Genomic DNA, 54298 nt, shown 5'->3' on the forward strand with positions numbered 1-54298 from the left:
GCTCTTCGAGCTCGCGGTATATCGCACCGCGTGGACTGTCGGTTGCTCGTGGTGCGTCGACTTCGGCGCGATGCTGCAGCGGCTCGAAGGCCTCGACGTCGACCGGCTCAAGGCGATCGCGGAGTTCGAGACATCACCGCAGTTCAGTGACGCCGAGCGCGAGGTCATCCGGTATGCCGATGCCATGACCCAGACCCCGATGACCGTGACCGATGAGCAGGTCGCGGCCCTCGTCCAGACCTATGGGCACGAGGGTGTGCTCGAGCTGACGTATCAGATCTCGCACGAGAACCAGCGCGCCCGGATGAATCACGCCCTGGGCATCACCGACCAGGGCTTCAGCTCCGGCGATCAGTGCCGGGTGCCGTGGTCGGTCGATCCGGTCAGCGAGTCGGCCACCACGGCACCCTGACTCCGGCGAGCTTGTCGGGGTTGGCCACGTCGTACGTCGCCCAGACCAGCCCGTCGCGGACCGTGAAGGCGGCGACACGGGCCGGCGAGCTGAGTCTGGGCGAGTCGCCGTTCCAGCCCGGAGTTGCGACTCCGAGCTGCCCGTTGACCAGGACGGGTCGCATCGACGTGAGGGTGTCGTCGCCATAGCGGCGGAGCAACCCGAGGAAGAATCGGGCGAACTTGTCCGCGCCGTGGATCACGTTGACAGCGGTGCTCGTCGTGCCGTTGGCGTCGCCCATCACCAGCGCGTCGGGGTGGAGCGTGGCAAGCACGGCGTCGAGATCGCCGGTCGCCATCGCCATGAGGAAGCGGCCGACCGCGTCGTTGTGCTCGTCGTCGAGGACCGGAGCCGGTGGGTCGGCGACGGTCTTGCGCGCACGTGAGGCGAGCTGGCGGGCGTTGGCAGGCTCGATCGCCAAGACATCGGCGATCTCGTCGAATGGCACGCCGAAGGCGTCGTGCAGCACGAACGAGACCCGCTGGTCGGGCGGGAGTGCGTCGAGCACGACGAGTGCGGCGAATCGGTTGTCCTCGTCGCGCACCACTGCCTCGAGCGGATCGACCCACGAGCTCGAGGGTTCCAAAGGCGTCACGATGGGCTCGGGCAGCCACTGTCCGACATACGTCTCGCGGCGCGCGGCGGCCGAGGTCAAGCGGTCGAGGCAGAGGCGGCTGACGACCGTCGTGAGCCAGGCCTGCAGGTTGGCGATCTCCCCATCGGTGCGGTCGAGCCTCAGCCACGCTTCCTGGACGGCGTCCTCAGCGTCCGCGACGCTGCCGGTGAGCCGATAACCGACGTTGAGCAGGCGAGGGCGCTCGGCCTCGAAAGCATCGGTCAGGCTCACCGCTCAGTCGCGATCCACCGGGCACGACATGCAGCGCGGGCCCCCACGGCCGGAACCGAGCTCGGATCCGCTGATCGCGACGACCTCGATGCCGTGCTCCTCCAGACGCTCGTTGGTCTGCTCGTTCCGTTCATAAGCCACCGCGAGTCGCGGCCCGATCGCAAGCGTGTTGTTGCCGTCGTCCCACTGCTCGCGCTCGGCGGTCACCGGGTCGAGGCCCGTGTCGATCTGGTGCAGGGTCTCGATGCCCATCGCCTCGGCCGCTGCTGCGAAGAACGACTGCTCGGCCTCGACCAGCAGCTCGCCGGTCTGTCCTGGACCGGCAGGAGGGGCAAGGGTCACGGCGTGGGCCCGCAGCAGGTGGGCCATGTTGGGGTAGATCACGACGGTGTCGACATCGACCATCGTCACGATCGTGTCGAGGTGCATCGTGGCGCGCTCCTGCGCGATCGGCACGGCCAGCACGGTGTGCGCGAGGCCATCGGTGAGGACTTGTCGGGCGAATCTCTCGAACCCGGCCGGAGTCGTACGCTCGCCAACTCCCACCGCGATCACGCCGGGTGCGAGGAGGAGCACGTCTCCACCCTCGACGTGCTCGAGGTGTGGCCCGTGCACCCGGGATGCATCGGCGAATCGGGGATGGTGCTCATAGATCAGTCCGGTCAGCTGAGTCTCCCGTACGCGGGCCGGCATCGCGAGGCTCGTGACGGCGACCTGACCCGGCAGCCATACCGAGGAGTCGCGGGTGAACAGCAGGTTGGGCAGCGGTTCGATGAGGAAGTCCTCGGGTGGCAGCAGGCTCGTGACGATGCTGCGGAACTTGGTGACCTCGTCGTTGCGTAGACCGGCAGTCAGGGTCAGCGCCAGCTCATCGGGCGCGAGGTCGGCCATCACGCTGGCGAGGTGTCCCCGCAGCCCGTCACCCAGGCGCAGGCTCGAGGTCGTGCTCTCGATGATCGAGGCGCGGGCCGGCTCGACCTCGAGCGCCTCGGCAAGGAGCTCGACGAGGTAGAGCACCTCGACGTCCCGGTCGCGCAACGCCTGCGCGAAGGCGTCGTGCTCGTCCTGCGCGCGACCGAGCCATGGGATGCCGTCGAACAGCAGCTGGTCGTTGTTGCGCGGCGTCAGGCGACCGAGCTCCGCGCCAGGACGGTGCAGCATGACCGTGCGCAAACGACCGACTTCACTGTCTGCTCCGAGCCCCATGCAGCCACCCTAGATCAAGGCAGTGTTCCCTTTGTGTTCAGAGACGCACCCGAATACGTCACGGTCGAGGCCTCTGCGGGCATACTCTCGTCGGTGTGGATTGGAATGACTACGACGCTGCACTCTTCGATCTCGACGGTGTGATCACGCCGACGGCCGAGGTGCACATGCGCGCATGGGCCCAGATGTTCGGTGACTTCCTGCGCGGGCGCGGGATCAGCGAGCCATACACCGACGACGACTACTACGCGTACGTCGACGGCAAGCCCCGTTATGACGGCGTCAGGTCGTTCCTGGCCAGTCGCGGCATCGAGCTGCCGGATGGCACCCCTGCCGACGAGCCGACCGATGAGACCGTCTCTGGCCTCGGCAATCGCAAGAATGTCGACTTCGAGCGGATCCTCCAGGACGAGGGGGTTGAGCCATACCCCGGCTCGGTCGCGCTCGTCGAGGCGTTGGTGGAGCGCGGCACCAAGATGGCGATCGTCTCGAGCTCCCGCAACGCACCTGCCGTGCTGCGGGCAGCGAAGATGATCGACTACTTCCCCGTCATCGTCGACGGCACGGTGGCCGGCGAACGCGGCCTGGCGGGCAAGCCTGCGCCCGACACGTTCCTTGACGCGGCCGAGCAGCTCGGTGTCCCCAAGGAGCGGGCCGTGGTCTTCGAGGACGCCCTGTCGGGTGTCGCGGCCGGCCGCGCGGGTGACTTCGGCCTCGTAATCGGCGTCGATCGCGGCGTCGGGCCCGACAAGCTGCTGGCCAACGGCGCCGACGTCGTGGTCAATGACCTCGAGGAGCTGGTGTCATGAGCGAGCGCCAGCCAACGAAGAGTTTCGCATGACAGGGCCGTCGCATGTTGCGCCGGAGATCATGGACTTCCTTGATCGGGCCCGCTATCCCGTCGACGAGTGGGCGCTGATCGAGAGCCACATCGACAACGACGACCTCGGCACGACCGAGACCCTGTTCACGGTCGCCAACGGCTACCTCGGACTACGTGGCAACGTCGACGAGGGCCGCGATTCCTTCTCGCACGGCACATTCGTCAATGGCTTCCACGAGACCTGGCCGATCCAGCATGCCGAGGAGGCTTTCGGCTTCGCGCGCGTCGGCCAGACCATCGTCAACGCTCCCGACGCCAAGGTCATCCGCCTCTACGTCGATGACGAGCCGTTGCTGCTGCCGATCGCGGACCTGATGGGGTACGAGCGTCGCCTCGACTTCCGGACCGGCGTGATGTCCCGCGACATCCTCTGGCGAACGCCGGGCGGCAAGCGCGTGCGGATCCGTTCGCGCCGCATGGTGTCGTTCACGCAGCGGCACCTCGCGGTGCTGACCTTCGAGGTCACGATGCTCGACGACTCCGCGCCGGTGGCGATCTCGTCCCAGATCCTCAATCGTCAGGACGGCGAGGACGAATATCACGTCCGCTCCAAGTCGATGGGCGAGGGCGTCGACCCGCGCAGGGCCAGCAGCATGCGGCACCGGGTGCTGATCCCGCAGAGCAACTCGGGCAGCATCGCCGACGGGCGGGTCGCCCTCAGCTATCAGTGCACCGAGAGCGGCATGACCGTTGCAGTCGCCGCCGATCACCTGCTGGAGACCGCCAACACCTACAGCACGCGAATCCAGACCGACGACGACCTGGCCAAGATGACCTACCGGATCGACGCCGAGCCGGGTCAGCCGATCACGCTGACCAAGATCGTCAGCTATCACACCTCGCGCGGCGTGCCGTCCCGCGAGCTGCTCGACCGCTGTCGCCGTACGCTCGATCGCGCCGACGAGGAGGGCCTCGAGCGTCAGTTCGAGGACCAGCAGCGCTGGCTCGCCGACTTCTGGGAGCGCTCGGACGTCGAGGTCCCGTCGCAGCCCGAGGTGCAGCAGGCAGTCCGTTGGAACCTCTTCCAGATTGCCCAGGCCTCGGCCCGTGCGGAGGGCACCGGAATCCCGGCCAAGGGGGTCACCGGCTCGGGCTATGGCGGCCACTACTTCTGGGACACCGAGGTCTACGTCCTGCCGTTCTTGACCTACACGACCCCGCGATCGGCGCGCAACGCCCTGCGATTCCGTTACACGCTTCTGGACGCCGCGCGCAGCCGCGCCAAGCAGCTGGCGCAGCACGGAGCGCTGTTCCCCTGGCGGACGATCAACGGCGAGGAGGCATCGGCCTACTACGCCGCCGGCACCGCGCAGTATCACATCGACGCCGACGTCGCGTATGCCCTGAGCCAGTACCTCGCGGCGACGGGGGACCTGGACTTCCTGACCCGTGAAGGCATCGACGTGTTGGTCGAGACGGCCCGGATGTGGGTCGACCTCGGCTTCTGGCGCAACGAGGACGATGGCACGTTCCACATCCACGGCGTGACCGGTCCCGACGAGTACACGACCGTCGTCAACGACAACCTGTTCACCAATGTCATGGCGCGTTTCAACCTGCGGCGTGCGGCCGAGGCCGTGCGCGAGCTCGCGATCCGCGACGGCATGGCGTACGACCAGGTCGTCAGGAGGCTCAACCTCGAGGAGCGTGAGGTCGAGGACTGGGAGCGGGCCGCCGACGACATGGCGATCCCCTACGACGAGCACATGGGTGTGCACCCGCAGGACCAGCACTTCCTGGAGCGGGAGGTGTGGGACCTGCCGAACACTCCGCTGGACAAGCGGCCGCTGCTCCTGCACTACCACCCACTGGTGATCTACCGATTCCAGGTGCTCAAGCAGGCCGATGTCGTGCTGGCGCTGTTCCTGCAGGGCGATCAGTTCGATCCCGAGGAGAAGCGTGCCGATTTCGAGTACTACGACCCGATCACCACGGGTGACTCGACGTTGTCGGCGGTCGTGCAGTCGATCATCGCCGCCGAGGTCGGCTATCACGATCTGGCGCTGCGCTACTTCCTTTCCGCGCTGTTCGTCGACCTTGCCGACCGGCACCACAACACCGCGGACGGCGTGCACGTCGCCTCGACAGGCGGCGTGTGGAGTGCGCTGGTCAACGGATTCGGTGGTTTCCGCGACTATCGCGGAGTCTTCACCCTGGACCCACGGTTGCCAGAGGCATGGGAGTCACTGATCTTCCGCGTGACACTGCGCGGCACGCGCGTGCGGGTGACGATCCTTCCCGAAAGCGTCGAGCTGTGTATCGAGGAGGGCAAGGAAGCCACGATGGTGGTCCGTGGTCAGGAGATCACGGTGCTGCCCGGCGACCCCGTCTCGGTCCCGCTCGACGGTCAAGGCCCGCGTATCGAGGGCGCGCCCTCGCCCGTGCCGGGTCGCCGGCGCGCCGACGGCACGGTCATCTCGGCGATCGTTCCTGGCACCTGAGACGACCATCGAGATCATTGACTCTTTCGAGTCATAAATCATCCGTTCCGGCGTCTATCTCAAGGCAAACGCATATTCTGAGACGAGATCAAGGCGATCGAGAGGCAAATGTAGTGATCACCGTGACGTGGAAGACCGCAACCGGCGTGACCGGTGAAGTGGTGCTGGCCGGCGACGACAAGTGGACCTTCGGGCGTGCCGGCGGGGTCGAGGAGCTCACCGTCACTGTCGACGACCCGGCCGTCAGCCGTACAGCTCTGGTGATTCGCGACAGTGGCCCCGGTCCGGTCGTGTTCCGTGGCCAGATCGACAACGGTGCCAAGGTCGCGCTGGTCAGCCTGATCGGCTCGACGACGTGGCTCGAGGAGGGCACCGCGGGCAACCTCACGGCCGAAGAGAACCGGGTCGAGTTCTCGATCAACGACGAAGTGCTGTTGACGGTCGACGTGGAGTTCGAGGACCGCGGCAGTGTCGTCGAGCGACAGCAGGCCACGGACGCTTGAACGCTCGATAGGGTCGTTTCATGACCTTCGTCGAGGGCCTGCCCAAGGCCGAGCTGCATGTCCACCACGTCGGATCGGCGTCGATGCGAACCGTCGCCGAGCTGGCCGGCCTGCACGCCGGCCGCCCCGACGTGCCGACCGATCCCCAAGCGCGGGCTCGGTCTTCTCGGTTCACCGACTTCGGACACTTCATCGAGGTCTACCTCGCCGTCGTCGACCTCCTGCGCACGCCCGAGGACCTCTGGACCCTGACGTACGACGTGGCGCGTGACCTCGCGGCGCAGAACGTCCGCTACGTCGAGCTCACCTGCACGCCATACACGTCGATCGCCGTGGGCATACCCGCCGAGGCCTATTGCGAGACGTTGGAGGATGCGCGGCGGCGGGCCGAGGCCGACTTCGGTCTGACGATGCAGTGGATCTTCGACATCCCAGGTGAGTCCGGAGTCCCCGCGGCTGACGTCACGCTTGACACGGCGCTGCGTCTGCGGCCGGACGGCCTGGTGGGGTTCGGCCTGGGTGGTCCGGAGATCGGCGTCCCCCGCCCCCAGTTCGCTCCGCACTTCCAGCAGGCGATCGCGGCCGGGCTGCGGAGCGTCCCGCATGCGGGTGAGTCGACCGGCCCCCAGACCATCTGGGACTCGATCAACGAGCTGGGTGCCGAACGCATCGGGCACGGGATCAGCGCTGCGCAGGACCCGGCGCTGATGGAGTACCTCGCCGAGAACGGCATCACCCTCGAGGTGTGCCCGACGTCCAATGTCCGCACCCGATCGGTGCCATCGTTGGCTGAGCACCCGCTGCCCATGTTGGTGGCGGCAGGCGTACCGGTCACGATCAACTCCGACGACCCGCCGATGTTCGCAACGACGCTCAACCAGGAGTACGAGGTCGCCGCAGAGCTGCTCGATCTCGACGACCATGGCATCGCCGACCTCGCGCGCGCGTCGGTTCGCGCCTCCTTTGCCGACGAAGCCACCAAGACCGCGATCCTCACCGAGATCGACACCTACGTCACTCCCTGACTCACCGCCGCGGCGGTGGGCACCGTGGCAGGGGCTTGACGGGCGGATCGACGCATGGTTTTCTATAACCATCACGTTACATAAAGAAATGGTTATCGAATGAGTGACGATCAGCTCGACCTCGTGTTCGGCGCACTGGCCGACCGCACGCGCCGCGCCATCTTGGCCAGGCTCGCACGACAGGACGCCAACGTGGGTGACCTCACGGCGTTGTTCACGATGTCCCAGCCGGCGGTCTCCAAGCACCTCAAGGTGCTGGAGCAGGCCGGCCTGATCTCTCGTAACCGGCAGGGGACCATGCGCCTCAGCCACCTCGAGGCCGCACCCCTCAAGGACGCCACTGGATGGCTGGCGGACTACCGGGCGTACTGGACCGAGAGCTACGCGCGCCTGGACGAGCTGCTCGACTCACTCGACGACGGACCACCACAACCCGGAGGAGAATCATCATGAACAGCCCAGACACCCTGCAGATCACCGCCGTTCCCGGCACCCAGAACATCGAGATGACCCGGGAGTTCAACGCCACCCGCGAGCAGCTCCTGAGGGCACACACCGATCCCGAGCTGTTCGCGAAGTGGTGTGGCCCGAATGGCTACGACATGGAGGTCACCCGGTTCGAGCCACACCACGGCGGGGCGTACGCGTACACACACCGCAGTCCTGAGGGCGATGAGTACGGCTTCCGGGGTGTCTTCCACGGCGACCCCTCAGTTGACGGCTTCAGCCAGACCTTCGAGTTCCTCGGCGCGCCGGGAGTCGCCTTCGAGACTCTGAGCTTCGAGGACCTCGGTGGTGGCCGCACGCTCCTGCGGGCCGTCTCGATCGCGCCGAGCGTCGAGGCCCGCGACGCCATGGTGGAGTCCGGCATGGAGCACGGGATCCGCGAGAGCTACGACAAGCTCGACGAGGTCCTGGCGACATCGTGACCCAGGTGCTTGGGTCAGATCGCGGTGGCCGGCGCGGGTGCCAGCGGGACGCGTACGAGCAGGACACCGGGCTGAATCTCAGCCGTGATCTCCAGGCCCTCGCCCACCGGGTCACCGTCGAGCTGCATCGGCATCTTCTTCTCGGCCAAGATGCGCACCTTGCGGCCGGTGAGTCGGTCGAGCCGCTCGTTAGTACGCTTCTGGCGCCCGATCACTCGCACGATGATCGCGAGCCAGCCGATGAAGCGCTTGGGTGCGAGCACCACGACATCGAGCATCCCGTCATCGATCTGGGCGTCGGGCAGCAATGGGATCCCGCCCTGGAGGAAGCCGACGTTGCCGACCACGACCGTGCGGGCCCGGAACTTCCTGAACTCGCCGTCGTCGACCGAGATCTGCACCTTCATGGCCGGGAAGCGGGCAGCCTTGACCCCGCTGACGAAATAGGCCAGCCAGCCGACCTTGCTCTTGAGCTGATCGTTGACGCCGGTCATGATCGCGGCGTCCATGCCCAGGCCCGCCATCACCAGGAAGGTCGTGTTGGTGCCCGAGTCCGTGGTCAACGTCGACAGGTCGATGGCGCGGTCCTGCCCGCCGAACACGACATCGAGCGCATCGCGACTGTTGAGCGGGATCGACAGGTTGCGCGCCAGCAGGTTGCCGGCGCCGTGCGGCAGGATGCCGACCGCGACGCCGGTCCGGGCCACCTCTTCGCACACGGCCCGGACCGTGCCGTCACCGCCGGCAGCCACGATGAGGTCGACCTCGTCGTGCAGCGCAGCGGTGGCCTGGCCGTAGCCGGGATCCTCGACCGTGGTCTCGTACCAGATCGGCTCGCTCCACCCGTCACGCTCTGCGACGAAGCGGACACGGGTCTTGAACTCCTCGACGTCTCCCACCTTCGCCGGGTTGAGGATCACGGCGACACGTTTGCGGCCCGAGCCGGTCAGGACCGCGAGCTCGTGCGGGAGGCGGGTCGCGTCGGTCACCATCAGGATCCACAGGCCCAGGGCGACCGCCGTGCCGAAGCTGAGGCCGGCGATGACATCGCTGAGGTAGTGGACGCCCAGGAAGATGCGGCTCGCGCCGACCCCCAGGGCCATCAACACCAGAACTGCGATGCCGATGCGTCGGCGCAACCCCCGGCCGGTGAGCACGATCGTCATGAGGATCGCCACGGTGAACAGCATGCCGGCGCCCGCGGAATGACCACTCGGGAACGAGTGGCCGCCGATCTCGTGCAACGGCTTGTCGAACACCGGCCGTTCGCGCTCGAAGGCCAGCTTGAGCAGGGCGTTGCCACCGATTGCGATGATCCCGCTGACCACGATCCAGATCGCCACGCGCCGCTCGCGCCGCCACAGGGAGTAGACGGCCAGCAGCACCAGCGTGATGGCGGCGGCGAGGTTGCCGAAAGCGACCGCGACGACATCGAGGAACGAGACCAGGCCAGGTCGCTGAGCGGCGAAATCGTATGCGTGACGGGCGATGTCGCGGTCCAGGTCGATGACCGCACTGACATCCGTGCCGATGCAGACAGCGAGGATCGTCAGGATCGTCACCGGGACGGCGAGTGCCCACAGGAGAATGACGGGTCGTGCAGGCGCAGCGCGGCGCAGATCGAACGACAAGCTTCCTCCTCAGGGGTCGGTCCAGCCTAATGGACTGACAGTTGCTCGCCTGCCGGGCGATAGGCTGAGGCAGTGATCGACGCCCGAATCCTGCGAGAAGACCCCGACGCCGTACGCGCTGCCCAGAAGCGGCGAGGCGAACCCGTGGAGCTCGTGGACGAGCTCGTCGCAGCCGACGAGCTGAGGCGCTCCACCATCTCGTCGTACGAGGCGGTCCGGGGTGAGCAGAAGGGTCTCGGCAAGCTCATCGCCCAGGCGCAGGGTGCGGACAAGCAGGACCTGCTCGCCCGCACCAAGGTGCTGAGCCAGCAGGTCAAGGAGGCCGAGGCGGCGCAGGTCGATGCCGCCGAGGACTTCGACCGGCTCATGAAGGCGCTGCCCAACCTCGCCTCGCCCGAGGCGCCGCAAGGTGGCGAGGAGGACTTCGTGGTCCTCGACACCGTCGGCACGCCGCGTGACTTCGCGGCCGAGGGCTTCGAGCCGCGCGATCACCTCGAGCTCGGCCAGCTGCTCGGTGCGATAGACACCGAGCGCGGCGCCAAGGTCAGCGGTGCGCGGTTCTACTTCCTCACCGGAGTCGGCGCCCAGCTCGAGCTGGCGCTCACCCAGCTCGCGATGAGCAAGGCCGCCGCCTGGGGCTTCACCCCCATGATCCCGCCGGCGCTGGTCAACGAGCGCGCGATGGAGGGCACCGGCTTCCTCGGCCAGGCCGCAGACGACGTCTATCACCTTGAGAAGGACGGCCTCTACCTCGTCGGCACGTCCGAGGTCCCGATGGCGGCCTACCACTCCGATGAGATTCTCGACGCCGAGTCGATGCCGCGTCGCTATGCCGCGTTCAGCCCCTGCTATCGCCGCGAAGCGGGGTCATATGGCAAGGACACCCGCGGCATCTTTCGCGTCCACTGGTTCGACAAGGTCGAGATGTTCGTCTACACGACGGTCGAGCAGGCCGCCGAGGAGCACCAGCGCATCCTGGGCTGGGAGCGGGACTGGCTCGATGCCCTCGAGCTCCCCTATCGCGTCGTCGATGTCGCTTCGGGTGACCTGGGGCTTTCGGCGATCCGCAAGTTCGACTGCGAGGCCTGGATCCCGACCCAGGGCAAGTACCGCGAGGTCTCATCGGCCTCCAACTGCACGCAGTTCCAGAGCCGCCGGCTGGACATCCGCGTGCGCGGTGCGGACGGCATCACGCCGGCGGCGACGCTCAACGGCACTCTGTGCGCGATGACCCGCACGATCATCGCGCTGCTGGAGAACGGTCAGCAGGAGGACGGTTCCGTACGCCTTCCGGCCGCCCTGCATCCGTTGCTGGGTGAGGTCCTGAGGCCGATCGCGTGAGCGAGCGTCAGCGAGCGAACGACGGGACTCTCACGGCGCTGCCGCCGTATCGTGCGCTTTTCTGGGTGGCGGCGCCGTGAGCGAGCGTCAGCGAGCGAACGACGTGAGTGGCGCGAACGACGGCGCCACATTTCGGCCCCGGCTGGTCGCGCTCGACGTCGACGGCACCCTCGTCGACGGCGCCAATGTGATGAGCGACGCCGTGCGCCGGGTCGTGCACGCGATCCATGACGCGGGGATCGAGACCGTCATCGCGACGGGCCGGGGCGTGCCCGGTGTGATGGACGCAGTCGACAACATCGGGTTCACCCAGGGCCACGCCGTGGCGAGCAATGGTGCGGTCACGTTCCGCTATGACCCCGAGGTCGAGCTGCTCGACGTGGTCCGGTTCGACCCCAGCGAGGCGGTGCGCCGTGTGCTCGAGCACATGCCCGACGCGCTGGTCGCGGTCGAGGAGGTCGGCATCGGCTTCCGGCTCAACAAGCCGTTCCCCGACAACGAGATCTCCGGTCAGTTCGTCGTCGAGGACGTCGAGTCCCTGATCGCTGAGCCGGTGGCCCGCGTCGTGATCCGCTCAGCCGATCACTCGCGCGATGAGTTCACCGCGATCGTCAAGGATCTCGGACTGAGCGGCACGAACTACTACATCGGCTACTCGGCCTGGCTCGACCTCGCACCCGAGGGTGTGTCCAAGGCCTCGGGCCTGGAATCACTGTGCGCCAAGCTCGGCGTTGCCCAGTCGGACGTGCTCGCGGTCGGCGACGGCAACAACGACCTCGAGATGCTCCAATGGGCCGGGCGCGGAGTGGCCATGGGCCAAGCCCCTCAGCCGCTCATCGATGCCGCCGATGACGTCACCGGATCGATCGACGACGACGGCCTCGTGACGGAGCTCGAGAAGTACCTCTGAATCCTCAGACGAGGCGGCTCGACTCCAGCAGATCGAAGCAGTCGAGCACGGCGTCGATGCTGGGAGGGCTCTCCTCAGCACAGCTGGACAGAAGCGTCTCGTCCCGCTTCTGCTCACGGGCCCGGCGCAGGTGCCGCTTGATCGTCGACGTGGAGCAGCCGAGACGCTCGGCGAGCTGGTGGCACGTGTCCTTGGGGTACGCCTGACGTACGGTCATGACCGCCTCGTGGCTCATGGGTCCTCCACCGACCCGGGCGGCGCCGTAGGGCGTCATGCTGGGCTGCTGGATCTCGATGCCGAGCTGTTGGCGGATCAGCTGCCGGTCACTCTCGGTCGTGCACGCCACGAAGCCTGAGACATCGACCTCGACGACTGCGCGATAGAGGCAGTCGACCATGAGCGGGCAGCCCGCGCACTGCCGGTGCACGGTCGCTCGTTTGACGGTCAGCGTCTCCCACTCGGCGGCGGTGATGTCGGTCCGCGCCGGTGGTGAGTGCAGCTGCTCGTCGTGATAGACCTCCGGCTCGTAGGCGCACGGAGGCGTCGTCGTGTCATCCACGATGGTCATGGGCTCCCTCTTCCCAATCGAGACCTGAGGTGGCGACACTCCTGCGCCATCCTCAGTTCACATCGCGGTCAACTCTAGAGGTACATCCCCCCGGAGCCGCCACTTTCGCCTGAAGTAGCCGAATCTTCACCTTTGGTGTCGTTTGGACCCGGTAGAGCCAGCCGCATGTTCTGGAACTGCGCCTGGGCCTGCACCTGCTGTGCATAGAGGGCCGCCTGTATGCCGTGGAAGAGCCCCTCGAGCCACCCCACCAGCTGTGCCTGCGCGATGCGGAGCTCACCCTCGCTCGGTGTCTCGCCGTCGAACGGCAGGCTCAGGCGTTCGAGCTCATCGATCAGCTCCGGGGCCAGCCCGTCCTCCAGCTCCTTGATCGACTGGAGGTGGATGTCTCGCAGCCGGGCACGGCTGGCCTCGTCGAGCGGGGCGGCCTTGACCTCGTCGAGGAGCTGGCGGATCATCCCGCCGATCCGCATGACCTTGGCCGGTTGTTCGATGAGGTCTCCGAGCGAGGAGCCCGGCGGGGGCAGGGTGACGGCGTTGGCGTCGGGTTCGATGATCTCGGGCTGTTGCTCAGTCATCCCGCCAGCCTAGCCAGCCCGGCACCGTTCGCCATCCGGGTGCCGTTTTTCGAGTCCGTCCCGTCAGGGCGTGAGCAGGACCTTGCCGGTATGGCTGGAGTCCTCCAGGACCTGGTGCGCCAGGCCGACGTCCTCGAGTGGATAGGTCGCGTGAATGATCGGGCGGACCGAGCCATCGGAGATGAGTGGCCACACCTGGGCGACCATCGCCGACACGATGGCGGACTTCTCGGGCGAGGGTCGTGCGCGCAGCGATGTGGCCATGACGGCGGCTCGCTTCGACAGCAGGGCGCCGAGGTTGAGCTCGGCCTTGACCCCGCCCTGCATGCCAATGACGATGAGGCGGCCCGCCGTGGCGAGCACAGAGACGTTGGCATCGAGGTACTTCGCGCCGATGATGTCCAGGATGACGTCGGCTCTCTCACCGGCCTCCGACATCGCGGCGGCGAAGTCCTCCTGCTTGTAGTCAATGGTCAGGTCGGCACCCAGCTCGCGACACGTCGCAGCCTTCTCCGCAGAGCCGACCGTCACGATGACGCGCGCACCGAAAGCCTTGCCGAGCTGGATCGCCATGGTGCCGATCCCGCTGCCGCCTCCGTGCACCAACAGGGTGTCCCCGTGCTGCAGCTTGCCCATCATGAAGACGTTGGACCAGACGGTGCAGGCAACCTCCATGATCCCGCCGGCGTCGACCAGTGAGATGCCGAGGGGAACGGTGGCGACCTGTCCGGCCGGCACCGCGACATACTCCGCGTAGCCTCCGCCCGACAGGAGCGCCGCGACGTGTGTTCCCGGCGGCAGGTCGGTGACACCTTCTCCGACCGAGACGATGTCACCGGACACCTCCAGGCCGAGGATGTCGGTGATGCCGGCCGGTGGCGGATAGAGCCCCTTGCGCTGCATCAGGTCCGCCCGGTTGACCCCGGCCGCGGTCACGCGGATCAGGACCTCACCGGGGGCGGGCTCGGGCTGGGGCAGGTCAACGACCTCGAGGGCTTCGATGCCTCCGGGTGTGGGAGCGATGACGGCGCGCATGCCCGCAGGCTAGCGGTCCGCGGCCTGATAGAACCCCTGCGGCTCTAACATGTGCCTCATGAGCCGTGTGGACACCCGCTTCGCGTCGGGCCCAGGGTGGTGCGCGGGCTGGTGGTACGAACCGGTCAACGCGACCACGGACTCACCGGCCGAGGGGCGCGGCCCGGTGGTCATCATGGCTCACGGACTCGGGGCCGTGAAGGAGATGGGCCTCCAGCCGTATGCCGAACGGTTCGCCGCGGAGGGCTATCGGGTGCTGGTGTTCGACTATCGCCATTTCGGGGGCAGCGACGGTGATCCCCGCGAGCTGCTCGACATCTCCCGCCAGCTCGACGACTGGGCCGCCGCGCTGCACCACGTCCGTGCGCTGCCGCAGGTGGATCCCGAGCGCATCGTGCTGTGGGGCACGTCATTTGCCGGAGGCCACGTGATCCAGGCCGCGGCCCATGACGGCCGGGTCGCAGCGATCATCTCGCAGTGTCCGTTCACCGACGGCTTCGCCTCGCTGCGCAAGCTCGGGGTGCAGAGCATGGTGAAGGCGACGGCCCTGGGCATACGCGATGCGGTGCAGAGCCTCAGGGGGCGACGCCCGGTCCGTGTCTCGTTGGTGGGTCGGCGGGGTGAGGCCGCCCTGATGACCAGCCCGGACGCCTACGACGGCTACTCCGCCCTGGTCCCCTCCGGCTTCGAGCACCCGGACAAGGTCACCGCCCGGGTGGGCCTGCGCATCCCGTTCTACTACCCCGGGCGGGCCGCTGCGGAGCTGGAGTGCCCGGCCCTGTTCTGCGTCTGCACCAAGGACAGCGTGGCGCCGGCCCGCGCGACGATCTGGCATGTGCGCAAGGCCCGGTTGGGCCGGATCAAGCGCTATCCGACCGGACACTTCGACATCTATGTCGAGCCGTGGTTCGAGCGCGTCGTCGCTGACCAGGTGGAGTTCCTGCACGCCAACGTGCCCGTGGGCGACGGGTGACAAGGGTTCACCCGCGCTGAGCCGCGGCGATTTGGACACCCAGTCCGATCATCACCGCACCCATCGCGGCGTCGAGAACCCTGCGCGCACGTCGGGACCCGATGAACCGGCGAACCGAAGCGGTCAGCGTCACCACGAGCGCGTACCAACACAGGACGGTGGTTGTGGCGAGGACTCCCAGCTCCACCGTGACCATCCAACCCCTGCCCGGGGGGATGAACTGTGGGAGGAAGGCGAGATAGAACAAGGCGACCTTCGGGTTCAGCAGGTTGCAGAGCAGTCCTTCTCGAAACGACCTCGTGGCCGCTGGCGACGAGCGCGTGGTGGGTGGCGCCGCGTCAGCCCTCCCACCTCGCACCGAGAGCCAGGCTTGGATGCCGAGTGCGATCAGGTAGGCGGCTCCGGCCAGCTTGATGAGGGTGAATGCCGTGGCTGAGACGGACAGCAGGGCCGCAGCACCCACGTCGACCGCACATACCCAGATGGAGATTCCTGTCGCCATCCCGGCAGCGCAGATCAGGCCTGGTCGTCGTCCCGAAGACAGGGTCCGACTCAGCAGGACGAAGAAGTCTGGACCCGGCGACATCGCCCCGATGAGCACGACGGCCACGATCGCGAGTGCCGTTGAGAGGGGGATCATGTCGCGGGGACGTAGCGGCTGACGTAGCGGCGCATGGCGGCATCGACGGCCGCCGTGTCTTCGGTGGCCAGGAGGTCGAGGAGCAACCCGCGTGCGACGGCGAGGGCGAGCCTGGCCTCGACCATGGCGTGCTGATCGTCGAGTCCCATCCGGGTGAACAGCGTGGCAAGCGGCGGGATCCAGGCCTCGACAACGTCCGGCAGGTATCGCTGTCCCTCCTCACCGTCTTGCAGCGCCTGGACGTAGAGCTCGAAGAACAGGCGCTCGTGGCTCCGAAGGGCAGGATCGGCCAGACGCCGGTACATCGCCCACATCAACTCACTCACCGGCGCCTCACTGTCGGCCACCAAGGCGATGAAGGCCTCTCGTTGCCGCAGCTCCACCCGCTGGCTGACCTCGATGAGCAGGTTGTGACGAGATCCGAAGTGATAGCTCAGCATGCGGTGACTGGTGCCGACACCCGCAGCGAGTCCGCGCAAGCTGGTGTTGCCGAGCCCGTGCTCGCTGAGGTGGGCGATGAGGTCGTCGAGAACCCGGTCCTTGGGTGCAGCGACTTCGTTGGCGGTCATCAAGGCAGAGTGTACCATCTGGTACATGTACCAAATGGTACAACTTTGAGGGAGGGTCATGACACGCCAGGAGATACATATCAGCGGGACGACCGACGCGGATCCTGCCGCAGTGTGGCACCTGCTCGTAGACAGTTCTACGTGGCCGGCTTGGACCCCCATCGAGACCTTCGAGCTGGAGCGACCCGCAGGGCAGGGAGGCGCGGGGGAGATCAGGAGGTTCACGACAGGCAGGCTCCGGCTTCGGGAGGAGGTCATCGAGGCGCGGGCACCGACCCGTCTCACGTACCGACTCCTCTCTGGACTCGGGGTGCGCAACTACCAGGCCCAGGTCGATCTCGTTCGGCGAGATTCTCCGGACCCAGTTAGGACCGACATCCATTGGCGCACGACCTTCTCCGCGAAGGTCCCTGGTCTCGGTGGGTTGTATCGACGTGTGATCGAGAAGGCGACCCAGCAGTTTGTCGATGGCCTTGTGGCTCACTCGATGGCGCAACAGGACGCGGCAGACGTACGCACGATTCGTCCCTTTACCTCAAGTCAACTTGAGGTCCTAGGTTGTGGAACTCAAGGTCAGCAACCTGCTGATCTTGAGCACCCGGAAGATCAGGAGCAGTCATGACCCAGTCCAGCACAACCGTCCAGAAGCTGACGGCAGGTGCAGCAGAGACGTGGTCGAAAGTCGGCGATCAACAGATCTTCGTCAGTGACCTCATCGACCAAGGCACCGTGCCGGAGGCCAAGATGACGGTGGGCTACGCACGGGTTGGCCAGGGCGAGACGCTCACCAGTCGCTTCCCCTATGACGAAGTGCTCGTCCTGACCAAGGGCGGGGGTTACACGGTCCGCACCGAGCAGGGCGAGGCCCTCACTGTCGGGGCCGGCGACGTGATCTATCTGCCGGCGGACTCAACCAACACCTTCGAGGCCGCGGAGGACACCGAGATGGTCTACGTGGCAAACCCGCCATCGGTCTATGCCGAGCACGTCGCAGCATCCATGGTGGACCAGTGAGCGCGGGGGCTGAGCCGTTCCACATCATCGACACGAGGGCCACCTCGCGGCCGGACGGCAAGGCGTTGGACGCACTCCAGGGCTTCGCCTACGGCGCCGGGGTGTCGATCATCATGGAAGACACCACGGAGGAAGGCTCCGGACCGTTCCTGCACCAACACCCCTACTCCGAGACCTTCGTGATCCACACCGGCAAGGTGCTGTTCACCGTGGACGGCACCCAGCTCGTGGGTGAGGGCGGGCTCATCATCATCGTGCCGGAGCTCACCCCTCACAAGTTCGAGGTGATCGGGCCCGAACGATTCCGGTCGACCCATGTCCACGCCAACGAGCGGTTCATCACCGATTGGCTCGAGGGACCCCAGGCATGACGGATCTTCGAGCCGAGCAGGAGCCTGGCTCTTGGCGTACATTGCTGGGTCGCGAGCACGCGCCGGTGGCCATGGTCCTGGCCGGCGGGGTCCTCCTGGAGGCCAGCAACGTCTATCTCACGACGAGCCTCCTGCCCACCATCGTGGCCGACATCGGGGGCGCTCAGTACTACGCCTGGACCATGACGACATTCCTGGTCGCCTCGGTGATCTCCGCGATGCTCGTCAGTCGCACGCTGACGACCAAGGGATCGGTCAATGCGTACGTCCTGGCGTTCAGCCTGTTCGGCGCCGGCTCCCTCCTGTGTGCCGCCAGCCCCGACATGGGAATCTTCCTGCTCGGACGTGCCGTGCAAGGGCTTGGCGGCGGCCTGCTGGCCGGTCTCGGCTATGCACTGATCCAGAGGTCGCTCCCGGAGCAGCTCTGGGCCAGGGGCGCTGCACTCGTCTCGGCGATGTGGGGGGTGGGAAATCTGCTGGGTCCGACGGTCGGGGGCCTGTTCGGTCAGATCGACGTGTGGCGCCCGGCCTTCGCGATCCTCGCGGGGCTCGCCGTCGCACTGGCGGCTCTGGTCGTGCGGGTCATCCCGCGCACCGCCAAGGCTCAAGCAAGCTCGCCGGTTCCGACGGTCTCGCTCGTGCTCCTGACGGCAGCCGTTGCCGCGGTCAGCCTGGCCAGCGTGGTGCCGGAGGGAGTCGGCACCATCGTGGCCATCGGAGCGGGTCTCGTGTTGGGAGTGTCGTTCATCAGGTACGAAAGGACCGCAACGTCCAGCGTCCTGCCGGCCGTGACATTCGCACGGTCCTCGTCACTGCGTTGGGTCTACATCACCGTCGGCATCTTGGCCTTCGGCATCGGGACCGAGGCATTCATCCCCCTCTTCGGCCAGGAGCTCGGCGGGTTCTCACCGCTCCTGGCGGGATTCCTGGGGGCATCGCTGTCCCTTGGTTGGTCGGTCACCCAGATGTTCAGCGCCAACGCCGAACGCGGCCGATCGGTCAAGGCGCTAACGATCGCCGGCCCGGCTGTGCTCGCGGCGGGCCTGGCGGCATACGCAGCGCTGCAAGAGAGCCTGCCCGCCACGCCGGTGCTCGCCTTGTGGTTCGCTGCGCTCTTCGTGGCGGGCGCCGGGATCGGGCTGGCGTTCCCCCATTTGACGGTCGCGGCCTTTCGCAGCGTGGATGACCAGGAGGAGGCCGCCAAGGCGGCAGCCGGCATCAACATGGTCTTCCTCATCGCGAGCGCCTTCAGCGCCGCTCTGGCGGGAGTCCTGGTCAGCCTGGGTGAGCCATCCATGCTCGACTCTGCCCGGTATCTGCTGATCGCCTTCGCCGCGATCGCGGTCGTCGGGGTCCTGCCGGCTCGGGCCTCCGGCAGGGTGCATGACCTCACCGTGGCGCCGGACGGGTAGTTCGTGCCTCAGGGGCGGTGCTGATCCCAGCCATCGGCGGCTCGTCGATAGATCAAGCGACGATGGTGGCGGTCGCGATCAGCTTGCCAGAACTCGACCTCTGTGGCCCGGATGGCATACAGCTGCCAGTCGGGGTCGATCGGAGCGCCCTCGCTCCACCCCGGCCTGGCGCGGAAGTCAGCCGCCGACTCTTCGGCAGTGAGCTCGATGACTGTGCCTGCCACACGTACCTGCCGTCCGAGCTGCTGCCAATAGAAGTTGAGTGCTGCGACCTGCGTTGCCCGCAGCTCTCGGCCTTTGCGAGTCGTGCGGCCCGTCGCGAACTGCCACCCTGCGGCCGTGAGGTCCTTGAGGACCAGGACGCGCGACGAGGGCTGACCTCCGGCGTCGACTGTTGCCAGCGACATGGCGTGTGGCTCGGGGACACCCGCGGCGATCGCCGACTCCAGCCATTCGACGAACAGCTCTTCGGGATCGTCGAGGGCGGAATCGAGCTCGAAGTCGGGCAGCGGGCCGGCAAACACCGGCAATGAACGCAGTTGTGATCTCAGGGAGTCGGGCACAATTCGTAGGCTATCCAGGCCCCGCCACGATGGTGCCGGCATCGCACCAGTGTGGCCGATTCAAGCCGATCCTCAGGCTGTACCTGCGAGGATGGCGGCTATGCGCGTTGCACTTGCCCAGCTCATCTCGGCGACCGACTCGGCGGTCAACCGGGCTACAATTCGCGACCAGTTGTCTGCTCTCACGTCCACCGATGAGCTGGATCTGGTGGTCCTGCCCGAGGGTGCGATGCACGACTTCGGCTCTCCCGAGCTCGACCTGACGGCGATCGCCGAGCCGCTCGACGGGCCATTCGTGGACCTCATCGCGGCGGAGGCCCGTCGGCTCAGTGCCACGATCGTGGCCGGGATGTTCGAGCGCACCGATGGGCTTCCGTTCAACACCTTGGTCGTCGTCGGACCTGACGGGGCGTTGCGTCAGACCTACCGCAAGATCCACCTCTATGACTCCTTCGGCTATCGGGAGTCCGATCGCCTTCGAGCAGGTGAAATCTCGCCGGTGGTCGTCGACATCGCGGGTCGGCCAGTAGGCCTGATGACCTGCTACGACCTGCGATTCCCCGAGCACGCCCGCTCCCTCATCGATGCTGGTGCCGAGGCGATCGTGATCCCAGCCGCGTGGGTGGCCGGTGAGCACAAGCTGGATCACTGGCGCACCCTGCTGTCAGCGCGTGCGATCGAGAACACGGTCCACGTGCTTGCCGCCGCACAGGGTGGGGACCGATACACCGGGCACTCCTTGGTTGTCGATCCGTGGGGCTCTATCGTGGACGAGGCGGATTTGGCCCCCCAGCTCATCCGAGCCACCCTCGACCCCGAGGTCCTGACACGCGCGCGGGAGACCAACCCGTCGTTGGCCAACCGAAGGATTCTGCACACGCCATGAGTCGCCCCATCAAGGGTGGACGTCGCCGTCTCGACGCCTCCGTCCCCCCGGAGTACGATCTCCCGACCCGCGAGCCGCGGCTCGACTCGCCGCGTGCAGCCCGGGTGATCCTGACCCTCGTGTTCGTCAGCTGGGTCGTCGGGACGGTCGGCGCCGGGACATCCGTGGTCGCGATCGGAGCCCCGTCGTGGATCCAGCGGCCGTCGGCCGCGCTGCTGATGGTCGTCTTCGCGCTCGGCCTGACCCACCGGGGTGGCGGGCACATGCGCATCTGGGTGCCGATGACGGCGGCGCTCGGAGCTCTCGCGGTCACGATGGAGACCAATCTGCTCCTGGCGTCTGCGGCCGCGGTGACCGCCGTGCTTGCCGCAGTTTGGGCAGTTCTCGTCACGCGGCCGGCCGCCTCGATCATCGGCGCGATCGGGGAGTACGTCCTGGCCCTGCTGGTCGCCTCGAGCGGCACGTTGGGAGTTGCGGCCTGGAACGCGCCGGTCAACTATCAACGATTCAACCTGATCGTGCTGACGGTGTCGCTCGGACTGGCCATCGCGTTGGTGTGGAACCTGGGCGCCGGTCTGCATGGACTCGGGCGGCAGAACTTCGCGATCCTGCTCGGTGTTGCTGCGCTTGTGGTGCTGGTCCTGGCCTACAGCAGCTTCGTCCGCACGCACGGTTCGCAGTCGATCGTGCAGGGTTTCAGCGACATGGTCATCTGGGTCCGACAGACATTCGGCGGGGCACCCCGGCCGGTCGAGGTGTTGATCGGATTCCCTGCGCTGATCGTCGGCGTCTCCCTGCGCTCCAAACGACGCGAGGGCTGGTGGATCCTGGTCTTCGCCGTCATCGGCACGGCCGTGCTGACCACCTCGCTCGTGACGCCCGGGGCCTTTCCGACATACATCGGACTGTCCGCTCTCTACTCCAGCGTCCTGGGTCTCGTGGTGGGTCTGGTCTTGCGGAGGCAGTTCATGAAGGAGAGGTCCTCCCGCGCCTCCCGCGCGATCGCGCCGGTCGTGCGTGTCGAACCTCCCCGCTTCGCCCCACTCAAGTAGTGCGATAATCGACGCGGCGCAGCGCCTTGGTGCTGCCACCCAGGAGGGGTGCCGGAGCGGCCGATCGGAAGCGCCTTGAAAGCGCTCGCTGGCAGCAATGTCAGCCGCGGGTTCGAATCCCGCCCCCTCTGCTTGACGAACTATCGACTCGACCGCCGGTTCGTCCTGCCCGCGGTCGGACTCCACGTGATCATCGCCGGGTTCGCTGCCGCCCTGGCGTTCTTCCTGGCCTCGGTTGGCGCGCTGTCATGGGTGTTCGGCGTGCTTGCCGTGCTGGCGCTGCTCAACGCCTTGCGAGTCGTTGCGTTGCCGCCAGTCGTGGTGCGAGTCAACGCGGTGGAGCTGCGTCTCGGGGGTCGCTTGACCGTGCAGCCGGTGCATGTTTCTTGGCTCGCGATCGAGGACGTCACGAGGGCGGGCGGCCGGTTGCTCGTCGATCGCGGGAACGGCGAGGTGCTGGCGTTCCCGATGGCGTATGTCGGGGTTCGCGCCAACGACCTGCTGATCGAGATCTACGAGCGGCTCAACTCCGCCAACGGCTACCGCCGCTTCGACCCCACCTGATCTCCGGTGCCGACGGCCCGGTCGTGGTCCCGATTCGTCTGACCCGAGGGGTGGTCGGTATCCTGATCCGGTTGCCGGTTTCGATCGGCAGCGGGGAGGTGTCGCATAGTGGCCTAGTGCGCCCGCCTGCTAAGCGGGTTGAGGTTTAAACCTCTCGCGAGTTCAAATCTCGCCACCTCCGCTGCCACGCAACAAGCAGCAGCGAAAATGACCAGACGCTCACGCGGCTGGTCATTTTGCTTCTGTGCCATAGAGGAGCTCGCTCCGCCCGCAAGCCGACGGACATGGCCGGCCACCGCCGGGGCGGAGAGGAGGTCAGTCTCACCGCCGAGCCCGCCGCACCAGCAGCACGATCCCGGCCCCCAGCGCAGCGCCGGCGGCATTCGCAATGACGTCCTGCGGGTCAGCCGTACGGCCGGGTCGGGCGATGGCCTGCACCAATTCGATGGCGCCGGAGACCACGAGAGCCACCAGGACGGCACGTGGCCAGGTCATCCGGCGCGAAACCATCATCGCGAGCACGCCCAGGGGGACGAACATCGCGACATTGGAGGAGACCTCGAGAGCGTCGTAGGTCGGCTCGTAGGTCAGCCCGCGGGCCAGCAACCACCGGCCGGGCGCAGTGTCGAACACGCTGACACCCTGGTCGACATGGGTCGGCCAGAATGCGATGGCGCCCAGTGCGAGCCCGTAGACCGCCGCAGCCACGATGACGCGGCGGGAGCGACGGGACCACGGAGTGGCGATCAGGGCAACGCCAGCAGGATCGCGCCGATGCCGACGAGCACGACGCCGGTCCACTGGCGTGGGTCGAGCCGCTCGCCGAGCAGCACGACCCCGAAGATCGCGACGAGGACGACGCTCAGCTTGTCGACCGGTGCCACGAGTGATGCCGGCCCCAGCTTGAGAGCACGGAAGTAGCAGATCCACGACGCACCCGTGGCGAGGCCCGACAGGACGAGGAAGACCCACGTCCTGGTCGTCAGCGGCCCCGGTGAATGAGCCTTGCCCATGACCAGCAGGATGAAGCCGAGCGTGACGATGATGACGACGGTACGGATGAATGTTGCGACGTCGGAGTCGACGTCCTTGACGCCGACCTTCGCAAAGATGGCGGTCAGGGCCGCGAACGCCGCTGACAGGAGGGCCCAGAACGGCCAGGAGCCGACAAATGACGTCTCCACGCATATCCCCGTTCGGGTCGACGGCGGTCGGTAACTCCGACAGGATCACCCTATGCGAGTTCATCACCTCAACTGCGGATCGTTGCGTGCCCCACTTGTCGGCGAGGTGATCTGCCACGTCCTGCTCTGCGAGACCCCGGACGGTCTCGTCCTGGTCGACAGCGGCCTCGGCCGCCGCGACTTCGCCGAGCCCAGTCGGATGGGCCCCGCGCGATTCCTTCTGCGCCCAGAGCGCAAGGACGCCAACACCGCGATCGGCCAGGTCGAGGCGCGAGGATTCACTGCCGCCGACGTGTCGCACATCGTGCTGACCCACATGGACTTCGATCACATTGGTGGCATCGCCGACTTCCCCGACGCGACGATCCACACGACCGCCGAGGAGTACGACTGGGCGGTCGTCAACCCCGACTTCGCGTCCAAGCAGCGCTACTCGCAAAAGCAGTGGTCCCACGGGCCGAACATCCAGACGCACGCCGGACCAGGGGAGGCCTGGGGTTACGGCCTCAACGGGATGGAGGTCTTGCCGGGCATCACGTTCGTGCCGATGGCCGGGCACACCAAGGGCCACGCCGCTGTCGCTGTCGAGACCGAGGACCGTGGGCTGCTGATCCACGCCGGCGACGCGGTGTTCGACGCGAGCTGCTATTCGCCGACGTCGCCGTCAGGCACTCCGCTCACCAAGATCGGCACCTTCCGCCGATTCGAGAAGGTCATGGCGGCCGATCGCAAGAAGCTCGCCGGAAATCATGCGACCCTCGCCCAGCTCAACGACCAGGACGGCGTCACGGTGTTCAACGCCCATGACAAGCGCGTGTTCACCGACCTCGCCGGATCCTGAGTGAGTTCGTCCCGGGCTCAACGGCGGCCCGGCGTCGACGCGTTCTTCCGTGACGCGTCGACCGGGCGGTTGGTGGTGTTCCAGTTCCCCAACCCGGCGATCTGGGTGTTCATTGCAGCGGCCGTCCTGCGGTGGAGTCCCTATGACCAGCGTGACACCGAGCTGCGCTGGATCGGTGCTGGTGCGCTGATCGTGTGGGGGGCCGACGAGCTCGTACGCGGCGCGGCGTCCTGGCGCCGGCTGCTCGGGTTGGTCGTCGTGGCCTGGCAGCTCTGGCAACTGTTCCAGTAGTACGACAGCGAAGCGCCCCGGAACGGCAGAGGTCCGGGGCGCTTCGCTGTCGGTGGTCAGGCGTCGAGGCGAGCCTTGAGGCCGTCGAGCTCGGTCCAGAGAACCGTCGGCAGCTTGTCGCCGAACTTCTCGAACCACTCGTTGATCTGCGGGATCTCGGTCCTCCACTCATCGACGTCGACGCGCAGCGCCTTGGCGAGCTGGTCTTCGGAGACATCGAGACCGTCGGTGTCGATCGCACCCGGTGCGGGGACCAGACCGATGGGCGTCTCAGCCGCCTCGACCTTGCCCTCGACCCGCTCGATGACGTACTTGAGGATGCGGCTGTTCTCGCCGAAGCCGGGCCAGAGGAAGCCGCCATCGTCATCACGACGGAACCAGTTGACGTAGAAGACCTTGGGGAACTTCGACTCGTCGTTGTTCTTGGCCATGTTGATCCAGTGGCTGAAGTAGTCGCCCGCGTCGTAGCCGATGAACGGCAGCATCGCCATGGGATCGCGGCGGACGACGCCGACCGCCCCCGTGGCCGCGGCCGTGGTCTCCGACGAGAGCGTCGCGCCCATGAATGTGCCGTGGGTCCAGTCGCGGGCCTCGGTCACCAGGGGGATCGTGGTCTTGCGCCGGCCACCGAACAGGATCGCGTCGAGTGGCACCCCGTTGGGATCGTCGTACTCCGGAGCGAGCGTCGGGCACTGCTTGATCGGCGTGCAGAAGCGGCTGTTCGGGTGGGAGGAGACCTCGTCGGACTCCGGGGTCCAGTCGCGACCCTTCCAGTCCGTCAGATGGGCCGGCGGCTCGTCGGTCATGCCCTCCCACCAGATGTCACCGTCGTCGGTCAGGGCGACATTGGTGAAGACCGAGTTGCCCTGTTCGATCGTGCGCATCGCGTTGGCGTTGGTGTCCCAGCCCGTGCCCGGCGCGACGCCGAACAGGCCGAACTCGGGGTTGACGGCATACAGGCGACCATCGGCGCCGACCCGGATCCAGGCGATGTCGTCGCCGATCGTCTCGACCTTCCAGCCGGGCACCGTGGGCTCGACCATCGCGAGGTTGGTCTTGCCGCAGGCGCTGGGGAATGCGGCGGCGATGTACTTGACGACGTTGTCGGGCGAGGTGAGCTTGAGGATCAGCATGTGCTCGGCCATCCAGCCCTCGTCACGTCCCATCACCGAGGCGATGCGCAGCGAATAGCACTTCTTGCCGAGAAGGGCGTTGCCGCCGTAGCCCGATCCGAACGACCAGATCGTGCGCTCCTCGGGGAACTGCACGATGTACTTGGTGGCGTTGCACGGCCACGCGACATCCTGCTCACCCTCGGCGAGCGGCGCGCCGATCGAGTGGAGAGCGGGCACGTATTCGGCCTCGAGCTCTTCGATCCGGTTGAGGACGGTCCGGCCGACCCGGGCCATGACGGTCATCGACGCGACGACATAGGCCGAGTCGGTGATCTCGACACCGAACATCGGGGTGTCGGACTCGAGGTGTCCCATGACGAACGGGATGACGTACATCGTGCGGCCGGCCATCGCGCCTTCGTAGAGGCCGCGCATGATGTCCTTCATGTCCGAAGGTTCCATCCAGTTGTTGGTCGGGCCGCAGTCGGCCTCGTCCACGCTGCAGATGTAGGTCCGGTCCTCGACCCGAGCGACATCGCTCGGGTCGGATGCGCACCAGAAGGAGTTGGGCTTCTTGGTCTCGTCGAGCCTGACGAAGGTGCCGGATGCGACCAGGTCGTCGGTCAGCGTGACCCACTCCTGCGGCGTTCCCTCGACCCAGTGGATGCTGGCCGGCTTCGTGAGGGCGGCGACCTCATCAACCCAGGCCTGGAGCTTGGGGTGGGTCGTCCGGTAGGTGGAGCTGATGGTCTCTGCAGTCATGTGTGAACTTTTCCTTCTCGCGCATCGCGAATCAAGCGCATTGACTCGCACTCCCGGAGCATGTGGGCCGCGGGTAGCTGATGTGTGAAATCGTCACCGACGGGCGATGACGATTCAGCCGACTTTACGCAACATGCCGGTCCAACGGCAGGTCGCCCCGGGTGAACATGGTCACATGCAGGTCAGGCGGGGATCTGGTGTCGACCGGGTCGGGCACGGCCCGGCGGGCGAACACGGGTTGGTGACAGGTTGTGACTCACGACACCAGGCACGTAATCTGACGCGCGGGGCTCGTCGATGAAGTGGCCGGATTTTCACTCCGCACGGCGCCACGCTAGAATCGGCGAGGCCCTTCGGGGCATGCGCCCGTAGCTCAACGGATAGAGCATCTGACTACGGATCAGAAGGTTGGGAGTTCGAATCTCTCCGGGCGCGCAGAGTACAGGTTCTTGACCTGCGCAGGGCGCCTCGGTTCGATAGCCGATGATGGCTCGAGAACTAAGAGAACGCGGGCCCATGAGGCCCGGAGATCAGCGCAGGCCGAGGACTCGGAGTGCCTGTTCGGCCATCTTGGCCTCACCCAGGGCGTTCGGGTGGACGATCACTGGGTTGGTGCCGGCCAATACAGGCTCGACCCAGCGCACGCCGATCGGCTGGCAGGCGTCGTGGCCGTTGGAGACTGTGTTGAGGTCGACGTACGTCGTGCCGGTCGCGGCAGCGGCGCGTCGAACGGCGTCGTTGAGCGTGGCCTGCAGCTGGCGAAGGTAGGGGACGTCCCCGGTCGCTACCGGCATCTGCGGGTAGCAGCCACCACTGGCAGGCAGGATCCACGGATAGCTCAGGATGGCCACCTTGGCATTCGGTGCCTTGGCCCGCACTGCCTTGAGTGCCCTCACCAGCGACGGATACGTCGTCTGCTTGATCGTGGTCTCGAATGAGGAGCCGTACTTGTCCTTGCAAGGGCTGCCCTGGCCGAGGGTCGACAGTCCGGCGGCACCACACTGCAGGATCGAGTTGATGAACACGCCGCTGTCGTTCCCACCGATCGTCATGGTGACGAGCTGTGTGTTGGCCTTCACCTTGTCCAGCTGAGGTGGGACGCCGGGGTATTGCGACGAGAAGTAGTGGGTGGTGTCAGCGGCACCGCAGGTCGCGTCGGTCAAGGTCGCCTTCAACTGGGCGGCGATGACGTGCGGGTAGTTGCGAGTCGAGCGCAGGCAGCCTGCGAACGCAGTGAGGTCCAGCGGGAGGACGCCCGAGGCGGCGCTGTAGGAGTCGCCCATGGCGACATACCGTAGCGGCGCTGGCTGCGTGGTCGCCGAAGCCGCCGTGAGGCTGCTGATCAGCGCCAGGACGGTGACTGCTGCTGCGACAAGTGTCCGACGCATATTGCGCTCTCCCCCGATTGCGTGACGTGCATGATGTGCTGCACCACCAAGTTACCTGCAGGTAACCGATTGCGCCATGCCTAGCCGTCAGCGGTCGAGGTTGGCGTCGAACGTCTCTGGCTCCTTGATGAACCCGGCGCGACCCAGGGGCCAGACCCGGAACCAGGCCTTGCCGACGACTCGGTCGTCGGAGATGAATCCGCCGCCGGGATCGCCGAGGTGTGCGCGCGAGTCGCTGGAGTTGCCACGATTGTCGCCCATGACCCACAGATGTCCCTTGGGGACCTTGACCTTGAAGTCCTGGTCCTTCGTGGCGGTCTCGTCGAGGACGTATGGCTCGGTGATCTCCTTGCCGTTGATCGTGAGCCTGCCGTTGGTGCAGCAGGCGATCTCATCGCCGCCGACACCGATGACTCGCTTGATCAGGTGGCCGCCGGTCGGAAAGAGCCCGATGGTTTCCAAGGACTTCTGGATCGGGTTGGACGCGCGTCGTGAGTCCTGCTCGTTGAGCCAGCCACCCGGATCATCGAAGACCACGATGTCACCGCGCTCGACGTCGCCACCCCAGTAGGAGACCTTCTGCACGAGGATCTTGTCGTCGACGAGCATCGTCGGCTCCATCGACTCCGACGGGATGTAGAACGCTTGCAGGAAAAAGGTCTTGACGATGACGGCCATCACCATGGCGGTCGCGACGAGAAGGATCGACTCCTGCCACACGGGCAGCTGCTTCTTCTTCTGTTGCGTCACGAAGCGAGCCTAGCGGCTGACCCGCAACGCGACGCTGCCCCCGAGCCTGGGCTCGGGGGCAGCGTCTTGCACTCAGGGCTTCTTGCCGGGAGCCTTCTTGGCCGGATCCGCTCCGGGGTTGACGACATCGACAGGAGGCCTGGCGGTGGGGGCTCCTGCCGGCGAGGGCGCCGGCGGGAATGTCGGCGGCTGAGGCGGGGTCTGGGCCCGCCCACGCAGCATTGCGAACGCGGCTGCACCGGCACCGGTGACGGCACCGATGACCGCGACCCGCTTGAGCCGCGAGTGCTTGGGCTTGACCTTCTCGGGCAGCTTCTCGGCCACCGGGTCCGGCAGGCGCTCGAACAGATCGTCGCGCAGGTCGAGCAGCTGATCCTTGTCGGGAAGCATGCCGATGAGCTGGTCACGCACGCCGGGCGCGCGATCGGCAACCTGCTGACGGAGGTCCTCGGTCTGGCTCGTGAGCTCGTCGATCCGGGCTTCAAGGCGGTGGCGGAAGGTGTTCTTCGTGAACGGTCGTGTCATGGATTTCTCCTCGTGTGGTTGGTGATGTCGTACCGGGTGCGGAACCTCACTCCAGGGCAACCTCCTGGGGCAGCTTGTCAGAACGTACGCCGCGCCAGCTGGGCTGACGCAGATGGCCGCCCGCTGTCCACTCCGCGAACGACACCTCGCCGACGACGCGGGGTGTCACCCAGTGTGCATCGCGGGCGACGTCCCGGGGAATGTCGACGAACGGACTGGTCTTGCGGAGCGACTTCGACAGCCGCTTCTGCAGGTCACCGAGGGCGCGCTCGCCGAACCCGGTGCCGACCCGGCCGACATAGTGGAGGCCGCCCTCGCCGGGGACGCCGACCAGCAGGGAGCCGATCGTGCCGCCGCGTGCGCCCTTGCCGGGGCGCCATCCCCCGACGACGACCTCCTGCATGCGCTCATGCTTGATCTTGGTCCACGCCGCCGCGCGCTTGCCGCCGCGGTAGCGACTTTCCAAGCGCTTGGCCACGACCCCCTCGAGGCCGAGCTTCTTGCTCGACTCGACGGCCCGGGCCAGCGATCCGTCGAAGGCCTCCGGCACATCGATGATGTCGCCGGCGATCTGCAGGCCGAGGAGCTCGCGCCGCCGATCGGCATAGGTGCTGTCCTGAAGTGAGCGGCCCTCGGACCTCGGGAGATCGAACACGAGATATTCGACCGGTACGTCTCGGCGGGCGGCCGCGACATCGGACTCCTTGGTCAGACCCATCCGTTGCTGCAGCCGCCCGAAGTCGGGTGCTCCAGCAGCGTTGCGGGCGACGATCTCACCGTCGAGAACCGCATCGTCGAGTCCCAACCCGGCGATGGCGTCGACGATCTCGGGATAGGTCACCGTCACGTCGTTCTCGTTGCGGGTGAACAACCCGACCTCCTTGCCGTCGACCACGGCGACGGCCCGGATGCCATCCCACTTCATCTCGAATGCCCAGTCGTCCTCGTCGTCGATGTCGATCGCCGACCCGACCTTCGCCAACATTGGGGCGACGAAGCCCTTCTTCATCGAGCGAGGCGCACTGGCCTTGGATCTTGGCTTCTCCATCAGGTGGATCAGCCAGTTCTTGCCGGTCTTGATGAGTGCGAACTTCCGCGGGGCGCCGAGCCCGCCGCTCTTGCCGCCGGTGAGCGTCGCGATGACCTCCTTGCCATCGCGCCATTTCTCGAGCTCGTAGGTTCCGGCGTCCCAGATCGTGACCTTCCCGCCGCCGTACTCGCCCTTGGGGATCGTGCCCTCGAACGAGCCGTACTCCAGCGGATGGTCCTCGGTCTGGACCGCGAGATGGTTCTTCTTCGGATCGGTCGGGACGCCCTTGGGCAGGGCCCACGAGACGAGCACGCCATCGCGCTCGAGGCGGAAGTCCCAGTGCAGGCTGCTCGCGTGGTGCTCCTGGATCACGAACGACGCCCCACGGCTCCCGGTCCCAGCCTGCGAGGCACGCTGCGTCGGAACCGGCTCCGGCGTCTTCTGGGCGTCGCGCTTGGACCGGTAGGTCGCGAGCTTGTCGCTGGTGGCCGACGGGCCCGCGAGGTCGGCCATCGGGTCCTTGCGACGCTTCATCCGCTCGATCACCTCGTCGAGGGACAGGTGCCGCAGATCGTCGTTGAGCTCACGCCACGTGCGGGGCACAGCGGCACGCGGCTGCGCGGTGCCACGCAACGAGTAGGGCGCGATCGTCGTCTTGTTGCCATTGTTCTGGCTCCAGTCGACCAGCACCTTGCCGCCGCGCAGGCTCTTCTTCATCGAGCTGACGACGAGGTCGGGCAGCTCGGACTCCAGTACCTGCGCCAGCTGCTTGGCGAACCGATTGACGTAGTCCGAATCGTGCTCACCGTCGAGGCCGGCGTACAGATGGATGCCCTTGCTGCCGCTCGTCACGGGGTATGCCTCGAGGTCGAGCTCCTGCAGCAGCGTCCGTGCGCGCTTGGCCACCGCGACGCATTCGGGCAGGCCGGCACCCGGTCCGGGATCGAGGTCGAGCACGAGGTGGTCGGGGTTCTGGGCCTTGCCGCGGCCGTCGACCCGCCACTGCGGCACGTGCAGCTCGAGCGCGCCGACCTGGCCGGCCCACGCGAGGGCAGCGGCGGTGTCGAACACGGGATAGGTGTTGACGTGATCGCTGTGCTGGATCTCGATCCGCCGGATCCAGTCCGGCGCTGATGAGGGCAGGTTCTTCTCGAAGAACACCTCGCCGGGCTCTTTGTCGGTGCCGACACCGTTGACCCATCGCTTGCGGGTGGTGATGCGTCCGGCGAGATGAGGGAGGAGGTATGGGGCGATCTGCATGTAGTAGGAGATCACTTCCGCCTTGGTCGTGCCGGTCGACGGGTAGAGGACCTTGTCGGGATTCGTCAGCCGGAGGCGGTGGCCCGCGACGGAGACGATCTGGGTGTCGTTGGTGCGCGGCATGGCCCTCCTCTCGCTCATCGGGTCGTACCCGTGTGGACACGGGCGAAACACGCGGGAAAATCCCGGCTGCGGAAACCTGAGATAGTCCTTAAGAACCACGCCAAGTCGACCTCTGGGGCCACAAACTCTTGCGCTTCACTCCACACAGTGCCATGGTGGATGGGCCGGTTGAGCAGCAGCCGCGCACGGATCGAGACCCCCTGGGGGTTCCCGTGAGTATTGCTCCCGCACCATTCCAGATCGATGACACGCAGCAGCTGATCGAAGCCGCACACGCGGCCGAGGCTGCCGAGCGCACGTTGCTCGAGGACGAGATCGTCCGACGGCACCTTGGGCTCGCCCATCACCTCGCCGGCCGCTACTCCGGCCGCGGCGCCGACCGCGACGACCTGATCCAGGTCGCGTGCTTCGCGCTGGTCAAGGCCATCCGAGGCTTCAACCATGATCGTGGGGAGTTCGTCCCGTTCGCCACGGTGACGATTCTCGGTGAGATCAAGAAGTACTTCCGTGACTACTGCTGGGGCGTCCGCCCTCCGCGGCGGATCCAGCAGATGCAGGCCGACATCTCTAGCGCGACCGAGCGCTGCTTGCAGGCCGATTCGCATCAACCGGCCGTCGACACCATCGCCAGGGAGATCGACGCGAGCGCTGATGAGATCCGTGAGGCGATGGCGGCGCGGAGCTGCTTCTCACCGACGTCGCTCGACCAACCCGTACGTGACAGCGGTCGCCCCTTGGGCGAGACGATTGCGGTCGACGGCTCGGATTATGAATTCATCGACGACTGGGTCACGGTCGGCCCGCTGTGCCGCGACCTCGACGATGACGAGCGCGAGTTGCTGCGGCTCAGGTTCGTCGAGGACAAGACGCAGCAGGAGATCGCCGAGATCGTCGGCGTGAGCCAGATGCAGATCTCCAGGCGTCTGTCGAAGCTCCTCGCCCGACTCCGGAGCTCCGCCGCCATGGCGGACGCTGCCTAGAAGCTGCAAGCCCAGCGTCGGCGGTCACCTCATGCGGTGGCCGCCGACGCTACGGGCGGGCCATGAACGACGGCGTGCCGTCGAACGCTGAGTGTTGTGCCATCTCATCGGCGATCGCTGCCGCGAGGTCGTCGTGCGCGATCACGGCGTCGGTCGGGAACAGATGGTCGTCTGGAGACGAACCGGGATCCATCGGCGGATGCCAGATGAGCGAGACGTCATGATGGGCCCCGCACGCGCGACACAGATCGCTGAACCTGGTGGACTCGGACACGTCCACCTGCTGTGCGCAGACCGCGATCACGTGGGAGCGGGGCTCGTCGCAGCTGGACAATCCCCGCAGTGCATCGGCGCCGGAATCGGTGTCGACACGCATGACCACGTGTGTTGCCGAGCGAAGCCAGCCGGTGGGGACGGTCACCTGGTGCGTGTTGCAGCCGCGCCGCTCCAGTTCCTCGCTGAGCTGGTTGTCGAAGGCGTCACCTCCGCCGAACAAGGTCACAGTGGTGCCATCGAGACTGAGGTCAGTCATGGACGTCCCCTCTCCGCTCGGCGGGAGCAGTGCCTGATGCTCCGACGCATGGGCCCTGGCGACGAGCTGCCGCGTGTTATCTGAGGGCATACCCAGTCTTCAGTGAGGCAAACATGAGCCACCGGACGCGATACATTGACTGCAGGGTGATCGCCGGGATTGCCCTCGTCGAGGAGTGCCACGTGGACAGCTCGACCTTCTTTTCGCAGATGGCACTTGATCTGCACGACGAGCCAACCGCCGAACGCACGATCGAGCGGATCGCCGAGTATGCCCGGATGGCGACGAGCTGCGACGACGCGGGCATCATGCTCGTGCACGCCCGCAACCAGGTCGAGACGGCTGCGGCCACCTCGCAGCGGGTCGGTGAGTCGCACAACCTGCAGATCATGCACGACCAAGGGCCGTGCCTCGACGCGATCGAGGGTGAGCCGATCTATTGCTCGCCAGACGTCGCGAACGACGATCGTTGGCTCAAGTGGGGTCCGGCTGTGGCTGAGCTCGGCATGCGCAGCGCGCTGAGCCTGCGCCTCGAGACCCGGACTCGACGTTATGGCTCGCTCAACCTCTATGCCGAGCGTTGTAACGCGTTCGATGTTGACGACATCGCGGTCGGTACGATCTTCGTCCGGCATGCTGCAGTGGCGTTGGCCAATGCGCACAACGAGGAGGGCCTGCAGGTGGCGATCGACGCCCGCAAGCTCATCGGTCAGGCGCAGGGCATCTTGATGGAACGATACGATCTGGACGCCGACCGAGCCTTTGAGTTCCTCCGCCGGCAGTCGCAGGCCCATAACGTCAAGCTGCGGAGTGTCGCCGCGTGGGTCGTGGAGAACCGCAGCTCTCCCGCGGCGAATTTTGAGCCCGACGTGGCGCCGAGCGACGAGCCCGCCGTCGGCCAGCCTGCCTAGGAAGCGGCCTTTTTGCCGGCCTTTTTTTTGCCGGCCTTCTTCGTGGCTGCCGCGGGCGCCTTCTTGCTCGCGTTCTTGCGGTCGACGCTGCGCTTGAGCGCCTCCATCAGGTCGACCACGTCGGCGCTCTCCCGCTCTTCCTGCTCGCCGAAGGTGGCCTCAGTGTCGAGAGCCGCGCCCTTCTCGAGCTTCGCGTCGATCAGGGTGCGCAGCTGCTCCTGATAGTCGTCGGTGAACGCTGAAGGATCGAAGTCCTCGGACAGCGAGTGGACCAGCTGGGCGGCCATGTCGCGCTCCTTCTGGCTGATGCGCGGTGTGGTGTCGAGCACGTCGAAGGACGGCTTGCGTACCTCGTCGTCCCACAGCATGGTCTGCAGCACGAGGACGTTGTCCCGCACACGCAACGCCGCGAGCCTGGTCTTCTGGCGCAGCGCGAACTGGACGATCGCGGTGCGATCGGAGTCCTCAAGCGCCCGCCGCAGCAGGGTGTATGGCTTCAGGGCCCGCTCGTCGGGCTCGAGGAAGTAGGCCTTGTCGAGCCGCAGCACATCGATCTGGTCGGCCGGGACGAACTCGACGACCTCGATCTCGTGGCTGCGTTCGGCCGGCAGCGAGGCGAAGTCCTCATCGGTGAGGATGACGGTCTTTTCGCCGTCGTCGTAGGCCTTGTCGATGTCTTCGTAGGGAACGACCTTGCTGCACACCTCGCACTTGCGCTGGTAGCGGATGCGACCCCCGTCCTTGTTGTGGACCTGGTGCAGCGAGACGTCGTGGCTCTCGGTGGCGCTGTAGACCTTGACCGGCACATTGACCAGCCCGAAGCTGATGGCACCCTTCCAGATGGATCGCATCCTCAAGTGAAGCAAGTCTCACCGTCTCGCGCCAGTCAGTTGTTTGATGCCACGGAAAAATGGGCACCTACGCCGCATGAACGACGACACCCAGGCCTTCCCTTCACAGCAGCAGGAACCACCCGGTCGGACGAGCGAGATGGATCCGCTTCCCGACCATGGTGAAGCCTCGTATCGCGGTAGCGGGAAGCTCCAGGGTCGCCGGGCGCTGATCACAGGTGGCGATTCGGGAATCGGCCGCGCGGTGGCCCTTGCTTACGCACGGGAGGGTGCAGATGTCGCGTTCACCCACATGCCCGAAGAGCAGGACGACGCCGACGAGACGTCGGCGCTCCTCGAGGCCGAAGGTCGGCGTCACCGGCGGCAAAGCCGTCTTCTGATCCCGATGGAAGGGGAAGCCATGGCTGGCAGCATCAAGAAGCCGAAGATGTACGAGGCTCTCCGCGACGAAGGGGCGTCCAAGGAGAAGGCCGCACGGATCTCCAACGCCGCCGCTCAGAAAGACCGGTCGAAGTCATCGGTCGCGCGCAAAGGGGGTGAGGCCGGGTCTTACGACGACTGGACCGTCTCCGAGCTCCGCAAGCGCGCCAAGGAGCTGGGCCTTCGCAACTATTCGGGCAAGAAGAAGTCAGAGCTCGTGTCAGCGCTGCGGGACCACTGATGACCGGCCCTGCCGCGCTGGTCCACACCGAGGTGATGGAGTTCGGGCCGTTGGCGATCCAGTTCGACGAGCGGGTTCTGCGGCCACGGCGATGGACGACCGCGCAGTCCGCTTGGGCATCGGAGATGCTGCGACGCGGTCCGGAAGGCCCGGTGCTCGAGCTGTGCGCTGGAGTGGGTCACATCGGACTCCTTGCGGTCGCCGGAGTGACCCGCCCGCTCGTGCTGATGGATGCCAACGAGGCCGCGTGCGACCACGCCGCGGTCAACGTGAAGAACTCCGGTTCGTCAGGACCGGTGGACATACGGTGCGGACTCATGCACGAGGTGCTGGAGGATGCGGAGAGATTCGCCCTCGTGATCGCGGATCCGCCGTGGGTGCCGAGCGAGGAGACCTCGCGTTTCCCGCAGGATCCCCTGATCGCGATCGACGGCGGCCCGGACGGCCTCGACCTGGCTCGCATGTGCCTCGCCCTCATCGGTCGCCATCTCGCCGAGCGCGGATCGGCTCTCATGCAGCTGGGCACGCTCGACCAGGTGGGAGCCGTCGAGTCATACCTGATCGAGCACCCTGAGCTGGGGCTCGGGGTGGCGGAGGTGCGGGTGTTCGGGACGGACGGGATGCTCGTGGCTCTGGACCGCTTCTAGGCTCAGCGACGGAATCGGCGTCGCGGCGGCTCGGCCTGTGGGGCCGGCTTGCGGATCTCGACGAATCCCGGGTCGTATGCCGTCAGGCCGCCATCAATCCGAGGGCGCAGCTGACGCAGCGCTTCGGCCGGCTCGTCATACGGGATGCCGCTGAGCTGGTTGGGGGAATATCGCCACCACTGGAGCTCCTGCAGCTCATCGCGGAGCGTGTTGGCCACGCGGGGGCGGATGACCCTGGCCGGGAGGCCGCCGGCGATCGAGTAGGGCGGGATGTCCCTGGTGACCACAGCGTTGGCGGCGACTATCGCACCGTCGCCGATCGAGACGCCGCGCAGGACCACCACGTTGGCGCCGAGCCAGACGTCGTTGCCGATCACGGCGGGGTCACCGGAGACGCTGCGGAACGACTGACGGCCACCGGCGTCGGGTTCGATGACCTCGGCGGTGTCGGCCGACGGATGCCAGGCCCATACCGCCCTCTTGTACTGGAATGCCGAGACGCTGAGCCACGTCGTCGGGTGGCCGGTCGCGCCGATCAGGCTGCCGGGGCCGATCTCGCAGTAGCGTCCGATCCTGGCGGACTGCACTTCGACCTGGCGGCCGAACTCGGTGAACGCGCCGACGTACGTGTCAGCCCGGATGACGAACTGGCCGAGGAACCGTACGGGTGGCTCGACGAGCAGGCGTGACGTGCCGATGCGGCGCACGTGCCCCGCGCCGCGGATGTGCTCGTCCACTGGTGCTCCTCTCGTGCTCCCGAGTCAGGCTATCGACCCGTAGGTCAGCACCGCACAATGAACCCATGAGCGAGCGCAATGAGCACGTCATCGTGGTGGGTGCGGGCATGGTGGGGCTCTCGGCCGCGTGGTTCCTGCAGTCGGAGGGGGTGCGGGTCACGGTCGTGGACCGGGCCGGCGTGGCTGCCGGGTCGTCGTGGGGCAATGCGGGTTGGCTCGCACCGGCACTGACCCACCCGCTGCCCGATCCGGCGATACTGGCCGGCGGCATCAGGGCGACACTGAGTCCTTCCTCGCCGGTCTACGTGCCGGTCACGGCGAACCCCAGGCTCCTGAAGTTCCTCGCGGACTTCACCCGTCATTGCACGCCGGCTCGCTGGCGCGCGGCCATGACGGTGTTCGCCGAGGCGAATCGGCAGGCCCTCGCCGCATTCGACGAGATCGAGGCGGGCGGGATCGCCGAGCGGACCAAGCCGGCCGAGCCGTTCGTCGCGGCGTTCGACTCCCACGATGCCCGGCAGAGGCTGCTGGACGAGCTCGAGCACGTACGCGAGGTGGGCCCGCGCACCGACGTCGAGCTGCTGGATCGCGAGGAGATGCACGCGCTGTTGCCGGCCCTTGGCGATGCCGTCGTCTGTGGCGCTCGACTGCCGGATCAGCGGTTCGTCAACCCCGGACGCTTCGTCCACGCTCTCGCCGACGCAGTGCGCAGCCGTGGCGGCGAGATCAGGACCGACGTCGACGTCCGCGACCTGAAGACCACGTCGCGAGGGGTGAACCTCCAGGTCTTCGGCGGCCCGCCTCTCGACGCCGATGCAGTCGTCATCGCGACCGGCGCGTGGCTCGGCCGACTGGCACGTCAGGTGGGCGTCACGACGATCGTTCAGGCCGGTCGCGGCTACAGCTTCACGGTGCAGCCGGCCCGGATGCCGCTCGCACCGATCTACTTCCCGGCCCAGCGCGTCGCCTGCACGCCACTGGGGGACGGGCTCCGGATTGCGGGAATGATGGAGTTTCGCAAGCCCGAGGCGGCGATGGACCCTCGGCGCATCACCGCGATCGTCGAGGCGGCCAGGCCCATGTTGTCCGGGGTGGACTGGGATGCCCGCACCGACGAGTGGGTCGGGTCGAGGCCGTGCACCGCAGACGGGCTGCCAATCGTCGGGCGCAGCAGATCTGCACGGATCTTCGTGTCCGGGGGGCATGGCATGTGGGGCATCGCGCTTGGTCCACTGAGCGGCAAGCTCATCGCGGGCCAGGTCGCCCGCGGCGAGACGTCGGGTCTGCTGTCGAGCTTCGACCCGCTGCGCTGAGAGGATGGCCGCATGACCGATGCCACGCAGCGCTTCACCCTGCGCCAGAAGATCACCATGATGGTCAACCGCTATGAGCTGCGCGCGCTCGGCGAGGACGGGGTCGAGGGCCCGCTCATCGCGATGGCGCAACAGAAGCGGATGGCGTTCAAGGAGCAGGTGACGTTCTATTCCGACGAGGCGCGCACGCAGCCGGTGTTCGCGTTCAAGGCCCGCCAGCGGATGGATCTCGGTGGGACCTACGACGTCACCGACGCGCAGGGAGCGGTGATCGGTGAGTTCCGCAAGGACTTCGGCAAGTCGTTGCTGCGCTCGACGTGGCACCTCTCGACCCCCGACGGGCTCGCGGCGATCGGGCAGGAGCGCAGCCAGGGAGTGGCGATCGCGAGGCGGGTCATCAGCCTGATCGGCGAACTGCCGATCTTCTTGCGGTTCCACTTCGACTTCACGGCAACCGACGGGCAGATCATCCTGACCAGCGAGCGACAGCGCTCGCTGCGCGACCGCTACGAGCTGACCGTGCCGGTGCTCGACAACGGCTGGCAGCTGGACTGGCGCGTGGCGGCAGCGATGGCCGTGGCGCTCGACGCACTGCAGGCCCGGTAGCAAGGCTCGGCGCTATCGTTTCGGGGTGACTCGGATCTGGCACGGACTCGTCGCCTCGCTCGTGGCCTTCGCCCTCATCGGCCAGACCGTCCAGACCGTTGATCGGGGCAACAGCCTGACCAACCTGTTCAGCTATTTCACGATCGAGTCCAACCTGCTGGTGCTGGTCAGCTGCGTCCTGATCGCGATCCGACCTGATCGTGAGAGCACGGCGTTCCAGATCCTGCGACTCGGCAGCCTCGTCGCCATCACCGTGACCGGCATCGTCTATGCAACCTTGCTCGCGGGAAACGGCAGCTTCACCGGCATCGAGTGGTGGTACGACAAGATCTTCCACTACGTCGTGCCGTTGATGTCTGTCGCCGGATTCCTCGCCTCTCCATCACGTCTGCGGTTCGACCGCCGCGCCATGTGGTTTCTGGTGTTCCCGCTGGTGTGGTTGGCCTACACGCTGACCCGCGCCGAAGCCGTCGAGCCGGTGTTCGCGCTGACCAAGGACACGACGGCACCCGTGCCCTACGGCTTCCTCGACGTCGGGGAGCACGGCGCCATTGCCGTCGGCGTCGCGTGCGTCGTGCTGACCGCGGTCTTCGTGCTGATCGCCGAGGCCGCCATACGAATCAGTCGGCGATGAAGAACATCCGCTTGTTGACGAACTCGTCCATGCCGAGCGGGCCGAGCTCGCGACCGAAGCCCGATCGCTTGACGCCGCCGAACGGGATCTCGGCCCCTTCGCCGGCGGTCGAGTTGACGTTGGCCATGCCCACCTCGAGCCGCTGGGCGATCTTCTCGGCCCGGGCCGGATCGGTGCTGAAGACCGATCCACCGAGTCCGTATGTCGTGTCGTTGGCCAAGGCCAGCGCCTCGTCATCGCTGCCGACCTTGTAGACCACTGCGACCGGACCGAAGAGCTCCTCGCCGTAGGCCCGCATGTCCTTCGTGATCCCGCTCAGGACGGCCGGCGAGTAGTGCGCGTCGGGGCCGTCGCTCAGGACGCCGCCGGCATGCAGGGTCGCGCCCTTGCTGACCGCCTCGTCGACCTGCTCGGCCAGCGTCTCCGCGGCCTTGCGCGATGACAGGGGTGAGAACGAACCGGGCTCGATCGCCAGCGCCTTCTCGGTCAGCTTGCCCACGAAGTCGTCGAACAGCTCGTCCATGACGATCATCCGCTTGTTGGAGTTGCAGGCCTGACCGGTGTTGTACATCCGGAAGTCCCAGGCGTTGCCGACGACATCGTCGAGGTCATCGGTGTCGAGCACGATCATCGGATCGGACCCGCCGAGCTCGAGGACGCACTTCTTGAGGTTCTTGCCGGCAAGTGACGCGACGATCGCTCCGGCCCGCTCCGAGCCGGTCAGCGAGACTCCCTGGATGCGCGGGTCGCCGATGATCGTCTCGATCTGCTCGTGCGAGGCGAACACGTTGACGTACGCGCCGGTGGGCACGCCGGCGTCCTTCATGATCTGCTCCACCGCTAGGGCGGACCGCGGGACCGACTCGGCGTGCTTGAGGATGATGGTGTTGCCGAGCATCAGGTTGGGCGCCGCGAAACGGGCGATCTGGTAGTAGGGGAAGTTCCACGGCATGATGCCCAGCAGTGGACCGACTGGAAGCTTCTGCACCACGGCCTTGCCGCCAGTGATCGACTTGATCGGCTGATCGGCGGCCAGCGACGGACCCTCGGTGGCGAAGTAGTCGAAGATCGCCTGACAGAACTCGGCCTCTTCCACACCCTCGCTGACGGGCTTGCCCATCTCCTCGCTCGCGATCGCGGCCAGATCGTCTGCCCGCTCGGCAAACAGCGCCGCAACCTTCTTGACGACCTCGGCCCGCTCGGCGATCGGGACGTCCTTCCACGACGCATACGCCTCGTGGGTGGCCGTCAGTGCGGCCTCGATGTCGGCATCGGTCGCACCGTCGAAGGTCTCGACGACGTCGCCGGTCGCGGGGTTGGTCACTTGGTAGGTCGGGCTGGTCATCGGTGATGCTCCTGTCGCGGGCGGTGTCGGCGTACGTTCATGATGGTGCGTCATGGCAAGCGCTGCGCGCTAGGCCGGCCAGTCGATGCTGAGGTACTGGGTCTCGGTGAACTCCTCCAGCCCGGCACGTGCCCCCTCGCGACCAAGGCCGGACTGCTTCATCCCGCCAAAGGGCGCCGACGGATCGGAGACGAGGCCGCGGTTGATGCCGACCATGCCGGCGTCAACGGCCTCACCGATCCGCAGGGCCTGCTGGAGATCGCCCGCGAAGACATAGGCCGCGAGGCCGAACTCCGAGGCGTTGACCTGTTGCAGCATCTCGGCCTCGTCGGTCCAGGTGATGATCGGTGCAACGGGTCCGAAGATCTCGTTGGTGACGATGTCGGCGTCCGCGGGCACGTCACTGAGGACGGTCGGGGGGTAGTAGTAGCCCTTGCTGTCAGGTATGTCGGCCTGGTGGCTGATCCGTGCGCCGGCGGCGATCGCGGACTCGACGAGGGCGGTGATGCCGTCGACAGCCTTGGCGGAGATCAGCGGACCGATCTGGGAGCCTTCGGAGGCGGGACCGACGGCGAGCCGGGCAACTTCGGCACCGAGTCGGGCGGTGAACGCCGGGGCGATGGCGGCGTGGACATAGAACCGGTTGGCCGCCGTGCAGGCCTGGCCCCCGCCGCGGAACTTCGCGATCATGGCGCCTGCGACCGCTGCGTCGATGTCGGCATCATCGGTCACGATGAACGGAGCATTGCCACCGAGCTCCATCGAGGAGTTGACGACCCGGTCAGCGGCCTGCTTGAGCAGCACCCGCCCGATACCGGTCGAGCCGGTGAACGAGATCTTGCGGACCCGCGCGTCGGCCAGCCAGGTCGAGACGACCGTCGATGCGTCGGTCGTCGTGACGAGGTTGACCACTCCGGCCGGCACGCCCGCCTCGACCAGCAGCTCGGTCACCGCGATCGCGGTCAGGGGTGTCTCGGAGGCGGGCTTGAGGACGACGGTGCACCCCGCGGCGAGCGCGGGAGCGATCTTGCGCGTCGCCATCGCTGCTGGGAAGTTCCATGGCGTGACGAGTGCCGCGACGCCGACGGGCTTGTGGGTCACGATGGTGCGGGTGCCGCCGGCAGGGGAGACGCCGTAGTCGCCCCCGGTGCGTACACCCTCCTCGGCGAACCAGCGGAAGAACTCCGCGGCATACGTGACCTCGCCTCGTGCGTCGGACAGCGACTTGCCGTTCTCCGCCGAGATCAGTGCCGCGAGCTTCTCGGTGTCGCGGACCATCAGCTCATACGTGCGACGCAGGATCTCAGAGCGTTGCCGCGGCGGGGTCAGAGCCCACGCCGGCAGCGCGGCAGCTGCGGCATCGACTGCTGCGGCTGCGTCGGCCTGGCCACCATCGGCGACCTGTCCGATGATCGTGCGATCGGCGGGATCCTCGACGTCGAGCTCACCGGCTGCGCCGGGCAGCCACTGGCCGCCGATGAAGATGCCACGAGCGGACTGGTCGGTCACTGGGTCGCGCCCATCGCCTCGGCGACGACGTCAAGCCCGTCGATGAGGAGGTCGTCGCTGATCGACAGCGGCGGCAGGAAACGGAGCACGTTGCCGTATGTTCCACAGGTCAGGACGATGACGCCGGCCTGGTGCGCGGCCACCGCGATGGCGCTCGCCAGCTGAGGATCGGGCTCGTCGGTCCCGCTCTTGACGAGCTCGACCGCGATCATGGCGCCCCGGCCGCGGACGTCGCCGAGGCGGTCGTCGTCGGCTTGGAGCCGGCTCAACCGGTCGAGCATGAGCCGCTCGATCTGCCGGGCCCGCTCGACGAGTCCGTCGGCCTGGATCGTCTCGATCGTCGCCAGCGCCGCGGCGCACGCGATCGGGTTACCACCGTAGGTACCGCCGAGGCCGGACACGTGGGCGGCGTCCATCATCTCGGCGCGGCCGGTGACTGCCGACAGCGGCAGACCGCCGGCGATGCCCTTCGCCGTCACGATGAGATCGGGGACGACGTGGTCGTGTTCGCAGGCGAACATCTCACCGGTGCGCGCGAAGCCGCTCTGGACCTCGTCGGCGATGAACACGACGTTGTTGGCGGTGCACCACGTGGCCAGCCCGGACAAGAAGCCCTCGGCCGGGACGATGAACCCGCCCTCGCCCTGGATCGGCTCGATGACGACCGCTGCGAGGTTGTCGGCGCCGACCTGCTTCTCGATGTACGTGATGGCGCGCTGCGCTGCGACCTGTCCGTCGACGCTCTTGGCGTCGCGATAGGGATAGGACAGGGGAGCGCGATAGACCTCGGGTGAGAACGGCCCGAAGCCGCTCTTGTAGGGCATCGACTTGGCCGTCATGGCCATCGTCAGGTTGGTCCGGCCGTGATAGGCGTGGTCGAACGCCACGACGGCCTGCTTCTTGGTGTGCGCCCGGGCGATCTTGACAGCATTCTCGACCGCCTCTGCGCCGGAGTTGAACAGCGCCGTCCGCTTGTCGTGGTCGCCGGGGGTCAGCTCGTTGAGCGACTCCGCCACGGCGACATACCCCTCGTAGGGCGTGACCATGAAGCAGGTGTGGGTGAACTCCTCGACCTGCCGGCGCACGGCCTCGACAACTCGAGGGGCGCTGTTGCCGATCGTCGTGACCGCGATGCCCGACCCGAGGTCGATGAATGAGTTGCCGTCGACGTCGCGGACGATGCCGCCGCCAGCCTCGAGGGCGAACACCGGCATCGTCGTGCCGACCCCTTGCGCAACCGCGGCTCGCTTGCGGCCCATCAGCTCGACGGAGCGGGGACCGGGGATCGCGGTGGCGAGATGGCGACGTTGTTCGAGCGGGGCAGACATGTGTCGATTCTCGCGCGGATCAGCCTATGCCGTCCAATACTCAGTTCTGATTGAGACTATGCTCTACAGGCATGGAGCTTCGGACGTTGAGCTATTTCGTGGCTGTCGCCGAGTGCGGCTCGGTCAGTGCGGCGGCCGAGGTCGTGCACGTGACCCAGCCGGCGATCTCGAGGCAGATCCGTCAGCTCGAGACCGAGCTCGGCGTTGAGCTGTTCGCCCGTACGGCGGGGAGGCTGCGGCTCAGCGCGGCGGGCCGACAGTTCCTGCCGCACGCGCAGGATGTCCTCCGCCGGTCCGACGCCGCTCGGGACGCGGCGCGATCCTATGCGGCCGGCCGGCTCGAGCGGATCACCATCGCGGCACCGACGACGACCCTGACCGATGTGATCGCGCCGTTCCTGGCGACCCTCGGTCCCCGTGATCCGATGCCGACCGTCGTCGAGTCGGACCCCCGCGAGGCCTACGACGCGTTGCAGCACGGAGCAGATCTCGCGATCGTCACCGAGCTGCCGCGCAGCCCCTTGGCGAGTGCCGGGCTCGCGGTCCTGCCGCTCTGGGCATACGTTCGGGACGATCACCGATGGCGCGAACGTGGGTCGGTGCGCTTGACCGAGCTCGTCGACGAGACATTGCTCGTGCTCACCGCGGCCTTCAAGCCCCGCCAGATCCTCGATCAGGCGATGGGCAGGACCGGGGTGTCAGCCGCCGAGCTCGTGGAGTGCAGCCATCCGCAGGTCGCCCAGGCGCTCGCAGCAGCCGGTCGCGGCGTGGCCGTGGTGACCGATGACGCCCGCTTCGGATTGCACCCGTTGGAGATCACCGGCCGGGACGGACCGTTGCGGATCGAGCTGTTCGCCGCGTGGGATCCGGGCCATCATGCGGCCGGCACGCTGAGCGAGCTCGCCGCGCGACTGCGGGAATTCTGCGTCGAGCGCTATGGCGCCGACGTCGCTCCGAGCAGACCCTCGCGGTCGGCCTTGCGCTCGAACCAGTAGGCGAGCCCCGGCACGAGACTCGACCCGAGAGCGACCAGGGCTGTCCGCAATGACCAGCCGAATCGGCGCCACGCGACCATGGCCATCACGACATACGCCACGAAGAGGAATCCGTGGATGCTGCCGAGGACGGGGACTCCGCCGTCCAGCGGGGCGTCCAGCCGTTTGAGGACGCTGCCGATGAGCAGGACGACATAGGAGATCGCTTCGGCGACGGCGACGCGCTTGAAGACAGTGCGGGTGGTGGAGGGTTTCACCCCGCCACGCTACCTGCGTAACGCCGCGGCAATGTCTGGCGGTGACAATGGTCATATGCCCTTCCTGCTGCGCGTCGAGCTGCCCGACGTGCCCGGTTCCCTGGGTGCGCTCGCCACGGCACTGGGTGGCGCCGGGGCCGACATCGAGGCGATCGAGATCGTCGAGCGGCGCCCCGACGGCCGGGTCGTCGACGATGTCCTGCTCGAGCTGCCGCCGACGGTCATGCCGGATGCGTTGATCACTGCCTGCCACCAGCTCGACGGCGTCAAGGTTGATTGGATCTCGCGCTACAACGCCGGCGCCAACCTCAGCATGGACCTCGAGGCGGTCGAGCGGTTCACCGAGGATGCGGCGCACGCGATCGCCCGACTCGTCGAGGTCATCCCTACGACGTTCCGCGCCGATTGGGCCATGGCGTTGCGCCGCGTCGACGGCCTCTTGAGCGTGATGACAAAGTCTGCAACCGCCCCCGACCTGGTCGATGAGGCGTCGTCATGGCTCGGCATACGCAAGGCCAAGGTGCTCCGCGAGGTGCCGGAGTGGGACTCCACGGTGCTCGCGGCGTCACCGGCCCGCGATCGTCGCGGCCATGGCTTCGTCGTCATCGTCGGGCGCCACGGGGGGCCTGAGTTCCTCGCCTCAGAGGTGGCCCGGCTCGGCCACATGGTCTCCCTGGCCGCATCCGTCCAAACCGTCTGGCGGTTTACCACGGTCCCTAAGCAAACCGTTCATCTTCCCTAGGCAACTGTCGTCCTCCCGAGGACAATCTCCCGCGGGCGGACGACAGTTGCTCAGGGACCGTGGTAAACCGACGGCAGCGGTTACTCCGAAGGCTTGGTCTCGGGGACGTGGGAGTGGTGGAACCGGCCGAGAGCTTCGACCTCACGCTCCATCTGCGGGACGGTCTTGCGGGCGATGCGCCTGACGACGGGCCAGATGACCGGCGAGTTGGTCAGCGCCTTCATCCAGTTGGCGAGAAGCACACCCTTGGGCACGTAGACACGCCCCTTGCGCTTGGCGAACCCGTGCAGGATCAGCTCGACGCAGTCCTCGACGCTCGTCGTGCTGTTGGCGGGATAGGGCAGCTTCTTGCGCACCTCTCGGAACGACGGGAGGTCCTTCTCGGCGTTGCGCACGATGTCGGTGTCGATCCAGGAGGGGTGGCAGACGCCGACGCCGACGCCGAGGTGGGCGACTTCCTGCTTGTATGCCAGCGCCAAGGACTCGGCGCCGGCCTTGCTGGCGTTGTACGACCCGAGGCCCGCGAGAGCGGTGAATGACGCGAGCGAGGCGACGACGAGGGCATAGCCCTTGGTCTCCACGAGGTGCGGCGTGGCGTGCTTGAGGGTGCGAAAGACCCCGTTGACGTTGATGTCGACGACCCGCTCAAAGGCCGAGTCATCGATCTGCCGCACGGTTCCGTATGACGCGATGCCCGCATTGGCGAGGACGAAGTCGATGCGGCCGAAGTGGGCCGCGGCGGCGTTGATCGCCGCGGCAACGGCTGCAGAGTCGCGTACGTCTGCCTCCCACCAGCCGGCGGAGTCGCCCAGCTCGTCGGACAGCTCGGTGAGGAGCGCGGGCTCGAGTCCCACGAGAGCCACCTTGCCGCCGCGCTCGACGAAGCCGCGCGCGACGCCGGCACCGATGCCGCGTGCAGCGCCGGTGATGAGTGCGACCTTGCCCGTGAAGTTGTCAGCCATGCGCGTCAACATACCGCCGGTATCTGAAATAAGCCACCCGCGATGGCGCGTATGTGAGCGAGGACTCAGCGATCCAGACGCTCGGCGAAGTCCTCGAATGTCGGCTCGAACCAGAGCTGGCGCCCACGGTTGGTCTCGGTGACCCACGCGAGGAGCGAGGCGCTGTCGTCGACGCGCGACTCGATGTCCCCGACGATCGCGAGCTGCACGCGGTAGTTGACGAACTTCTGGGCGATCTCGCCCGCGACCCCCGTCGCCAGCTCGAAGAAGTCGTCGGTCAGGCGCTCCGCCGGGATCACCACGATCTCGGCGCGCTGTCCCAGCGCCTCGCCGATCAGGTCGACGGCCGCGCCCTCGGTGTCCAGAGGTATGCCGTCGGGAGCCATCACCATGACCTGTGTGCCGTGGATCGTCACGAGGTGCTCGGCTGCCATGCGCTGACCCTATCGAGGGAACGGGTCAGTGTGTGCGCGATACCCTCGCCGACATGACCGTCTCTGAGATCTTCGACCCCTCCGCGTGGCAGGACGTCCCCGGCTTCGACCAGCTCGAGGACATCACCTATCACCGGGCGGTCGAACACGGCACGGTGCGGATCGCATTCGACCGACCCGAGGTCCGCAACGCCTTCCGGCCGGGCACGGTCGATGAGCTCCTTGCGGTCCTCGAGCATGCGCGGCAGTCCTCCGATGTCGGCTGCGTCCTGCTGACCGGCAACGGCCCCTCGCCCAAGGACGGCGGCTGGGCGTTCTGCTCGGGCGGCGATCAGCGCATCCGCGGCAAGGCCGGATACCAGTACGAGCACGCTGGGGAGTCCAAGACCTCCGAGACGACTGGGCTGGTTGATCCTGCACGTCTGGGTAGGTTGCACATCCTGGAGTGCCAGCGACTCATCCGCTTCATGCCCAAGATCGTCATCGCAGTCGTGCCGGGTTGGGCCGCAGGCGGTGGACACAGCCTGCACGTCGTCGCCGACCTGACTCTGGCCTCTCAGGAGCACGCGAAGTTCAAGCAGACCGATGCCGACGTCGGCTCGTTCGACGGTGGCTACGGCTCGGCCTATCTCGCTCGCCAGGTCGGTCAGAAGTTCGCCCGCGAGATCTTCTTGTTGGGTGATGAGTACTCCGCGGACGACGCGCACCGGATGGGCATGGTCAACAAGGTCGTCCCGCACGCCGACCTCGAGCTGGTCGCCCTTGAGTGGGGCGCCAAGATCAACGCCAAGTCGCCGACCGCGCAGCGGATGCTGAAGTACTCCTTCAACCTGATAGATGACGGGTTGGTCGGCCAACAGGTCCTGCTGGGCGAGACGACCCGGCTCGCATACATGACGGACGAGGCGCAGGAGGGCCGCGATGCCTTCCTGGAGAAGCGGGACCCGGACTTCACGCCCTACCCCTGGTACTACTGAAGTAGCCGTCGGGGTTGCTCCGCGGCGCCTCCGTTGTCGCCATCAGCACCGACCTCGGCGACTTCATCTCCTAGCATGGCCTGATGGAGGCACTCAGCACTTTGGGACGTGTGACCGGATGGACCTGCGTGGCGATCGGAGGGATCCAGCTCGTTGGCGGAGTATCCGGTGAGCCCGGCATGACCGGCGACGCGACGGTGGACTCACACGTGCGCTTCATGGGCCCCGTCTTCGCAGGCTACGGATTGGGCTGGCTCGACGCCGCGTCTTCCCCCGAACCGGACCTGGGCCGGATGCGCGTCCTCGCCGGGCTGATGGCTCTCGGGGGCGTCGGGCGGCTCGCGACTCGCACCACGATGGGCCGACCGCACCGCTTTCATGATCTGCTGCTCGCCGTGGAGCTTGCCGCCCCGATCGTGGTCGAGGCGCTGGCCCGGCGCGACCGTCCTGCTCGTCGTTAGCCTGTCAAGCGACACATGGGTGAGGTCAGCGGCAGTCTGCGGCGAAACCCTGGATGCGCTTGGCGAATTCGGGGTCGTCGGCACCGAACCGGGGGTCGGTCAGGTCGGCGACCGAGTACTCCTCGATCATGCGCCGCGCAAAGCACCGGGCGACGGGGGCGGGCGCTCCGGCCTGGATGATCCCGGCCCCGACGTAGCCGCGGGTGGCGACGAGCTCGAGCGCCTTGGTGGAGGCGTCGTTGGTCAGCTCGGCGTCCTTGCCGGGATCGCACGACTCGAATATGACCTGATTGCCGCTGCGCTCCACCGTCGCCGTTGATCCCGGCGCGGCGTCGATCCAGTCCTCGAACGCGGTCGTCAGGAGTGCTGCGCTGCCGGACTCGGTTGCGTACGAGACCCGCGCACACACCACGTCGTCTCGCTTGAAGCCGAGGTAGGCGTCGCCGGTCCAGGTGTCGGTCGCGGTCAACGCCTCCTTCAACGGGATCCGCTCGGCGAGGATCAGGTAGGTGACGAGCGCGCCGACCTGACCCGAGTCGAACTTCTTCTCGCCGGACCCGACTGTGGGGATCTTGACGTCGACGGCGTCGCCCATGTCGCCGAGCGCCTTCAGCGGGTCGAGCAGGACGGAGTCGTCTGGCGGCGGGTTCTCGAAGAGGCCGTCGACGTCGTCAGCGTCCTGCGCGGCGACGGCCTCGGTGACGGCCTGCCCGAGGGCGTAGGGCGCGCCGAGCAGCGTCAGGACGACCTTGGGGATCCCTTTCATCTCCTCCAGCGAGTCGCCGGAGTCGGCCGCCTCCGCCTTCTGCATGGCCTTGCGCTTCTTCTTGGTCAACGACATGCGGTAGAGGTTGGCCACTCGCTCGGCGTCGCCCTCGACGATCGCGCGCAGGGCGTCGGGCTCGGTCGTCGGCGCGCCGTCCTCGGCCCTCTTGCCGAGCTTCTTCAACCGGTCGGCGATGTCGAACCGTTGATCCTGCAGGGCGTGGGTCAGCTCGTGGACCAGCGTGGCCCGTGATGCGAGCGCGAGCTTCGTGCCCCGCACCGTGATGCTGCGGTTGTCGAATGAGTAGTAGGCCAGTGTCCCGGAGCCGCTGGCGTCGTTGAACGCATCGAACAGGTCGACGTCGCCCGAGATCAGGCCGAACGCACGGAACAGCGACTCCGTCTCCCGGATGTCTTCGCGCTCGTCCTTGTCGAGGTCCTTCTTGTCCGTGCGCACGGTCTTCTCGAAAGCGTCCTTGTCGAGGAATCGCACCTTGACGGGGTGCTTGAACGTCAGGCCGCGCTCCTCCTCCACGATGTCGACGTAGGGCTTGATGCGCGCGTCCCATTGGTCCGGGTACGACGTGGCATCGTCTGACCGCAGGAAGAACGCTCCGGTGCCGGCGACGAGCCCGAGCACGACGATCGCGGCGATGACGACGCGCAAGGCGCGGCGCTGACGGGGAGTCCTGGCGTTCGTCGACGTGGGTTCGCGGGGTTCTGGCGCGGAGGCATGGGAGGATGGCCCGAGGTCACTCATGCCGCGACGGTACCGGCAACGCGGGCAGACCGCGTCGACTTTCCACACCAGCTCCCGCCTGAGTGGCGGACAAGGGGTGAGACGCCCGTCTCACAGGGTGGTCGGCGCCGTGACGAACAGATAACGTTCGCCGAATGAGCGACGGAGAGCAGGAGAGCGCGTCGGGAGCGGTGATCGGCATTGTTGCCGAGTCCAGTCCCGGTGAGACCCGGGTGGCAGCCACGCCTGAGACGGTCGGCAAGCTGATCGGCCTGGGCTATGCCGTCGCGGTCGAGGCCGGCGCGGGCGAGGGTGCGAGCTTCACCGACGAGGCATACGTCGAGGCCGGCGCCTCCATCGCGCCAACGGCCGAGGCGTGGCAGAGCGCCATCGTGCTCAAGGTCAACGCCCCGTCGGTCGAGGAGATCGCCAAGATCGCCGATGGTGCAACGCTCATCAGCATGATCAGCCCGGCCCTCAACCCCGACCTCGTCGAGGCGCTCGCCCAACGCCCCATCACGGTGCTCGCGATGGATGCTGTCCCGCGCATCTCTCGTGCCCAGTCGATGGACGTGCTGAGCTCGATGGCCAACATCGCCGGCTACCGCGCGGTCATCGAGGCCGCCCATGTGTTTGGCCGCTTCTTCACTGGACAGATCACGGCCGCGGGCAAAGTGCCGCCGGCCAAGGTGCTCGTCGCCGGTGTCGGTGTGGCGGGCCTCGCCGCTATCGGTACGGCCAACAGCATGGGCGCGATCGTCAAGGCGACCGACCCGCGGGCCGAGGTGGCCGATCAGGTCGCCTCGCTCGGTGGTGAATATCTCGCGGTCGACGTCGAGACCGAGCAGAGCACCGACGGATATGCCAAGGCCACGTCGGAGGACTATGACCGTCGCGCTGCCGAGATCTACTCCGAGCAGGCCGCTGACGTTGACATCATCATCACGACGGCACTGATCCCGGGTCGACCGGCCCCGCGCCTGATCACCGAAGCCGATGTGGGTTCGATGAAGCCGGGCAGCGTCATCGTCGACATGGCTGCCGCCAATGGTGGCAATGTCGCCGGTTCGGTCGCCGGCGAGGCGATCGTGACCGACAACGGCGTCACGATCATCGGCTACACCGACCTCGCCGGTCGTCTGCCGACGCAGGCCTCGCAGCTCTACGGCACCAACCTGGTCAACCTGCTCAAGCTGCTCACGCCCGACAAGGACGGGCAGCTCGTCCTGGACCTCGACGACGTCGTCCAGCGTACGATCACGGTCGTCCGCGATCGCGAGACGTTGTGGCCGCCGCCTCCGGTGCAGGTCTCCGCGGCACCGGCCGCGGCCGAGGCGCCCAAGGCCGAGCCCGCGCCCGCGAAGCAGCCGATGTCCACCGGGCGCAAGCTGACGCTGATCGGGGCCGGCATCCTCGTGCTGTTCCTGGTCAATGCCTTCGCGCCCGAGCCGCTGCCCGAGCACTTCACGGTCCTGGTCCTCGCGATCGTCGTCGGCTACTACGTGATCGGCAAGGTGCACCACGCACTGCACACGCCGCTCATGTCGGTCACCAATGCGATCTCCGGCATCATCGTGGTCGGGGCCATGCTGCAGATCGCGCAGGACGACACCAAGATCCAGGTGCTCTCGTTCGTGGCGATCCTGCTCGCAAGCATCAACGTCTTCGGTGGATTCGCCGTGACCCGACGCATGCTCAGCATGTTTTCGAAAGGCTGATCCCGATGGATTCGCAGAGCATCGCCACAGCCGCATACATCGTTGCCGCGCTGCTGTTCATCATGAGCCTTGCCGGGCTCTCAAAGCACGAGACGTCGCGCCAGGGCGTCCTGTTCGGCATCGCCGGCATGACGATCGCCCTCCTCGCGACCTTCGCCGTCGTCGTGGACGTGTCAGAGTCCGCGACGCCCGTCGTCCTGCTGATCGTGGCGGTGTCGATCGGTGCCGTGATCGGCCTGTGGCGCGCCCGCGTCGTCGAGATGACCGGGATGCCCGAGCTGATCGCCCTGCTGCACAGCTTTGTCGGCCTCGCCGCGGTGCTGGTCGGCTGGAACGGCTACTTCGAGGTGGAGGACGGCGAGGGTCACTACTCCGGGGCGCTGCTCGACATCCACAACGCTGAGGTGTTCATCGGCATCTTCATCGGCGCCGTGACCTTCACCGGATCGATCGTGGCCTTCCTCAAGCTCTCGGCCCGGATCAAGTCCAACCCCTTGATGCTGCCGGGCAAGAACTACATCAACCTCGGCGCGCTCGCGGCTTTCGTCGCCCTGACGATCTGGTTCGTCATCGACCCGAGTCTTGGCCTGCTGATCGCCGTGACGGTCGTGGCGCTGGCGCTCGGCTGGCACCTCGTGGCCTCGATCGGTGGCGGCGACATGCCGGTCGTCGTGTCGATGCTCAACTCCTACTCGGGTTGGGCTGCGGCCGCCTCGGGGTTCCTGCTCGACAACAACGCGCTGATCGTGACCGGCGCGCTCGTCGGCTCATCGGGTGCCTACCTGTCCTACATCATGTGTCAGGCGATGAACCGGTCGTTCATCTCGGTCATCGCCGGTGGCTTCGGCATCGAGGCTTCGGCCGCCGACGACACCGACTACGGCGACCACCGCGAGATCAACGCCGCCGACACCGCCGAGCTGCTCAAGGCCGCGAGCTCGGTCATCATCACCCCGGGTTATGGCATGGCGGTTGCTCAGGCGCAATATCCGGTGGCCGATCTCGTGCGCAAGCTTCGCGAGCACGACATCGACGTGCGTTTCGGCATCCACCCCGTCGCCGGCCGACTGCCGGGCCACATGAACGTGCTGCTGGCCGAGGCCAAGGTGCCCTATGACATCGCCCTCGAGATGGATGAGATCAACGACGACTTCGACGGGACCTCGGTCGTGCTGGTCATCGGTGCCAACGACACCGTCAACCCCGCGGCGACCGAGGACCCGAGCAGCCCCATCGCCGGCATGCCGGTGCTGCGGGTCTGGGAGGCCGACAGCGTCGTGGTGTTCAAGCGGTCGATGGCCGCCGGTTATGCCGGCGTGCAGAACCCGCTGTTCTTCCGCGACAACGCCCAGATGCTGTTCGGTGACGCCAAGGAGCGGGTCGAGGACATCCTGCGCGAGCTGTGAGTCCGTGACACCTGCGTGGACGAATCGTTGAGCATGTCGACCCCGACCCCTTGGAGGACCCGTGGACAAGCCCGAGTATGACCGCCCTGAAGACAAAGAGAACGCCGGCAGCAGGGCTCTGATCTTCATCGGCCTGGCTGTCGCCGTCGTCGCGATCTTCTATTTCGGCATCTACCGCTGAGCCGTCCGGATTCGTTGGCGTCGCCCAGTCAGCCGACCACGCCATACAGGCGGTCACCGGCGTCGCCCAGGCCTGGGACGATGTAACCCAGCTCGTTGAGCTTTTCATCGAGTCCGGCGGTGACGAGGCTGACCGGAACGCTGATGCCGGCGAGATCCTGCTCGAGCCGGGCGATGCCCTCGGGCGCCGCGAGGAGCGTGATCGCGGTGATGTGGTCGGCGCCGCGCTTGACGAGGAAGTCGATCGCCGCGGCAAGCGTCCCGCCGGTCGCCAGCATCGGGTCGAGCACGTAGCACTGGCGGTTGGTCAGGTTGTCCGGGAGTCGCTCGGCATACGTCACGGCCTCGAATGTCTCCTCGTTGCGGACCATGCCGAGGAATCCGACCTCGGCGGTCGGCAGTAGCCGCTGCATTCCCTCGAGCATTCCCAGTCCGGCCCGCAGGATCGGCACCACCAGTGGAGGCGGATCCGTGAGGCGTACGCCCTTGGCGACCGCGACCGGCGTCGTCACGTCAACCTGCTCGACGCGAACGCCGCGCGTGGCCTCGTAGGCCAGCAGGGTCACGAGCTCGTCGGCAAGCCGGCGGAACGTCGGTGAGTCGGTGCGCTCGTCGCGCAGCACGGTCAGCTTGTGCGAGATCAGCGGGTGGTCGGCGACGTGAACCTGCATGGCAGCAGACTAGCGTTGCGCGTGGCAGGTCTGTCACCATCGCTGTGGAGCCAGTCCGACAGGAGGCACAGCCGTGGCCGAAGACGATGTCGACTTCGCCGTCGCCGCCTATCGTGACGACGGCCGGTGGCACGTCGCCGAGCTCAACCCGCGCCTGGGTGAGGATGTCGAGGAGCTGAGCCAGGCGCTGAGCCGGTTCCCCTCCGAGGTCGGGGTGCTGGGCATGGTGTCGATCAACGATGACTTCTTCGTGATCTTGCGCCGCTCCGGCACCCA

The 54298-nt window shown here is 66.9% G+C and carries 60 protein-coding genes and 3 tRNA genes (2 of these 63 only partly in view); 36 read left to right on the forward strand and 27 right to left on the reverse strand.

Annotated features, from left to right (window positions below):
* Positions 1 to 412, forward strand: partial view of a carboxymuconolactone decarboxylase family protein gene (locus tag WKF39_RS08175; protein WP_340387197.1) — the 3' portion only. 191 nt of this gene lie to the left of the window's left edge; 412 of the gene's 603 nt are visible here — the last part of the coding sequence; the start codon falls outside the window, past its left edge; it ends in the stop codon at positions 410 to 412.
* Here WKF39_RS08175 and WKF39_RS08180 read toward each other — a convergent pair.
* Positions 384 to 1298, reverse strand: coding sequence for a sigma-70 family RNA polymerase sigma factor (locus WKF39_RS08180; RefSeq protein ID WP_340387199.1), 915 nt, complete (start codon positions 1296 to 1298; stop codon positions 384 to 386). The genes WKF39_RS08175 and WKF39_RS08180 overlap by 29 nt on opposite strands.
* A gap of 3 nt (positions 1299 to 1301) precedes the next feature.
* The gene (locus WKF39_RS08185) at positions 1302 to 2504 is read right to left on the reverse strand and encodes an arginine deiminase (RefSeq protein WP_340387201.1); all 1203 of its coding nucleotides are present in this window, start codon (positions 2502 to 2504) and stop codon (positions 1302 to 1304) included.
* A gap of 95 nt (positions 2505 to 2599) precedes the next feature.
* Between WKF39_RS08185 and WKF39_RS08190 the strand changes: the two genes are divergently transcribed.
* The 6 genes from WKF39_RS08190 to WKF39_RS08215 all read left to right on the forward strand — a co-directional run bounded on the left by WKF39_RS08190 (position 2600) and on the right by WKF39_RS08215 (position 8285).
* Positions 2600 to 3313, forward strand: a complete 714-nt coding sequence (locus tag WKF39_RS08190; protein WP_340387203.1) for a beta-phosphoglucomutase family hydrolase — start codon at positions 2600 to 2602, stop codon at positions 3311 to 3313.
* Positions 3314 to 3341: 28 nt separating this feature from the next.
* Positions 3342 to 5828 (forward strand): glycosyl hydrolase family 65 protein, encoded by a 2487-nt coding sequence (locus WKF39_RS08195; RefSeq protein ID WP_340387205.1) that lies wholly within the window; start codon positions 3342 to 3344, stop codon positions 5826 to 5828.
* A 113-nt stretch (positions 5829 to 5941) separates the two neighbouring features.
* Complete coding sequence (locus WKF39_RS08200; RefSeq protein WP_340387207.1) at positions 5942 to 6331, forward strand: hypothetical protein; 390 nt, start codon at positions 5942 to 5944, stop codon at positions 6329 to 6331.
* Positions 6332 to 6351: 20 nt separating this feature from the next.
* Positions 6352 to 7356, forward strand: a complete 1005-nt coding sequence (locus WKF39_RS08205) for an adenosine deaminase (RefSeq protein WP_340387209.1) — start codon at positions 6352 to 6354, stop codon at positions 7354 to 7356.
* Positions 7357 to 7455: 99 nt separating this feature from the next.
* Positions 7456 to 7809: a metalloregulator ArsR/SmtB family transcription factor gene (locus tag WKF39_RS08210; RefSeq protein WP_340387211.1), complete on the forward strand. Its 354-nt coding sequence runs from the start codon at positions 7456 to 7458 to the stop codon at positions 7807 to 7809.
* Entirely contained in the window at positions 7806 to 8285 is a 480-nt protein-coding gene (locus WKF39_RS08215; protein ID WP_340387213.1) for an SRPBCC family protein, read from the forward strand. Before WKF39_RS08210 ends, WKF39_RS08215 begins: the two co-directional genes overlap by 4 nt.
* Positions 8286 to 8299: 14 nt before the next feature.
* On the opposite strand, the gene WKF39_RS08220 is transcribed toward WKF39_RS08215, so the two are convergent.
* The gene (locus WKF39_RS08220; protein ID WP_340387215.1) at positions 8300 to 9916 is read right to left on the reverse strand and encodes a phosphatase PAP2 family protein; all 1617 of its coding nucleotides are present in this window, start codon (positions 9914 to 9916) and stop codon (positions 8300 to 8302) included.
* A 72-nt stretch (positions 9917 to 9988) separates the two neighbouring features.
* On the opposite strand from WKF39_RS08220, the gene serS reads away from it, so the two are divergent.
* Positions 9989 to 11257, forward strand: a complete 1269-nt coding sequence (serS, locus tag WKF39_RS08225) for a serine--tRNA ligase (protein WP_340387217.1) — start codon at positions 9989 to 9991, stop codon at positions 11255 to 11257.
* Between the two features lie 76 nt (positions 11258 to 11333).
* Positions 11334 to 12167 carry an HAD family hydrolase gene (locus WKF39_RS08230; protein WP_340387219.1) on the forward strand — a complete coding sequence of 278 codons (834 nt, stop codon included), beginning with the start codon at positions 11334 to 11336 and terminating at the stop codon, positions 12165 to 12167.
* Between the two features lie 4 nt (positions 12168 to 12171).
* Here the strand turns inward: WKF39_RS08230 and WKF39_RS08235 are convergent, their stop codons facing one another.
* The 3 genes from WKF39_RS08235 to WKF39_RS08245 form a co-directional block, all read right to left on the reverse strand.
* Positions 12172 to 12735 (reverse strand): transcription factor WhiB, encoded by a 564-nt coding sequence (locus tag WKF39_RS08235; protein WP_340387221.1) that lies wholly within the window; start codon positions 12733 to 12735, stop codon positions 12172 to 12174.
* A gap of 74 nt (positions 12736 to 12809) precedes the next feature.
* A complete protein-coding gene (locus WKF39_RS08240; RefSeq protein WP_340387223.1) occupies positions 12810 to 13313 on the reverse strand; it encodes a proteasome activator in 504 nt (167 codons plus the stop codon).
* A gap of 63 nt (positions 13314 to 13376) precedes the next feature.
* The gene (locus WKF39_RS08245; RefSeq protein ID WP_340387225.1) at positions 13377 to 14348 is read right to left on the reverse strand and encodes an NAD(P)H-quinone oxidoreductase; all 972 of its coding nucleotides are present in this window, start codon (positions 14346 to 14348) and stop codon (positions 13377 to 13379) included.
* A 58-nt stretch (positions 14349 to 14406) separates the two neighbouring features.
* Between WKF39_RS08245 and WKF39_RS08250 the strand changes: the two genes are divergently transcribed.
* Positions 14407 to 15321, forward strand: a complete 915-nt coding sequence (locus WKF39_RS08250; protein WP_340387227.1) for an alpha/beta fold hydrolase — start codon at positions 14407 to 14409, stop codon at positions 15319 to 15321.
* Positions 15322 to 15328: 7 nt separating this feature from the next.
* On the opposite strand, the gene WKF39_RS08255 is transcribed toward WKF39_RS08250, so the two are convergent.
* Together WKF39_RS08255 and WKF39_RS08260 are read right to left on the reverse strand one after the other, a co-directional pair.
* Positions 15329 to 15961, reverse strand: a complete 633-nt coding sequence (locus WKF39_RS08255) for a LysE family translocator (RefSeq protein ID WP_340387228.1) — start codon at positions 15959 to 15961, stop codon at positions 15329 to 15331.
* Positions 15958 to 16530, reverse strand: coding sequence for a TetR/AcrR family transcriptional regulator (locus WKF39_RS08260; protein WP_340387230.1), 573 nt, complete (start codon positions 16528 to 16530; stop codon positions 15958 to 15960). The genes WKF39_RS08255 and WKF39_RS08260 overlap by 4 nt, the downstream gene beginning before the upstream one ends.
* 58 nt (positions 16531 to 16588) lie before the next feature.
* On the opposite strand from WKF39_RS08260, the gene WKF39_RS08265 reads away from it, so the two are divergent.
* Genes WKF39_RS08265 through WKF39_RS08280 form a run of 4 tightly spaced genes read left to right on the forward strand, consistent with a single transcriptional unit; the run spans position 16589 to position 19327 of the window.
* Positions 16589 to 17152, forward strand: coding sequence for an SRPBCC family protein (locus WKF39_RS08265; RefSeq protein WP_340387232.1), 564 nt, complete (start codon positions 16589 to 16591; stop codon positions 17150 to 17152).
* Entirely contained in the window at positions 17149 to 17544 is a 396-nt protein-coding gene (locus WKF39_RS08270) for a hypothetical protein (RefSeq protein WP_340387235.1), read from the forward strand. Before WKF39_RS08265 ends, WKF39_RS08270 begins: the two co-directional genes overlap by 4 nt.
* Positions 17541 to 17915, forward strand: coding sequence for a cupin domain-containing protein (locus WKF39_RS08275; protein ID WP_340387237.1), 375 nt, complete (start codon positions 17541 to 17543; stop codon positions 17913 to 17915). Before WKF39_RS08270 ends, WKF39_RS08275 begins: the two co-directional genes overlap by 4 nt.
* Positions 17912 to 19327: an MFS transporter gene (locus WKF39_RS08280; RefSeq protein WP_340387239.1), complete on the forward strand. Its 1416-nt coding sequence runs from the start codon at positions 17912 to 17914 to the stop codon at positions 19325 to 19327. Before WKF39_RS08275 ends, WKF39_RS08280 begins: the two co-directional genes overlap by 4 nt.
* A gap of 8 nt (positions 19328 to 19335) precedes the next feature.
* Here the strand turns inward: WKF39_RS08280 and WKF39_RS08285 are convergent, their stop codons facing one another.
* Positions 19336 to 19890, reverse strand: a complete 555-nt coding sequence (locus WKF39_RS08285; protein WP_340387241.1) for a pyridoxamine 5'-phosphate oxidase family protein — start codon at positions 19888 to 19890, stop codon at positions 19336 to 19338.
* 100 nt (positions 19891 to 19990) lie between these two features.
* Between WKF39_RS08285 and WKF39_RS08290 the strand changes: the two genes are divergently transcribed.
* The 5 genes from WKF39_RS08290 to WKF39_RS08310 all read left to right on the forward strand — a co-directional run bounded on the left by WKF39_RS08290 (position 19991) and on the right by WKF39_RS08310 (position 22573).
* Complete coding sequence (locus WKF39_RS08290; protein WP_340387243.1) at positions 19991 to 20776, forward strand: carbon-nitrogen hydrolase family protein; 786 nt, start codon at positions 19991 to 19993, stop codon at positions 20774 to 20776.
* Positions 20773 to 21828 (forward strand): hypothetical protein, encoded by a 1056-nt coding sequence (locus WKF39_RS08295; RefSeq protein WP_340387245.1) that lies wholly within the window; start codon positions 20773 to 20775, stop codon positions 21826 to 21828. Before WKF39_RS08290 ends, WKF39_RS08295 begins: the two co-directional genes overlap by 4 nt.
* 42 nt (positions 21829 to 21870) lie before the next feature.
* Positions 21871 to 21959, forward strand: a tRNA-Ser gene (locus WKF39_RS08300).
* A gap of 1 nt (position 21960) precedes the next feature.
* Positions 21961 to 22392 carry a hypothetical protein gene (locus WKF39_RS08305; protein ID WP_340387247.1) on the forward strand — a complete coding sequence of 144 codons (432 nt, stop codon included), beginning with the start codon at positions 21961 to 21963 and terminating at the stop codon, positions 22390 to 22392.
* Positions 22393 to 22486: 94 nt separating this feature from the next.
* Positions 22487 to 22573, forward strand: a tRNA-Ser gene (locus WKF39_RS08310).
* 140 nt (positions 22574 to 22713) lie between these two features.
* On the opposite strand, the gene WKF39_RS08315 is transcribed toward WKF39_RS08310, so the two are convergent.
* Positions 22714 to 23100, reverse strand: a complete 387-nt coding sequence (locus tag WKF39_RS08315; protein ID WP_340387249.1) for a VanZ family protein — start codon at positions 23098 to 23100, stop codon at positions 22714 to 22716.
* A 38-nt stretch (positions 23101 to 23138) separates the two neighbouring features.
* The gene (locus tag WKF39_RS08320; protein ID WP_340387251.1) at positions 23139 to 23576 is read right to left on the reverse strand and encodes an EamA family transporter; all 438 of its coding nucleotides are present in this window, start codon (positions 23574 to 23576) and stop codon (positions 23139 to 23141) included.
* 52 nt (positions 23577 to 23628) lie between these two features.
* On the opposite strand from WKF39_RS08320, the gene WKF39_RS08325 reads away from it, so the two are divergent.
* Positions 23629 to 24417, forward strand: a complete 789-nt coding sequence (locus WKF39_RS08325) for an MBL fold metallo-hydrolase (RefSeq protein ID WP_340387253.1) — start codon at positions 23629 to 23631, stop codon at positions 24415 to 24417.
* A complete protein-coding gene (locus WKF39_RS08330; protein WP_340387255.1) occupies positions 24418 to 24708 on the forward strand; it encodes a hypothetical protein in 291 nt (96 codons plus the stop codon). It begins immediately after the preceding gene.
* Between the two features lie 56 nt (positions 24709 to 24764).
* On the opposite strand, the gene WKF39_RS08335 is transcribed toward WKF39_RS08330, so the two are convergent.
* The gene (locus tag WKF39_RS08335; protein WP_340387257.1) at positions 24765 to 26585 is read right to left on the reverse strand and encodes a phosphoenolpyruvate carboxykinase (GTP); all 1821 of its coding nucleotides are present in this window, start codon (positions 26583 to 26585) and stop codon (positions 24765 to 24767) included.
* Positions 26586 to 26947: 362 nt separating this feature from the next.
* Between WKF39_RS08335 and WKF39_RS08340 the strand changes: the two genes are divergently transcribed.
* Positions 26948 to 27020, forward strand: a tRNA-Arg gene (locus tag WKF39_RS08340).
* Positions 27021 to 27115: 95 nt separating this feature from the next.
* Here WKF39_RS08340 and WKF39_RS08345 read toward each other — a convergent pair.
* The 4 genes from WKF39_RS08345 to WKF39_RS08360 all read right to left on the reverse strand — a co-directional run bounded on the left by WKF39_RS08345 (position 27116) and on the right by WKF39_RS08360 (position 31661).
* Positions 27116 to 27973, reverse strand: a complete 858-nt coding sequence (locus WKF39_RS08345) for an SGNH/GDSL hydrolase family protein (protein ID WP_340387260.1) — start codon at positions 27971 to 27973, stop codon at positions 27116 to 27118.
* 87 nt (positions 27974 to 28060) lie between these two features.
* Complete coding sequence (gene lepB, locus WKF39_RS08350) at positions 28061 to 28723, reverse strand: signal peptidase I (protein ID WP_340387262.1); 663 nt, start codon at positions 28721 to 28723, stop codon at positions 28061 to 28063.
* A gap of 72 nt (positions 28724 to 28795) precedes the next feature.
* Positions 28796 to 29248, reverse strand: coding sequence for a hypothetical protein (locus tag WKF39_RS08355; protein ID WP_340387264.1), 453 nt, complete (start codon positions 29246 to 29248; stop codon positions 28796 to 28798).
* Positions 29249 to 29294: 46 nt separating this feature from the next.
* The gene (locus WKF39_RS08360; RefSeq protein ID WP_340387265.1) at positions 29295 to 31661 is read right to left on the reverse strand and encodes an ATP-dependent DNA ligase; all 2367 of its coding nucleotides are present in this window, start codon (positions 31659 to 31661) and stop codon (positions 29295 to 29297) included.
* Positions 31662 to 31873: 212 nt separating this feature from the next.
* Between WKF39_RS08360 and WKF39_RS08365 the strand changes: the two genes are divergently transcribed.
* Positions 31874 to 32641, forward strand: a complete 768-nt coding sequence (locus tag WKF39_RS08365; RefSeq protein ID WP_340387267.1) for a sigma-70 family RNA polymerase sigma factor — start codon at positions 31874 to 31876, stop codon at positions 32639 to 32641.
* Between the two features lie 49 nt (positions 32642 to 32690).
* On the opposite strand, the gene WKF39_RS08370 is transcribed toward WKF39_RS08365, so the two are convergent.
* Positions 32691 to 33173: a hypothetical protein gene (locus tag WKF39_RS08370; RefSeq protein ID WP_340387269.1), complete on the reverse strand. Its 483-nt coding sequence runs from the start codon at positions 33171 to 33173 to the stop codon at positions 32691 to 32693.
* A 182-nt stretch (positions 33174 to 33355) separates the two neighbouring features.
* Here WKF39_RS08370 and WKF39_RS08375 point away from each other — a divergent pair, with 182 nt between their 5' ends.
* Positions 33356 to 34084 carry a GAF and ANTAR domain-containing protein gene (locus WKF39_RS08375; protein ID WP_340387271.1) on the forward strand — a complete coding sequence of 243 codons (729 nt, stop codon included), beginning with the start codon at positions 33356 to 33358 and terminating at the stop codon, positions 34082 to 34084.
* On the opposite strand, the gene WKF39_RS08380 is transcribed toward WKF39_RS08375, so the two are convergent.
* Positions 34081 to 34935, reverse strand: coding sequence for a Ku protein (locus WKF39_RS08380; protein ID WP_340387273.1), 855 nt, complete (start codon positions 34933 to 34935; stop codon positions 34081 to 34083). The genes WKF39_RS08375 and WKF39_RS08380 overlap by 4 nt on opposite strands.
* A gap of 76 nt (positions 34936 to 35011) precedes the next feature.
* Here WKF39_RS08380 and WKF39_RS08385 point away from each other — a divergent pair, with 76 nt between their 5' ends.
* Entirely contained in the window at positions 35012 to 35596 is a 585-nt protein-coding gene (locus WKF39_RS08385; protein ID WP_340387275.1) for an SDR family NAD(P)-dependent oxidoreductase, read from the forward strand.
* Positions 35596 to 36243, forward strand: a complete 648-nt coding sequence (locus WKF39_RS08390; RefSeq protein ID WP_340387277.1) for a methyltransferase — start codon at positions 35596 to 35598, stop codon at positions 36241 to 36243. Before WKF39_RS08385 ends, WKF39_RS08390 begins: the two co-directional genes overlap by 1 nt.
* 2 nt (positions 36244 to 36245) lie before the next feature.
* On the opposite strand, the gene WKF39_RS08395 is transcribed toward WKF39_RS08390, so the two are convergent.
* On the reverse strand, positions 36246 to 36980 hold the full coding sequence (locus WKF39_RS08395) for a CatB-related O-acetyltransferase (protein ID WP_340387279.1): 735 nt from the start codon (positions 36978 to 36980) through the stop codon (positions 36246 to 36248).
* 65 nt (positions 36981 to 37045) lie between these two features.
* On the opposite strand from WKF39_RS08395, the gene WKF39_RS08400 reads away from it, so the two are divergent.
* From WKF39_RS08400 to WKF39_RS08410, 3 genes are read left to right on the forward strand one after another with little or no spacing between them, the layout of a single operon-like run.
* Positions 37046 to 38293 carry an FAD-dependent oxidoreductase gene (locus tag WKF39_RS08400; protein ID WP_340387281.1) on the forward strand — a complete coding sequence of 416 codons (1248 nt, stop codon included), beginning with the start codon at positions 37046 to 37048 and terminating at the stop codon, positions 38291 to 38293.
* Between the two features lie 12 nt (positions 38294 to 38305).
* On the forward strand, positions 38306 to 38899 hold the full coding sequence (locus WKF39_RS08405; protein WP_340387283.1) for a hypothetical protein: 594 nt from the start codon (positions 38306 to 38308) through the stop codon (positions 38897 to 38899).
* 25 nt (positions 38900 to 38924) lie between these two features.
* Entirely contained in the window at positions 38925 to 39533 is a 609-nt protein-coding gene (locus WKF39_RS08410) for a Pr6Pr family membrane protein (RefSeq protein ID WP_340387285.1), read from the forward strand.
* Here WKF39_RS08410 and WKF39_RS08415 read toward each other — a convergent pair.
* The 3 genes from WKF39_RS08415 to gabT form a co-directional block, all read right to left on the reverse strand.
* Positions 39520 to 40878, reverse strand: a complete 1359-nt coding sequence (locus WKF39_RS08415) for an NAD-dependent succinate-semialdehyde dehydrogenase (RefSeq protein WP_340387287.1) — start codon at positions 40876 to 40878, stop codon at positions 39520 to 39522. The two genes, WKF39_RS08410 and WKF39_RS08415, sit on opposite strands and share 14 nt — an antisense overlap.
* A 69-nt stretch (positions 40879 to 40947) precedes the next feature.
* Positions 40948 to 42387 (reverse strand): NAD-dependent succinate-semialdehyde dehydrogenase, encoded by a 1440-nt coding sequence (locus WKF39_RS08420; protein WP_340387289.1) that lies wholly within the window; start codon positions 42385 to 42387, stop codon positions 40948 to 40950.
* Positions 42384 to 43715 carry a 4-aminobutyrate--2-oxoglutarate transaminase gene (gene gabT, locus WKF39_RS08425; RefSeq protein WP_340387291.1) on the reverse strand — a complete coding sequence of 444 codons (1332 nt, stop codon included), beginning with the start codon at positions 43713 to 43715 and terminating at the stop codon, positions 42384 to 42386. Before gabT ends, WKF39_RS08420 begins: the two co-directional genes overlap by 4 nt.
* A gap of 71 nt (positions 43716 to 43786) precedes the next feature.
* Between gabT and WKF39_RS08430 the strand changes: the two genes are divergently transcribed.
* Complete coding sequence (locus WKF39_RS08430; RefSeq protein ID WP_340387292.1) at positions 43787 to 44710, forward strand: LysR family transcriptional regulator; 924 nt, start codon at positions 43787 to 43789, stop codon at positions 44708 to 44710.
* Here WKF39_RS08430 and WKF39_RS08435 read toward each other — a convergent pair.
* Positions 44650 to 44967 (reverse strand): DUF3817 domain-containing protein, encoded by a 318-nt coding sequence (locus WKF39_RS08435; RefSeq protein WP_340387294.1) that lies wholly within the window; start codon positions 44965 to 44967, stop codon positions 44650 to 44652. The genes WKF39_RS08430 and WKF39_RS08435 overlap by 61 nt on opposite strands.
* 55 nt (positions 44968 to 45022) lie before the next feature.
* Between WKF39_RS08435 and WKF39_RS08440 the strand changes: the two genes are divergently transcribed.
* Positions 45023 to 45709, forward strand: coding sequence for an amino acid-binding protein (locus WKF39_RS08440; RefSeq protein ID WP_340387296.1), 687 nt, complete (start codon positions 45023 to 45025; stop codon positions 45707 to 45709).
* Positions 45710 to 45789: 80 nt separating this feature from the next.
* Here WKF39_RS08440 and WKF39_RS08445 read toward each other — a convergent pair whose 3' ends face one another.
* Both WKF39_RS08445 and WKF39_RS08450 read right to left on the reverse strand, forming a co-directional pair.
* Positions 45790 to 46671 carry an SDR family oxidoreductase gene (locus WKF39_RS08445; protein ID WP_340387298.1) on the reverse strand — a complete coding sequence of 294 codons (882 nt, stop codon included), beginning with the start codon at positions 46669 to 46671 and terminating at the stop codon, positions 45790 to 45792.
* Positions 46672 to 46736: 65 nt separating this feature from the next.
* Complete coding sequence (locus WKF39_RS08450) at positions 46737 to 47105, reverse strand: DUF4180 domain-containing protein (protein ID WP_340387300.1); 369 nt, start codon at positions 47103 to 47105, stop codon at positions 46737 to 46739.
* Positions 47106 to 47158: 53 nt separating this feature from the next.
* Here WKF39_RS08450 and WKF39_RS08455 point away from each other — a divergent pair, with 53 nt between their 5' ends.
* Complete coding sequence (locus tag WKF39_RS08455) at positions 47159 to 48082, forward strand: 1,4-dihydroxy-2-naphthoyl-CoA synthase (RefSeq protein ID WP_340387302.1); 924 nt, start codon at positions 47159 to 47161, stop codon at positions 48080 to 48082.
* An 83-nt stretch (positions 48083 to 48165) separates the two neighbouring features.
* Positions 48166 to 48543 carry a DUF4345 domain-containing protein gene (locus WKF39_RS08460; RefSeq protein WP_340387304.1) on the forward strand — a complete coding sequence of 126 codons (378 nt, stop codon included), beginning with the start codon at positions 48166 to 48168 and terminating at the stop codon, positions 48541 to 48543.
* Positions 48544 to 48568: 25 nt separating this feature from the next.
* On the opposite strand, the gene WKF39_RS08465 is transcribed toward WKF39_RS08460, so the two are convergent.
* A complete protein-coding gene (locus WKF39_RS08465; RefSeq protein ID WP_340387305.1) occupies positions 48569 to 50068 on the reverse strand; it encodes a hypothetical protein in 1500 nt (499 codons plus the stop codon).
* A gap of 134 nt (positions 50069 to 50202) precedes the next feature.
* Between WKF39_RS08465 and WKF39_RS08470 the strand changes: the two genes are divergently transcribed.
* Together WKF39_RS08470 and pntB are read left to right on the forward strand one after the other, a co-directional pair.
* On the forward strand, positions 50203 to 51765 hold the full coding sequence (locus WKF39_RS08470; protein WP_340387307.1) for a Re/Si-specific NAD(P)(+) transhydrogenase subunit alpha: 1563 nt from the start codon (positions 50203 to 50205) through the stop codon (positions 51763 to 51765).
* A 5-nt stretch (positions 51766 to 51770) separates the two neighbouring features.
* Positions 51771 to 53171 (forward strand): Re/Si-specific NAD(P)(+) transhydrogenase subunit beta, encoded by a 1401-nt coding sequence (gene pntB, locus WKF39_RS08475; RefSeq protein WP_340387309.1) that lies wholly within the window; start codon positions 51771 to 51773, stop codon positions 53169 to 53171.
* Positions 53172 to 53380: 209 nt separating this feature from the next.
* Here the strand turns inward: pntB and upp are convergent, their stop codons facing one another.
* Positions 53381 to 54022 carry a uracil phosphoribosyltransferase gene (gene upp, locus WKF39_RS08480; RefSeq protein ID WP_340387311.1) on the reverse strand — a complete coding sequence of 214 codons (642 nt, stop codon included), beginning with the start codon at positions 54020 to 54022 and terminating at the stop codon, positions 53381 to 53383.
* A 73-nt stretch (positions 54023 to 54095) separates the two neighbouring features.
* Here upp and WKF39_RS08485 point away from each other — a divergent pair, with 73 nt between their 5' ends.
* Positions 54096 to 54298, forward strand: partial view of a tRNA adenosine deaminase-associated protein gene (locus tag WKF39_RS08485; RefSeq protein WP_340387313.1) — the 5' end (the start) only. 265 nt of this gene lie beyond the right edge of the window; only the first 203 of its 468 coding nucleotides appear in the window; the start codon lies at positions 54096 to 54098; its stop codon lies beyond the right edge, outside the window.

This window comes from Aeromicrobium sp., from assembly GCF_037719875.1.
In the GTDB taxonomy this organism is placed as follows: Bacteria; Actinomycetota; Actinomycetes; order Propionibacteriales; family Nocardioidaceae; genus Aeromicrobium.

Coding starts and splice junctions, on each gene's coding strand:
- WKF39_RS08185 (WP_340387201.1), bottom strand. CDS start 2,504: ATGGGGCTCGGAGCAGACAGTGAAGTCGGTCGTTTGCGCACGGTCATG.
- WKF39_RS08195 (WP_340387205.1), top strand. CDS start 3,342: ATGACAGGGCCGTCGCATGTTGCGCCGGAGATCATGGACTTCCTTGAT.
- WKF39_RS08205 (WP_340387209.1), top strand. CDS start 6,352: ATGACCTTCGTCGAGGGCCTGCCCAAGGCCGAGCTGCATGTCCACCAC.
- WKF39_RS08210 (WP_340387211.1), top strand. CDS start 7,456: ATGAGTGACGATCAGCTCGACCTCGTGTTCGGCGCACTGGCCGACCGC.
- WKF39_RS08215 (WP_340387213.1), top strand. CDS start 7,806: ATGAACAGCCCAGACACCCTGCAGATCACCGCCGTTCCCGGCACCCAG.
- WKF39_RS08235 (WP_340387221.1), bottom strand. CDS start 12,735: ATGACCATCGTGGATGACACGACGACGCCTCCGTGCGCCTACGAGCCG.
- WKF39_RS08240 (WP_340387223.1), bottom strand. CDS start 13,313: ATGACTGAGCAACAGCCCGAGATCATCGAACCCGACGCCAACGCCGTC.
- WKF39_RS08245 (WP_340387225.1), bottom strand. CDS start 14,348: ATGCGCGCCGTCATCGCTCCCACACCCGGAGGCATCGAAGCCCTCGAG.
- WKF39_RS08250 (WP_340387227.1), top strand. CDS start 14,407: ATGAGCCGTGTGGACACCCGCTTCGCGTCGGGCCCAGGGTGGTGCGCG.
- WKF39_RS08255 (WP_340387228.1), bottom strand. CDS start 15,961: ATGATCCCCCTCTCAACGGCACTCGCGATCGTGGCCGTCGTGCTCATC.
- WKF39_RS08260 (WP_340387230.1), bottom strand. CDS start 16,530: ATGACCGCCAACGAAGTCGCTGCACCCAAGGACCGGGTTCTCGACGAC.
- WKF39_RS08265 (WP_340387232.1), top strand. CDS start 16,589: ATGACACGCCAGGAGATACATATCAGCGGGACGACCGACGCGGATCCT.
- WKF39_RS08270 (WP_340387235.1), top strand. CDS start 17,149: ATGACCCAGTCCAGCACAACCGTCCAGAAGCTGACGGCAGGTGCAGCA.
- WKF39_RS08280 (WP_340387239.1), top strand. CDS start 17,912: ATGACGGATCTTCGAGCCGAGCAGGAGCCTGGCTCTTGGCGTACATTG.
- WKF39_RS08290 (WP_340387243.1), top strand. CDS start 19,991: ATGCGCGTTGCACTTGCCCAGCTCATCTCGGCGACCGACTCGGCGGTC.
- WKF39_RS08295 (WP_340387245.1), top strand. CDS start 20,773: ATGAGTCGCCCCATCAAGGGTGGACGTCGCCGTCTCGACGCCTCCGTC.
- WKF39_RS08325 (WP_340387253.1), top strand. CDS start 23,629: ATGCGAGTTCATCACCTCAACTGCGGATCGTTGCGTGCCCCACTTGTC.
- WKF39_RS08335 (WP_340387257.1), bottom strand. CDS start 26,585: ATGACTGCAGAGACCATCAGCTCCACCTACCGGACGACCCACCCCAAG.
- WKF39_RS08345 (WP_340387260.1), bottom strand. CDS start 27,973: ATGCGTCGGACACTTGTCGCAGCAGCAGTCACCGTCCTGGCGCTGATC.
- WKF39_RS08355 (WP_340387264.1), bottom strand. CDS start 29,248: ATGACACGACCGTTCACGAAGAACACCTTCCGCCACCGCCTTGAAGCC.
- WKF39_RS08360 (WP_340387265.1), bottom strand. CDS start 31,661: ATGCCGCGCACCAACGACACCCAGATCGTCTCCGTCGCGGGCCACCGC.
- WKF39_RS08370 (WP_340387269.1), bottom strand. CDS start 33,173: ATGACTGACCTCAGTCTCGATGGCACCACTGTGACCTTGTTCGGCGGA.
- WKF39_RS08380 (WP_340387273.1), bottom strand. CDS start 34,935: ATGCGATCCATCTGGAAGGGTGCCATCAGCTTCGGGCTGGTCAATGTG.
- WKF39_RS08385 (WP_340387275.1), top strand. CDS start 35,012: ATGAACGACGACACCCAGGCCTTCCCTTCACAGCAGCAGGAACCACCC.
- WKF39_RS08390 (WP_340387277.1), top strand. CDS start 35,596: ATGACCGGCCCTGCCGCGCTGGTCCACACCGAGGTGATGGAGTTCGGG.
- WKF39_RS08400 (WP_340387281.1), top strand. CDS start 37,046: ATGAGCGAGCGCAATGAGCACGTCATCGTGGTGGGTGCGGGCATGGTG.
- WKF39_RS08405 (WP_340387283.1), top strand. CDS start 38,306: ATGACCGATGCCACGCAGCGCTTCACCCTGCGCCAGAAGATCACCATG.
- WKF39_RS08415 (WP_340387287.1), bottom strand. CDS start 40,878: ATGACCAGCCCGACCTACCAAGTGACCAACCCCGCGACCGGCGACGTC.
- gabT (WP_340387291.1), bottom strand. CDS start 43,715: ATGTCTGCCCCGCTCGAACAACGTCGCCATCTCGCCACCGCGATCCCC.
- WKF39_RS08430 (WP_340387292.1), top strand. CDS start 43,787: ATGGAGCTTCGGACGTTGAGCTATTTCGTGGCTGTCGCCGAGTGCGGC.
- WKF39_RS08440 (WP_340387296.1), top strand. CDS start 45,023: ATGCCCTTCCTGCTGCGCGTCGAGCTGCCCGACGTGCCCGGTTCCCTG.
- WKF39_RS08445 (WP_340387298.1), bottom strand. CDS start 46,671: ATGGCTGACAACTTCACGGGCAAGGTCGCACTCATCACCGGCGCTGCA.
- WKF39_RS08450 (WP_340387300.1), bottom strand. CDS start 47,105: ATGGCAGCCGAGCACCTCGTGACGATCCACGGCACACAGGTCATGGTG.
- WKF39_RS08455 (WP_340387302.1), top strand. CDS start 47,159: ATGACCGTCTCTGAGATCTTCGACCCCTCCGCGTGGCAGGACGTCCCC.
- WKF39_RS08460 (WP_340387304.1), top strand. CDS start 48,166: ATGGAGGCACTCAGCACTTTGGGACGTGTGACCGGATGGACCTGCGTG.
- WKF39_RS08465 (WP_340387305.1), bottom strand. CDS start 50,068: ATGAGTGACCTCGGGCCATCCTCCCATGCCTCCGCGCCAGAACCCCGC.
- WKF39_RS08470 (WP_340387307.1), top strand. CDS start 50,203: ATGAGCGACGGAGAGCAGGAGAGCGCGTCGGGAGCGGTGATCGGCATT.
- pntB (WP_340387309.1), top strand. CDS start 51,771: ATGGATTCGCAGAGCATCGCCACAGCCGCATACATCGTTGCCGCGCTG.
- upp (WP_340387311.1), bottom strand. CDS start 54,022: ATGCAGGTTCACGTCGCCGACCACCCGCTGATCTCGCACAAGCTGACC.